The sequence below is a fragment of the Sphingobacterium sp. UBA1498 genome (assembly GCF_002325125.1).
Taxonomy (GTDB): Bacteria; Bacteroidota; Bacteroidia; order Sphingobacteriales; family Sphingobacteriaceae; genus Sphingobacterium.
In genome coordinates, this window is record NZ_DCRG01000013.1 from 1 (window position 1) to 57,671 (window position 57,671).

A 57,671-nucleotide genomic window follows, 5' to 3' on the forward strand; every position below is an offset into this window, starting at 1 on the left:
ATTTGAGACAGCTTCTTTTTTATTCTCCGCCGAAGCAGATATATTTTAATTCCATATATTCATCTAAGCCATGTTTTGATCCTTCTCGACCAACTCCTGATTGTTTTACCCCACCAAAAGGTGCGGCTGCATTTGAAATAAGACCGGTATTGACACCGACCATGCCGGCTTCAAGTTGCTCAGCTACCCGGAAACAGCGATTGATATTTGTACTATAAAAATAGGAGGCGAGACCAAATTCAGTATTGTTGGCCATCGCTATGCCATCTTCTTCTGTTTTAAAGCTGAAAAGGGCGCAGATTGGGCCAAAGGTCTCCTCCCTAAATATAAGTGCTTCTTTTGGAATGTTCGTCAGAACAGTAGGCTGGAAAAATAGGCCTTTGATTACGTTACCTCCAGCAGCCAATTCGGCACCGTGATTTAAGGCATCTTGCACATGATGTTTTACTTTTTCTAAGCCTTTTGTATTAATAAGTGGGCCGACCTGGACACCTTTATCAAGCCCATTGCCAACCTTTAGTTTACTAACGGCTTGGGTAAGTTTCATTGAAAACTCATCGTAAACATCTTCTTGAACAAGAAATCTATTAATTGATACACATGTCTGCCCGGAATTTCTAAATTTACCAGCGATAGCACCTTCTACAGCTGCATCAATATCGGCATCGTTAAAAACTAGGAATGGGGCATTACCGCCAAGCTCCATTGATACTTTTTTGATGTTCGAGGCTGATTGTTCTATAAGTGTTTTTCCTACTTCGGTAGATCCTGTGAAAGAAAGCTTTCTCACCAGATCGTTCGTCGCTAACTCTCTTCCTATTCCGCTGCTATCTCTTCCTGTAATGACATTGAGCACCCCCTTGGGAACGCCTGCCTCTTCAGCAAGTTTCGCTAGTGCGATCGCTGAAAACGGGGTCTGTGAAGCTGGTTTGAGTACCACTGTACAACCAGCGGCCAATGCAGGAGCTACTTTTCGGGTCACCATCGCTATGGGAAAATTCCAGGGTGTAATTGCCGCGACGACACCTACACCTTGTTTAATTGTCATCATCCTGCTACCTTTATTCTGGGAAGGTATCGTTTCACCATAGGCTCTTTTTCCTTCTTCTGAAAACCACGCTACAAAAGAACTACCATAATCCACTTCTACCATAGATTCACTTAGTGGTTTCCCACTTTCCAAAGTCATGATTTCTGCAAGATCGTCCTTATGCTCTTGAATAAGATTGTACCATTTACGGAGGATATCGGAACGTTCCACTACAGTTGTGTTTTTCCAGCTTTTCCACGCTTTGTCAGCAAAATCTATCGCTTTACTGCAATCGGCCACTTTCAAATCAGGTAATGAAGCGATAACTTTTCCTGTAGCAGGATTTATGACGTCAAAAGTGTGTTTTGATGTAATAAATTTCCCATTGATATAAGCACTCTCAATTAAAAGTTTATTTTTCATCGATGTAAATTTTATTGTTACAAGTATAGTTTAAACACCTCAAATTGAAATTCTGTTCAATAATTTATTTCTCGTTCAAATGAACCTCTCTCTTTCAGCTTTTGAAGGTATCTTACAAGACTCATTTTTTCCAAACCATTGATAACGGTTTTTAGCAAAATAGTCATAAAGCGCATCTCTCCATGCAATGGGTAAAATCTTCAGTAAATAACATATGGTGTAGGGAAAACCCAATTGCTTAATGATTTTGAGCACAGCTTCACTTTTGATAAAGCTGCCTTCAGGAGATAAATAAACGATTGAATCAATTTTTTTGGGAATATTTTTCAGCGTGGCCCTACTAAATTCGGACTGCAGGGAACTAAATAAGAATTTTTTCTTACGATCTATTCTTAATAGTTTTTGAACAAACCGATTACAAATCAAGCAATCCCCATCAAAAAAAATGATATGTTTTCTTTGTTGTTCCATACGCTGAAGTTACTGCTATTTATTGAGAGTACTGCCATGAAAGGATCATAAAAAAGGAAGGAATTACTATGGCGGGGGGCATATGAGTGAAAAAAGCGGCGCTTTTTGAGACACCGCTTTTTCGAAATCGTCCTTATAAATTTTTCATGATCGTATGACCCATACGATCCCGTTTGGTTTTTAGATATTCTTCGTTAAATGGATTTGCTGTTATTTCAATAGGTACATTTTCTACAATTTCAAGACCATAGCCCACCAAACCAGCACGTTTTGTAGGATTGTTTGACATGAGGCGCATTTTTGTGACCCCCAGATTTCTTAGGATCTGTGCACCTACGCCATAGTCTCTTAAATCTGCCTTAAATCCTAATTGTACATTGGCATCTACTGTGTCTAATCCATTTTCTTGCAACTTGTATGCGTGTAGTTTATTGATCAGTCCAATACCTCGTCCTTCTTGATTCATGTACACGATGACACCTTTACCTTCCTGCTGGATCATTTCCATTGCCTTGTGCAGCTGAGGGCCACAATCGCATCGGCAAGACCCAAAAATATCTCCTGTAACACAAGAACTATGCACACGAACTAAAATAGGCTCGTCTTCATTCCAGTCACCTTTGTAAAGAGCTAAATGCTGTTCGCCAGTATCTTTCTGCGTAAAAGCTTTCATTTTAAAATCACCATATTGTGTTGGCATATTAACGGTGACTTCTTCATTGATTAAAGAGTCGTGTTTAAGGCGGTACTCGATCAGATCTTCAATACTTACGATCTTTAAATCGAATTTTTTAGCAACATCCATGAGTTCGGGAAGCCTAGCCATTTCGCCGTCCTCTTTTAAAATCTCAACCAATACACCTGCAGGTTCAAATCCTGCTAATCGAGCCAGGTCAACTGTAGCCTCAGTATGACCAGTACGACGTAGCACGCCGCCATCTTTTGCTATTAAAGGGAAAATATGACCTGGTCTACCTAATTCTTCGTAGTGAATATTAGGATCAATCATTGCTTTAATTGTTTTCGAACGGTCTGACGCAGAAATTCCTGTTGTACAGCCATATCCCTGAAGGTCAATGGAAACAGTAAAGTTCGTTTCATATACCGCTGTATTCTGCCCCACCATGAGATCAAGGTGTAATGCATCTGCTCTTTCTTTCGTTATCGGAGCACATACCAAACCACGCCCGTGAGTGGCCATAAAGTTTATGATTTCAGGAGTGGCATTGCGAGCAGCAGTGACAAAGTCTCCTTCATTCTCGCGGTCTTCGTCATCCACTACGATTACTACTTTTCCTGCTTGTATATCAGCGATCGCTTCTTCGATCGTGTTTAATTTGAAATCCATTTATTGATATATTGTAATTGGTACAAAGTTAGTGTAGAATCTAAATTTATTTATAATAGCCCTGTCACAATCTAATGTGATTCTTTTAAATTATTCTTTTTTAAAAACTTTTCTTTCACCCATTTCCATGCGGCTTCTACTTTTAACTTATATTGATCAATATCAAATAAAGCGGAGTCTGTTGTCGATTTATACGTTAGAAAAGCAGCAAGTGGTGTTAAGACAATGATTGCCATCCACATCCCCACACCCGATGATATCGCGCCGTCTTTAGCCGTTTTTTCAGCTACCGTAGAAATAATATGATAAATCAGAAAGAATATAATGGCCATAACTACAGGAAGACCAAGCCCTCCCTTTCTGATAATGGCCCCAAGCGGAGCTCCGATGGCAAACAACAAAAGACAGGAGACAGCAAGGGTAAACTTGCGATGCCACTCAATGCGATAGCGGATATCTTTCGATTTATAATCTTTAAACTCAAGCGTACGGCCATTCAGATCTTCCTTCAGATAATTCAACTGGTTTAGTGCATTCATAGTAACCTGTGAACGTTGTTCTTGAGGTACAAGATCGGTAATCAGATTTTTAAAAGGCTTGATTTTAGCTTCTTTGACCTTGGGCTGTCCAGGTTGATTGGCACTAAAATATTTCGAGTAGATATTATATCGCGTATCTAATGTCCGGGAAATTGCTTTTCCCATACTATCTAACTTAATATGATTCGAGTCGATATACATGTCCAACTGTTTCAAATTTAACATGGCATGGTGGCTCTTGAAGAGGTTTTCATCTGTTTTACCCTGTTGAAAGCTTCCCATATCAAACTTTTGCTCAGTTTCTTTGAATTTAAATCGCGTAAATTGCTGACGTGGATCGTAGGTTTTGGAGTTTTTAGTTCGGGCCTCCTCGTAACGTATACCATCCTTAAGTTTAAGAATCATATAATTGTTGTCGGGAGAATTGTAGATATAGCCTTCTTTTGCCATAAGTACATTATTGGCCGTATTGCCACCGCGGTGATCGTAGATCATCAAGTCGTAGAGAATTGTTCCCGCTTTGTTTTTTCCTCGGGCGCGGATGGAGTAGCCTGGGATCGTATTGTTAAATATTCCGGGTTTAATAAGGAAATCGGCCTTTTTATTACGTACATCTGTAAGTAATGTCCCCATTTTCAGATTAACTACAGGAAGGATATAGTCGGAGAAAAGAAAAGAACTTGTTGCGAAAATTGCGACGAGTACGAATAGCGGAGTCATCGCTTTGCGCAAAGATACGCCGGCAGCCTTAATTGCAACCAATTCATAGCTTTCACCCAGATTTCCAAATGTCATAATGGAGGAGAGTAACATGGATAAGGGCATTGCCATTTGAATTTGAACAACGCATTGATAGCCAATTAACTCCATGATTGTGTACCATTCGAAGCCTTTTCCAATCAAATCATCTATATACTTGAATAGAAAAAGCATCAATAGCACAAACATCACAATAAAAAATGTGACAATAAATGGTTTTATGAAAGCTTGAAGAATAAGTAAATGAACTTTTTTCATCCGTGACGCTAAGCAAATTGATGCCTTTGCATTAAGGCATCTCTACACCAAAGAACTCCCCTAGGAGTTCTTGGTGGATTATATTGCAAAGATAGGCTTTTTTATGCACCTATAACACTCTGAAGGTAGACTATTGAATTTTTCCAAATTAATTTTCTGTTTTCAAGATCTTCTTCTTTAGCGAAATCAGTTATTTTAAGAGCAACATCATTTGTTAGTTCATCTTGGTCGATCTCCAGATCGAAATAATAGGGATCATCATCGAGCCATTTAAAGCGTACGGATTTATTTTCTTTCGATGCTACAATTTTTGCTCGGTGTGGTTCATCATCCCAAATGAAAGTATAAACGGTGTCTTTATAGTTTACATCATCTGCAAACCATTGTGCCAATTCGTTTGGTTCTTGCAAATACGGAAATAAAATTCTAGGTGAAGAGTTGATGATATATTCTAGTTGGAATTTTATTTTATCTGCCATATAAATGTTTTTTTAAATATTAGTTTGTTTAAATCAAAAATAAGCTATATTTGCATTCCCAAAATGGCGGGGTAGCTCAGATGGTTAGAGCGTTGGATTCATAACCCAAAGGTCGGCAGTTCGATTCTGCTCCCCGCTACAAATCTCTTCCAAAATTGCTTTTTATTGCATAAACTTATTATTTGTAATAATACATATTTATTTTGTTATTGCAAGTTTTTTTATGAAAAGTTGAGTCCTTATTTTGATAAATATTACGTTTTTAATACGATCAAATTTTTAAAAGTTATGTGCTTTTTTTAGATAATAAATTTACTTGGTTAAAAATGAGTTTGTTGCGCTTAATAGACGGTTTTAATACTAGATAATTGGTAAAAAAATAAAAAAATCTTTTGAATTGACACATGAAGTGGTATATTTGCATACCGAAACGGCGGGGTAGCTCAGATGGTTAGAGCGTTGGATTCATAACCCAAAGGTCGGCAGTTCGATTCTGCTCCCCGCTACTAAAAGCATCAATCTCTTTAGGTTGATGCTTTTTTTATGTAAAATATCTTGTTTTACAAAATACCTTATTTTGGTGGCTAGAGGAAAGTATAGCCCTTTTATTGCCTTATGGAGAATAGTTATTTTTTTACCCCCTCTGAATACTGCTTGCCTCTTTAGATATTCGGCTAAAGAGATTAAGCGTTTTTAGCAAAATGCCTGTTCAAATGTTATTCGTTGGTGGTAGACAATCTGTATGTTTCATCAATTGTCGTCATAAGCAAGGCTTTTCCAATCTTCTTTCTGTAAATACTTTAACATCAAAAAGAATATGATCCATCCGAGTCCGGCTAAGATCCAAATTAGCGTTTCGAAGTGAAAGATTGTTTTATGTAAGAAGCCCAATATCCCCAAAAGGCCTAAGATGAATAAATTGGTTATTGCTTTAGAATTGGATTGGTTTGCTTTTGAAAACGGGTAGCTTTTGACCATAAAAAGCATAATCAAAATACTTTCAATGCCGCCAACTGCAGAAGATAATAGTAGATCATTAATTGAATTGAGACCAAATAGGGGTATACAGATACATAAAAACACGACGTTGAAAGGTAAAACATACTTAATGAGACAAGCCTTAAGAACGCCGGTCATCAACTGTCCCGGCTTGTGTATGGGAGCGGTATGATAGATCCAAGCTGCTTTATACTTGTTGCTTTGAGTAATAAGCTGGAAAACGGTTAAAATAGTGAGTAATGATAGATAGAACATAATGATATACAGGCCTGAATCCCGAATTTTTAATATCTTGTCTGCCATTGGGAGCTCTTCTCCAGTACGTATAAATAAAAAAGTAAAGTAAATAGGCAAATAAGCCAACGAAGGGTAGAGCTGTTGTTTAAATTCTCTTGTTTTAGCACTTATCAGCCATACAATGCCAAATCCTGCCTCTTCAACTGCGGATGAACATACTTTCGCGGATATCCATTTATAAACAGGCAGTTTAGATCCATGATTCTGCTTCAAAGGTAAATTTTCATTGGGGAAGCTGTCTGCGCTTGCCAATGCAGCTATTTTTGCATTAAATCCACGTGAAAATAACTTGATACAGGCATAGACACCTGCAAGGGGAGTGAGTGCCCCCAATATGGATAGCATGATAATGGGTAAATTTTGGTCTCCAAAGATTAAGGGTTGAAAAGATGCAATCCATGTACTCGGAAATATCCAAAGAAATCGGAGCTGTTCCATCGTCAAATGAGATTCTACAATAGATTGAATCAGATTTGGACCAACATAATAGGACAGGAAAAGAACCAGTGAGAGGCCTATCTGTATATAAGTAATAACATCTTTAAACTTTTGGATGGGCAGGTATTTAATACAGATCAGGTAAAATCCGTTGACACCGATGAGAGCGATTAAGGTGCTGAACATAAGCTGTAAACATAGAACAAGGACTGAAGTAATATCCCAATTAAACAATACATAAACAAGTACTGGTGCGGTTAGTGCAATTATTTGGTTAAACAGCTTTATTGCAATAAAAGTTATTCGCGCAATCGATAGGGTCCTGTCGTTAACTGGACGCGGCATAATGATATACTGGTCCCGGGTATCTAATAATATAGGTGAAAAATCAGTAACCAATGTAATACTAAGCATACTGATAAAGGTGAGCAGCATGATAGAAACAGCTAAATATCTATCTGGAATCGACAAAAGTATGGCCATGAATACCAAGCCAATAATCAGGTATAACACAAATTGTAAAATCGAAGACGATGAGGACGATTTCTCCGTTCTACGTCTCCGAAAACTAATAGGTTTTCGGTTTTCTAAAATGATTTTTGTTTGTAAGATGATCTTAAACTGTTCAAAATTAATACCTAAGCTTTTCCAAACCCCAGGAAACAGAAGAATAAACTTGAAGATGAGTTTTTCCATGTTATTGAATTGCTCTAATGATATTGGAGACATCCAATGTATTGCTGCCACTATTTGTTAATTTTGCAAATATATGCTCCAAAGATTCGTTAGCTTCTGTCTTTAGCTCCTCAATAGTACCATCCGCAATAATGCTCCCCTGGTTTATAAGTAAAATTCGATCGGATACTTTTTCGACAACATCCATCATATGGGAGCAGTAGAAAATTGTTTTTCCTTCTTTTGCAAGCAAGGAAATAAGCTCCTTAACAAAAATAACAGCATTGGCATCAAGTCCAGATAAGGGTTCATCCAGAACAATAATTTGAGGGTTGTGAATAATTCCTGAAATCAGTAGTACTTTTTGACGCATTCCTTTTGAGAAGGTGTCCATTCTATTATTTGCATTTGATTCAAGACCAAAAGCAGTCAATAACTTTAAGGAACGCTCCAGAATAATATTATTTTCCATTCCATAGAGTTTACCCACAAAATCTAAATATTCAATTGGAGTCAGTACTTCATATAATTCAGCATTCTCGGGAACATATCCTAACAATGTTTTCACGGCCAATGGATCTTCTTGAATGTTGATACCATTAATTTCTACAGTGCCTGTGAAATCTTCAATTAGTCCTGTCAATATTTTAACGGTGGTGGATTTGCCTGCCCCATTTGGGCCAATATATCCGATAACTTGGCCTGGGAATATGTCGAGGTTGATTCCTTTCAAAATTTCCTTGGTTCCGTACGATTTTTTAAGGTCAACGATCCGGATGAGCGGTAATATACTTTGCATATGATAACAATCTTCAAAGTAAACTTACGTAAAAATTGGGAGTTATGATTACTGTTGAGATCGGTATAGACTGTATTTTTTAAATAAAAGATTCTTATTTCAAAAAATAGAAAAAGGGACCTTTTGGTCCCTTACAATGGTTTTATTTTCGGAAACTATCTGTCATTTTTAGGATATCCTTCTTCATCAAGATCATCTCTCAAATCTTCTTCATTCTCTGCTAATTTCTTGTCTAAAGGAGATAACCGTTCATGATCAAAAGTCTCAATTCGCATGTTCGCCTGATCCAAATCTTCACCCTGGAGTTCATCTTTCGAAGCATATTCATCTCCCACAAATGGGTTTGAATTGTCATAGGTTGAATCATCATCAACAGCACCCTCTGCAATAGTATCGTAATCAGCTGGGTGAGCATAATCTGGATCGTTACCGTCGACATCCATTTCATAACTGTCAAGCTCTTTGTTAAAAGTAAGGTCCTGATCTTTATCTGGATAGTCTTCTTCAACTTTCCCGTTTCTATATTCTTTTTTTGACATAATTCTGCTAATTTTTATTCATCATTAAAACAGTTCACATAAAAAAAAGTTTGGATTTTACTAGACAAAGTAGGGCTCAAGCGCTATTGAAATACCAAAAAGATAAAATTTCATTTTAAAAAGGGCAGAACATGTTAGTTTTAGGAGAAGCCATTCAGCTTTGTCTAAATTATAGTGTCCATGGTAGAATTCAGCTCGACAACTAATCAGGCGCTATTTTTAGCTCTTTTATAAGAGCTTGGTGTAATATTTCGTTTCTTCTTATAAAAATTAGTCAAGTGACTCTCATCGTTAAATCCAAGTTCTTCTACAATTTGTTTCATGCTATATGTATTGGAAGCTAACCTATCTTCAATAAGTTTAATACGAATATCATCGATATATGTTTTATAACTCACAGCATATCGCTTTTTAAAAAATGCACCAAAATAATTAGCGGAAATTTGAAACTGATCGGCAATCGATTTAATTTGTAATTTGTCGGGAAAATAAATGTTTTGATGAATATATTGCTCGATCTCTTGAGACATTTCATAAGATGCATGAATAGGCAGGCCCAGGTCCTTTACAATATTTTCCACTAAGGCGAAAAGAGACATAATTTGGTGGAATATGAAAATAGAAGTCGTTGCGTCCTCACGGTCATATTGATGTATCAGTTCGAATACCTGCTCTGTCAATTTTTTATTTTCTTTCTTAAGGGATAGGCTCCTATTTAAAAATGTCTTCGAATTGAAAATATCCACCGGGCTGAAAGAAAGTCTGAAATTTTGCTGTATAAAATGAAGATCTTTAAAATAGGAACCGGAAAAATAAAGGACAAATACTATTGCATCTTTCTTAGTGTCAAGTGTTTCAAAGGTCTTATTCAAAAAGAGTAAGTTTCCTTTTGAAAATTTCAACTTATTTTCTTTAGAAAGGATCGATCCCTCCAATATATATACTAAAGCAAAATCAAAGCCTGTTTTATTTAGTTCTATTTTTTGTTTCTGCTTGATTTTTTGAGAAGCGAAAGATAAATTCGTCATATGTACGATTCTATTGAATAAATACCAACTACAAACCTAAGAAAAATAGAATAAACACTTAATTTTTCCTCTTGTTGTAATGGAACAATTATGGATTTACATTCATGATAAAATATAAATAATTTTTGATTCCAATGAATTGTTAGGTGCTTTTTGCATTCCTAGTCATTTTTTCAATATTATCCCACTGGTCCTGCGGAATAACATCCAAACCATTAAATTCGCCGGCTCCTTTAAGCCACTCTCCACCATCTATAGTGATGACATCACCGTTGATATAACTTGCATAGTCAGATACTAAATAAGCAGCGAGGTTAGCAAGTTCCTGTAGTTCACCCAGGCGACCCAAAGGGATACGTTTGGTTGGGGAGAGAAGTTCGCCTAATTCTCCAGGCAACAAGCGTTCCATGGCTCCGGAGGTTTGAAATGGACCTGGTGCTATAGCGTTTAGTCGTATCCCTTTTTTCCCCCATTCCACAGCCAACGAACGGGTTAGCGCTAGAACTCCAGCCTTGGCTGTTGCAGATGGTACGACATATCCAGATCCCGTCCACGCATAGGTTGTGACAATACTGAGCACAGCTTTATTTCGTTCATTTTGCGCGATCCACCTTTTTCCTAGCGCGAGGGTATAATTTATACTCCCTTGAAGGACAATTCCAATGACAGATTCAAAGGCTCTATGGCTTAAACGTTCAGTAGGGGAGATAAAATTTCCAGCGGCATTATTTATGAGAATATCTATTCCACCGAAATGTTCATATCCAAATGAAACGACGTGTTCAACATCATCATAATTGCGAACGTCCCCCGCCACAGCAAGACATTTAGCCTGATGTTTTTCTGATAATTCTTTTGCTGTCTGTTGTATAATATCATCTTTGCGACTTGTAATCAAGCAAGAGGCCCCAAGCTCGAGAAAGTAATCTGTCATTGCTTTGCCTAGCCCCGTACCACCACCAGTGATCAGAATTCGTTTTCCTTTTAGTGCGTTTTCTGTTAACATGCCCATATATCGTCCAGTTTTATGTATCCTTAAGTTACATAAAATTTGATATAAAATAAAAGGGCGGGGCGGGGAAGATTGTATAGTGAGGAAAAAAGATCTAACTAAAACAGGAGCTATTCATTGAATAGCTCCTGTTTTAGTTAGATCCATTTCTACTAATAGAATGGAGGTAGGCTTACGCGCCTAGTTGTACGCGTTTGAAAGCAGTAACAGTCAATCCTTTAGAAACTGAATCTAAGAATTGCGCAATATTTTTAGAAGAATCTTTTACGAACTCTTGGTTTAACAAGGTTGTATCTTTGAAGAATTTGTTCAATTTACCTTGAGCAATTTTTTCAGCCATTTCAGCTGGTTTTCCTTCAGCGATGATTTGCTCTTTTGCAATAGCAATTTCACGCTCAATTGTGTTTTGATCGACACCATCTTTATCAATTGCAATAGGGTTCATTGCAGCAATTTGCATTGCAACATCTTTACCAGCTTCTTCAGCACCAGCAGCGTCAGCAGAAAGCCCTACCAATACACCTAAACGGTAGTTACCGTGAATATAAGCGATAACTTTTTCAGCAGTGATAGTTTCGTATTTAGAAACGTCGATTTTCTCACCAATTACACCAGTTTGCTCGATTAAAGAATCAGCGATATTTTTGCCATCAAGTTCCAAACCTTTTAATTCTTCCAAAGAAGCAGGCTTATGGTTTAATGCAATATCTGCAATTTTTTCAGCGAAGGCTACGAAGTCTGCGTTTTTAGCTACGAAGTCAGTTTCACAGTTAACTTCAACTACAATACCTGATTTGCCATCAGCAGTAGCTTTAGCGATGATAACACCTTCGTTAGAGTCGCGATCCTGACGGCTAGCAGCTACTTTAGCGCCTTTTTTACGCAAGTAATCTACAGCAGCTTCGAAGTCACCATTAGACTCAACCAAAGCTTTTTTACAATCCATCATACCAGCGCCAGTTTGTTGACGCAATTTGTTTACATCTGATGCAGAAATTTGTACTGACATGTTTATTTCTTTTTATTATTATTTACGACTGAAATTTGTACAATATTAACTTAAAAAAGGTTAAGCTAATATGAAGTTTAACATTCCTTGCTAAACGGGTTCTGTTAAACAAAAAACCGGACAGATAGGCTAGTTCAAGAAAAGTAAACTTTTCCAGAAACTAACGCTACGCCATCCGGTTTGGAATAAAAATATTATTCTCCGTCTTTCGCTTTGCGAGGACGTTTAGCTTCTGAAGCTTCACCATTATCAGCTTTTGCTTTAGCAGCAGCAGCATCTTTTTCAGCTTCTTCTTCTTTGTCGCGTTTGCGCTCGTCCAAACCTTCTTGGATTGCTTGACCAATGATACCTGCGATTAAGCTAATAGATTTGCTAGCGTCATCATTTGCAGGGATTGGGAAATCAATGTTTGAAGGATCAGAGTTTGTATCTACCATTGCAAAAGTAGGGATGTTTAATTTCATTGCTTCAGAAACAGCGATGTGTTCTTTTTTCACATCGATGATGAATAAAGCAGCTGGCAAACGGTTCAAATCAGCGATACCTCCTAAAAGATTTTCTAATTTGATACGCTCACGTTGAATCATCAACTTCTCTTTTTTAGACAATACATCGTAAGTACCGTCTTTTTGCATTTTGTCAATGTTAGACATTTTTTTGATAGACTTACGAACTGTAGCGAAGTTTGTAAGCATACCACCTAACCAACGCTCAGTCACGAAAGGCATGTTGACCTCTTTAGCTTGTTGTGCGATGATCTCTTTTGCTTGTTTTTTCGTAGCTACGAATAAAACTTTGCGACCTGATTTTACGATTTGTTTGATAGCTGATGCAGCTTCTTCTAACTTCGTAAGTGTTTTGTTCAAGTCAATGATGTGGATACCGTTGCGCTCCATGAAAATGTACTTAGCCATTTTCGGATCCCATTTACGTGTAAGGTGACCAAAGTGCACACCTGCATCCAATAAATCTTGATAAGTAGTTCTTGCCATTTTTTGATCCTCCTTTGATTAACGTTTACTGAATTGGAATCTTCTACGAGCTTTACGACGTCCTGGTTTCTTACGCTCAACCATACGGTCGTCACGCGTTACTAAACCTTTAGCACGTAATGCAGGTTTAACTTCTGGGTTAAGTTCAACCAATGCTTTTGCGATCGCTAAGCGAACAGCTTCTGCTTGACCTTTAACACCACCTCCGTTAACGTTTACTTTTACATCAAAGTTTGCTAATTCACCAGCTACGTTCAAAGATTGAGTAGCGATGTATTGCAAAGGTAATGTTGGGAAATACTCTTTGTGGTCTTTACCGTTTATGATTATGTTTCCGCTACCAGCAGTTAAGTAAATGCGGGCAACAGCAGTTTTTCTTCTTCCTGAAGTATTAGTTGTTGACATGTCGATTCTCCTTAAAATTTAACTGGTTTTGGATTTTGTGCTTCATGCTTGTGCTCAGTACCAGCATAAACGTAAAGGTTCTTAAACAATTGACGACCTAAACGGTTTTTAGGAAGCATACCACGAACAGCTTTTTCAATGATGCGCTCAGGGAATTTAGCCATTAACTCTTTAGGAGAAACGAAACGCTGACCACCTGGATATCCAGTGTAGCGTACGTAAACTTTGTCGCCTAATTTGTTTCCTGTCAATTTGATTTTGTCTGCATTGATAACAATCACGTTATCTCCACAGTCTACGTGTGGGGTGAATGTAGGCTTGTGCTTACCACGAATTACTTTCGCGATGTTGCTCGCCAAACGCCCCAAAATCTCTCCTTCAGCGTCAACAACGATCCACTCTTTGTTAACGGTGTTCTTGTTGGCAGAGACAGTTTTGTAACTTAACGTATTCACTTGCTTTTGTTTAAATAATTTATTAAAAAATTTTTCTTCCCCTTATCTCAAGGGTCTGCAAAGGTACATCTAATATTCTATATTTTAAAATCTATTTTGCTTATTTTGCTGAAAACGAGTCGAATTTGCCACACTCCCCCCTAATCTCAATATTTTTACAACTACCTCGAATGAATATTGTTACATTAGTTAGTATATTGCAGGAACAAATTTTTAATTATTTAGCGGAAGTAGATGAGATTTAATTTTTTGAATAAACGATTTTTAAGTTTTATTGGCGTGTTCCTTTTGGTAGTGAATTCATTGCACGCGCAATCACAAGATAGGAAAACAAAACCATATGATACCCGATTTAAAAATGTGCAAGAGATATTGAAGCAAGGCAAAATTGGACCAGGTATGGATTCTCTTGACGCTATCATCGCAGACTTTCCGCAGGCAGACGATATCTATTTCACTAAAGCGATTCTTCTTGCTCAGATGAGAAATCAGGATGGAGCGATTCAAGCCATTAAGCAAGCGCTGGATATCCAGTCTAAGCCAGAATATCTGAGTTTCGCAGTCGACGCGTTTAAAAGTAAAAATGATGCTGACAGTGCATTGATTTATCTCGATAAGCTGATTGATCAGGATGATAATAACACCGCGTCACTTAAACGCGAACGCATCATGCTTCTTTTTAATGGCGGATATAAAGATGTGGCCTTAGAGTATTTTTATAAAACCAAAGAAATTGCAGGTGCTTCCGATACGTTGGATATGGTCGGTAGTGTGTTGTTGAATGATGCTGGCAATTATAAAAGTGTCATTGAGCTTTTGAAGCCCTGGGCGGATAAAGGGACTTCTTTAGCCCAGGTGTATGGTCAGCTGGCACAAGCTTATAATCTTTCCAAAAACTCGAAGCTAGCACTTGAATATATCAATAAGGGAATTCTCAACACAAAAGAAGACTTTCTTTATTTTGATTTAGCTGATCTATACCGATTTGATAAAAAGTTCAAGTTATCCTTTGATGCACTCAAACAAGGGTTTCAATCTAAAAAGATAGACTTTGCAGACAAAAATCGAATCATAATGACCTTATTGAATCCAAAGGGGCCTTATACACCGGATCAGCTGCTGGAGTTAGCTAATATCTTGGTGGAGGTTCATCCACGGATTGCTGAAAGCCATATGGCAAAGGGGCAGGTACTATGGCTAAAAGATGATAAAACTGCTGCGCAAAGCTCTTTGGCAGTAGCGGTTAGTATGAACCCTTATCAGATCGATGCCTGGCGAATGTTAATGAGCTTGGATATGGATAAAGGTGAATTCGATCAGGCAATCGCTCATGGCGGAGAAGCTTTGCATTATGTGCCTAATAACGCTACAATACTCTATTTTACCAGTATGGCTTATCTGATGAAGAAGGATATGGAAAATAGTCGGAAGTTTATGGAGGCAGCACTCAATAATGCACAGGAGGAATCTCCATTCTTACAAGCAAATATCTATGGCGGCTTGGGTGATATTTATAACTCGCTTAAAATGTATAAAGCCTCCGACGCAGCTTACATGGAAGCCATCCGACTTGATAGTACAAATGTGACAGCAATGAACAATTTAGCCTACTATTTGTCGTTAAGAAAGGAGCGACTTGATGAGGCTACGAAATACGCTGCTAAGGCAACAGATTTGCAACCTAATAATGGTACGTTTGAGGATACTTATGCTTGGGTACTATTTGCCGATGGAAAATATGACGAAGCATTGGTTTGGATTCAAAAGGCATTAAAAAATACTAATCCACAAACTTCGGTGTTGCTGGAGCATTATGGTGATATTCTGTTTAAGTTAGGGAAAACAAACGATGCTGTTAAACAATGGACTTTGGCTTTGGAAAAAGGAGTGGATTCGGATGATAATAAGCTGAAATTGAAAAAGAAGATTGACACAAAAAGTTATGTGGAATAAAATTGTTTGGGCTTGTGCTGTAGTGATGTTGCTCTCTTCCTGTAGTTCGAAGAAGAGGATGCTGAAAGAAGCTGAGCTGAGGGCTCAAAACGAATTGATTATAAAGGATAATACCAGAGAGGCAAAGAAAAATAGTTTACGCAATCTTTTTTTGACCAATTTGAATTATTCGACTTTTTCGGGAAAAGCTAAAATGAGGCTTGATATGGGAAAGGACAGTTATGACGTCAATTCGACTATTAGAATAGAAAAGGACAAGCGAATCTGGATTTCCATTTCTGCTACATTGGGTATCGAAGTGGCGCGTGTTCTAATAACTCCAGACAGTGTTCAGATCCTCAATAAGTTCCAAAGTGAATATATGGTTAAGCCTTTTGACTATCTATACCGTTTCGCTAGTTCCGATCTGACCTTTGGAAACTTACAAGACTTATTGCTGGCCAACCTATCTGTGGATCTCCTGTCTGATATTGATCAGGTAAACTTTAAGCAGGATTCAATGTCCGTTCAGTTGGACGGTAAACTCAATGAGTTGGATTTTTTGTATAGGTTGAATAATAACAATAGGCCTTATCAATTTAGATTAGCCCAGCTTTCAAAGAAACAATTATTGGAAGCTAACTATGGCGAATATGCTATGGCTTCGGGACAGGAATTTCCGATGCTTTTAAAAATGATAATTTCTGATGGCCGCCAAGAAATTAAGACAGAAATTAATTTTAACAAAGTTACTTTTAATGAACCTGTCGAAATGCCTTTTTCAGTATCGTCGCGATATAAGGTAATCCGATGACAGGATGTCTATATGATTTAGATTTATTACTTTCGCAATTAGTTTGCTAAAGTAGGATATGAAGTGATAAGTTAGAAAGATGGCAAACACAAAAAAATAGTACTGTAAATGAACTTTAAAAAGACAATACTTGGTATAGCTGTTTTCCTATTCATGATTGGGATTTCATCGGCGCAAACTAGAGCTGAACTTGAAAAGCAACGTGAGAAGCTCAATCGTGAAATTGCTGAATTACAAAATACGGTCAAAGAAATTGCAAAAGAAAAATCATTGACCCAACAACAAGTGACAGCATTGAGTAAGCAGATTAATTTGCGCGAGCAGAAGATAAATACCATTACTTCCGAAGTAGCTGTGATTAATAGACATATTAATGCCAATACGGCTGCAGTGAGTAAATTAAAGGCTGAATTGGAGAAGATGAAACGTGACTATGAGAAAATGGTTATGTTTGCTTTCAGAAATCGGAATGCATACAATAAATTGATGTTTATTTTTGCATCGAAAGATTTCAATCAAGGGTTTAGAAGAGTAAAATATTTACAACAGTTCAACGATTCTAGAAAGCTGAAAGCTGCCGACATCGAAAATACCAAGAAGCAGATTGAACAGAAAATTGCTCAGTTGCAAGCTGACCGCAACAAACAGGTTGCTTTAATGAAAGAGCAGGAAAATGAGAAGAGAACCATATCGCAACAAAGATCCGTTTATTCAGGGCAATTAAGTGAATTGATCGTTACAGAGCGTGGCGTGAAAAAAGATATTACGCAAAAACAAAAAGAGGAGCGTCGTATCAATGCAGCCATTAAGGAAATCATTAGAAGGGAGATTGAGGCTGAACGTCGCCGGGCTGAGGCTGCGCGCCGTGCGGCTGAAGCTGCAGCTGAGCGAAATCGTAAAGCAAATGAGCCTACAACGAATACAAAAAATAAAAATGCCGCAAGTTCAAAAAGCAGCAATACTGCGCGAAAATCAGATTCTGAGATCTTGCGCAGCACACCGGAAGCTGTTAAACTTTCGAATGATTTTAGATCTAATCGCGGTAGTTTACCTTGGCCTGTTTCCAATGCGAAGATCATGCAAGAGTTTGGTTCAGAAAGTGTTGGTAGAAACGTCAATTGGGATCATGAGACGGTTAAAATTCAAACGTCGAGCGGTGCAGCTGTGAAAGCAGTATTTAATGGAGAAGTGTTAAGTATAGTTTCAATGATGGGACAGCGTATTGTCATGATTAAACATGGGGAATACTTTACAGTGTATATGAATTTGGCAGGTGTAAATGTTTCAAAAGGACAAAAAATAAGCACAGGACAAACCATAGGAACAGCTGATGTCGACTCAGATACTGGGGTTCCGATGGTAGAGTTTTCTGTGTTACAGGGAACGACACCACTTAACCCGATGTCATGGTTGGCTAGATAAGAAATAATTACTATATTTAATAATTATCCTTACATTTGTAAGGAGAGCGAGAAATTTAGTTTAAAAGAATTGAAAAACAAGAAATTATAGTTATGTCAACATCATTATTAATCATGGGAATCGGGGGGCAAGAGTTAATTGTCATTGTAGTAATATTGTTACTATTATTTGGTGGCAAGAAGATTCCCGAATTGATGCGCGGGTTGGGTAAGGGCGTTAAGGAATTTAAAGATGGCCAAAAAGAGGACTCTCCAACAGAGAAAAAAACTGAGGTAGAAGATAATAAATAAGGGAAGTTTAGATCCCATTATAGCATGGATACGATTTTGCGAGGAGCAAAATCGTATTTTGTTTTATACTCGACCTAAAGCTGAATAGGGCGAAAACCATATTTATACTAAAACCCATTTCTAAGCGTTTAGATTATTGTTGATTTTTCAGTAGATCAATCAAACTCGGATTTAACAGTAAATTTATGATCGGAAAACAGGCGTTAATTTCATTACTAGGAGGGGTATGCTTTGTGCTGCCACTTAAGGCCCAAGAAAGCGCTGTAGAAGGTATGAAAGAAGCAGCTCAAAACTTCTTTCAAAAAAGCATCGAAAAGGAAAAACAGGAGATTTACCAATACCTAGATAGTATAAAATCTACGGGGAATAATGGACAGCAGCATTCGGAAATAACAGACGAAGATATACAGCTGGTTCGGAAATTGAAGGCAATAGAACGAGAGGTCCCACTAGACTACTCGCCTCGAGTGAAAGAGCTGGTGGCGAAATACACCTCAGACAATTATAATCCTTATATGTGTAGAATGATGGGATTAGGACAATACTATTTTCCATTGTTTGATAAAATTTTGGATGAGGTCGGTGTGCCACGCGAACTCAAATACCTTAGTGTAGTTGAATCATCCCTAAATCCGCGCGATATTTCCAGTGCAGGAGCGACAGGTTTATGGCAGTTAATGTATTACGAAGCCAAAACTTATCACCTTACAGTAGACAGTTATACCGACCAGCGTATGGATCCGATCGCCTCCAGCTATGCAATCGCAAAGATTTTAAAAGAGGCTTATGAGAAATACGGCGATTGGCTATTAGCGATAGCATCCTATAACGGCGGTAAAGGAGCTGTTAGCCGTGCAATTCAGCGCTCAGGAAAGGAGAAGGCAACTTTTTGGGATGTTGCACCTTATTTGACACAACAAACTCAAAACTATATCCCGAAATTTATCGCTATGACCTATGCGATGAAGTATGCAGATGAAAATAATATCAATGCGGCAGATACCGAACTTTCATTAAGAACGCAGATCTTGGATATCAATAAGCGGATATCATTGAACCAAATAGCAGATGCATTACAGGTGTCTAAAGAAACATTACGCGCATTAAATCCTAGTTTTAAGAAGAATGTATTAAATGGTACCGAGGATGCCCCATTGCGGTTAGTGTTACCTGTAGTGGACAAGAAAATTGCTACAGAAGAGTTGTATGCAGCACTTAATACGCCAGTCGCCCCGTCAAATGCAATCCAAAATGAAAACATAGTGCAGACCCTACTCAATGGAAAGTATAAAGTGAAAGTTGGCGAAACATTCGCTTCCATTGCTGATAAGTTTGACGTGACAGTTCAGGATATAAAATCCTGGAATAATCTGCGCGGCAATCAAATTGTTCCTGGACAAAACCTAATAATAAAAAAGAAGGATGATTTTGTAAATACAAAATTAGCCCGTAATACAGAACGATCTGCAAAGAAAAGCCAGCAGCATGTAGCCAACACCACACGTACAGCTTACTATGTCGTAAAGAAAGGCGATACATTATCTGAGATTGCAGATAAAAATGGTACTTCAGTGGGCCGGCTTAAAAGTGAAAACGATTTGAGCGGAAACCGGATAAAACCAGGTATGAAATTGAAAGTCTCAAAAAAATAACAGCATGGTTTAAATTAACCATGCTGCATCCTCTTCATTGTCAAATTCTTCGAGCGTAACAGTTACGTGCTCCCGTAATATCGTAGAAAGCTTTGTACCATAGTAATCGCTAAATATTGGGAACTTATGGTGACTTCTATCAATTAATACAGCAGTTCTCATTTTTTTTAACGGTACATTCAAAAATACACCCAGCCCATAAGCTAGTGCCCTGCCACTATTGAGTACATCGTCAACAAGGATAATCGTCTTGTCTTTTGCAATGTCAACAGCTAAGTCTGTGTTTGCGCTTAATGACCTGCTGGTCTTCTTCATTGTGACCTTAATCAATAGAATCTCTTTGTCTGAAATGTCCTGCAAAATTGCTTGAAGACGTTGAGCAAATACATAGCCCCGGTCAGCAATACCTACCAATACGAGCGTTTCATCTTCAAAATTGTCTTCCAATATTTGATAGGCAATCCGAATAGATTTTTGTTTTATTTGTTCTTTATTTAAGATGAGGGTTTTCTTTGAAGACATAATAGTATTTCCAATGATTATTGGGTAAAAATAGGATATTATATTGTATAAAAAAAGTCCAAAACGAGTTAAACGCTTTGGACTTTCAGAGAGTGAATCTAATCCTATTAATTCAATTTATTATCTTTTTCTGCTTTGATTATCTCCGCAGTAAGCGTTCTATTATCTTCTGGTAAACGACCTCCATTGTAGTAATAACGTCGCCAGTATGGCTCATCTAGGTTGCTGATCATGACACCTTTACTAGAAGATGCATGTGCAAATTTATTATCTCCGATATAAACCCCTACATGGGTAATACTTCTACTTCTAATTTTGAAGAATACCAAATCACCAGCTTTAAGTTCATTCTTTTCGACAGTTTTTACTTGAGAGTACTGATTTCTGCTATTATACCCCAGCGATGTGTTGAACACTTTGTCGTATAATTCGTAAGAAAATTTTGAACAATCAATGCCTCTCTTTGAATCTCCTCCTAAACGGTAAGGAGTACCTAGCCATTCATAAACAAATTGATAAAGTTTGGTGTTTGTGGTTGCTGATACTGCAACTCCCATGATTTGTGAAAAGTATTCCTTCGCTAAGTTGTCAGGATCTGATTCTGGTTTGGAGTTTCTGTTGGTTTGTGCCTGCGACACTAGACATAAGCCGATAAATAGCATTGACGCTATAAATTTCTTTGTTTTCATTAAATCGCTTTTTTGTACAACATTTAACTTTTAAAAATTGAATACTGTCATCTATTTTGGACAGCACTGTTGCGAATATAATACAATAACAGTTTAAGGTCAAATTTATTTTCACGTATTTAACGAAATTTTAACAATTTTAACATCTTCAAAGATGTATTTATACTTGTTAAGAACGATTTTATCTGGTGCGTTTCCGTATTTATTAAGGACAGCACCTACGCTATTTTAGCGTACTTATGTGATGATAAAATACCACCTCAATGAGGTTACTATTGTGAATCTTAAAAAAAATATTAATTTTCTTTGGTAAAGTGATAATATTTGTTCTATATTTACAGAACATAATTAAAAGCAATGAACACAACTTCAATTATTACGTCGATTATTATTACCACCGGGATAAGACTCAGGAGGAAGTAGTTTCGTTGTATATAATTGTAGACACAATATTTAGAAGCGCTTTCCTCAAAACAGGAAAGCGCTTCTTTTTTTATCGTAAAATCATCAATCTAAACAAACAGTATAAAGTAGCATGAAAGTTTTAAAATTTGGAGGCACATCAGTCGGTACAGTAGAAAGCTTAAAGGCAGTCCTGGGCATCGTGAAAAAATCTTATGATGCAAAGGAAAAACCGTTGGTTGTGTTGTCAGCTATGTCGGGTGTGACAAATTTGCTTACGCAGTTAGCTGAGGACGCTGCAGAAGGAAAATCCTTTTCAGAGGGACTGAAATCCTTGGAAGATAGGCATTTTACAGTAGTGAAAGAACTTCTGGCTGTGAAATATCAAAATCCTGTATTTACAAAGCTGAAATTATTTTTTAATGAAATAGAAGATCTTCTTCAAGGAATTTTTGCACTAAAAGAGCTGAGCTATCAAAGCAAAGATTTGATATTAAGCTACGGCGAGCGTTGTTCGAATTATATGGTATCTAAAGTGATGGAACAATATGTTCCAGAATCATTATTTGTGGATGCTTCTCACTATGTGAAAACTGATTCGAACTTTGGTAATGCGCATTTAAATGAAACATTGACCGAGCAATTGGTGAAATCACTATACATATCACATGGCGATAAATTATTATTTGTGACGGGTTTTATCGGTAGTAACGAAAACGGTCGTATTACCACTCTAGGAAGAGGCGGTTCAGATTATACAGCAGCTATCTTCGGATCCATATTAAACGCGGCAGCTATTGAAATTTGGACAGACGTAAATGGCATGTTGACCGCGGATCCACGCATTGTAAAAAAAGCTTTTTCTTTACCTGTTTTATCATATACCGAGGCCATGGAATTGTCTTACTTTGGTGCTAAGGTGATTTATCCTCCTACCATGATCCCTGCTTTCTTGAAGAAAATTCCGATTGTTATTAGAAATACCTTTGAGCCTGATTTCTCCGGAACCGTCATTCAGTTTGATAGCGGCAAAACAGCGCTACCAATAAAAGGAATTTCCTCTATATCGGATATTTCGGTTATCAATCTAAGTGGTTCAGGCATGATCGGCAAGTCGGGCTTTAGCGGAAGGCTTTTTACTTTATTGGCTAGAGAGCAAATCAATGTTGTGTTAATTACGCAGTCATCTTCCGAACATAGCATCACATTTGCTGTAAACCCATCTGACGCCAAACGCGCGATACAATTAATCGAAGTGGAGTTTGAATTGGAGATCCAAGCCAATAAGCTCATCGTTCCAGCGATTGAAGATAACCTTTCAGTCTTGGCCATCGTTGGCGAAAATATGAAAAAGACACCTGGTATGTCCGGTCGATTATTTGCCGCGCTAGGGAGGAATGGCATTAACGTTCGCGCTATAGCACAGGGCTCATCTGAATACAATATATCTGTTATTATAGGTAAGGAAGATCTGGCGAAGGCGCTTAACGCTGTACACGACGCTTTTTTTGCCGAGCTAAAGAAAACCCTTCATGTGTTTAATATTGGTACGGGCAACATCGGCGCAACTTTATTTAAACAGCTGGAAAGTCAACATGATTTCCTACTGGATAAAAACGATATCGAAATTAAAGTCGTCGGAATTTCGAATAGCCGTAAGATGCTTTTTAATACCGAAGGTGTTGATTTAAATAATTGGTCTAATGAACTCGACAGAAATGGAACTGAATCAGACTTGGCCTTGTTTATTGAACGTATGAAGGCACTCAATCTGCCAAACTGTGTTTTTATAGATAATACCGCGAGCAAATTACCAGCTACCTATTATGAAGACATCTTTAAATCCAATATTTCGATCGTCACCTGCAATAAAATTGCGAACTCAGGTAAGTATGAGCAATATAAAACACTACGCGATACCGCTCATCGACACGGTGTGGACTTTTTTTATGAGACAAACGTAGGCGCGGGACTACCTATCGTCCGCGTACTCAAAGACTTGATGTTGAGTGGTGATCGTATTGTCAAGATAGAGGCTATTTTATCTGGAACAATCTCGTATATCTTCAACAATTTTAAAGCTGATGCTTCTTTTTATGATGTTGTTAAACAGGCACAGGAACTAGGCTATACTGAACCAGATCCAAGGGACGACTTAGGCGGTATAGATTTTATGCGTAAAATGCTCATATTAGCTAGGGATGCCGGATATCCTGTGGAAGCCGAGGACGTAGACCTGGGTTCAATACTTCCGCCGGCATGTTTGAAAGCTGAATCCGTAGATGCGTTTTACGCAGAATTGCAGCGCGAAAATGACTATTTCGAAGGCATGAAGAAGAAAGCTGAAGATGAAAATAAAGTAATACGCTACATCGGAAAATTGGAAAATGGAAAAGTATCCATTGCGATTCAGTTTGTTGATGAAAACCACCCTTTCTATGCATTATCGGGTAGTGACAATATTATATCATTTACAACAGAGCGCTATAAAGAACGTCCTTTAGTAGTAAAAGGTCCGGGGGCTGGGGCTGAAGTAACAGCTGCGGGTGTATTTGCCGATTTAGTCAATGTTGGAGCATAAAAACGATTCAAGGAAAATAACAATTACATGATGGCTAATAATTTAAATGTAGAGTATCTGAAAGATAAGATTGTAAATTTAGACAGCATGCTGTCCGAAGTTCGTGTCTTTGCACCTGCAACTGTCGCCAATATGATCTGTGGTTTTGACATACTGGGCTTTGCGGTTGAGGCGCCAGGCGACGAGGTGGTCATGCGGCGCACTACACAACCCGGGGTAACTATTCGTAAAATAACAGGCGACGATGGAAGATTGCCCCTTGATCCAGGTAAAAATACCGTTTCTGCCTGCGTTCAGTATTTATTACAGGCTCTGAATATTTCTTCAAAGGTCGGTGTGGAAATTGAATTACATAAACATATGCCTATCGGATCGGGTTTAGGTTCTAGCGCAGCCAGCACCGTGGCAGGGCTTTTTGCCATCAATGCCATGCTGGGTAACCCCTTGACAAAAGAAGAATTATTGCCATTCTGTGTCGAAGGCGAGCGCTTGGCCTGTGGTACGGGACATGCTGATAATGTGGCACCAGCACTCTATGGAGGCATAACGCTAATTCGGGGAAATGAACCTTTGGATGTGATTTCCATTCCTTCGCCTAAAGAACTCGTTGCTGCAGTCGTTTTTCCACAGGTCGATGTTCCCACACGCGACGCTAGACAACTTATTAAAGATAAAGTACTATTAAAAGACGCTGTCACCCAGTGGGGTAATATCGCGGGATTGGTAGCTGCTTTGTTCAAAGAAGATTATGATCTCCTTGCGCGAAGCATGAAAGACGTTCTTATCGAACCGACGCGAGCTATTTTAATCCCTCAATTTTATGAAATGAAAGAGATTGCTCTAAAACACGGTGCCTTAAGTTTCGGTATTTCTGGCTCTGGACCATCAGTTGTGGCAATAACACGAGACGAGAAAATAGCAGAGGATATCGCAGACAAAATTCAAACTCATCTCAAAGAAAATGAAATTGATAGTTTTGGATACGTTTCCCGTGTCAATGTAGAAGGCCCCCGAATATTAGATCAAAAGTTATTTACAGCATAGCGGTCTATCAAATCTAAGGTTAATTCATATTTACCTCTTAAAAAGATAACAAAGTGAAATATCCATGTGAAAATATCAATTCAAATTAAAACGGGATGTTTCATATGGCCTTAAAAAAAAAAGAATATTACATATGAAATTTTATAGCACAAATAATAAAACATTAGAAGTTTCCTTTAAAGATGCGGTCTTCAATTCGCTACCAGCAGACAAAGGGTTGTATATGCCGGAAGCGATCCCTCAATTGGATCCATTATTTATTAAGAATATTCAGCAGCATTCTTTACAGGAGATTGCATTTGAAGTCGCTTACACGCTCTTGAGGGATGATATTCCCAAAGAAGATTTAAAACAAATCGTGAACGACGCGATTAACTTTGATGCTCCCGTAAAATTCTTGACCGACAGCACAGCTGTGCTCGAACTTTTCCATGGACCTTCTTACGCCTTTAAGGATTTTGGTGCCCGGTTTATGAGCAGAGTGATGGGTTATTTTTCGAAGACGGATGATAAATTACTGGATGTGCTTGTTGCGACATCTGGCGATACTGGTGGAGCTGTTGCCTTGGGATTTTTGGGTGTTGAGGGAACGCGTGTAACCATCTTATACCCCAAAGGTAAAGTGTCCGAGGTTCAGGAATTACAATTGACTACGAATGGACAAAACATTCGTGCAATTGAAGTGGAAGGTACATTTGACGATTGCCAGGCATTAGTGAAACAGGCTTTCAATGATCCCGAACTGAATGCTGTCTTACGGTTGACTTCAGCTAATTCAATTAATATAGCACGATTGATCCCGCAGACATTCTATTACTTTTATGCGTATGCGCAATTAAAGTCGCAAGGAATCAATGAGGTCGTATTTACAGTACCGAGTGGTAATTTTGGTAATATTGGGGCAGGCCTATTAGCTTATAAGATGGGGCTACCTGTCAAACATTTTGTTGCGGCAACAAATGTAAATGATACCGTACCTAGATTTCTTTCATCAGGCAAATATGAACCGCTGCCTTCAGTACAAACATTGAGCAATGCAATGGATGTCGGAAACCCGAGCAACTGGGTTCGTATACAGGATATCTTTGGAGGAGATGTGGACGAATTAAAAAGTATGTTATCTTCTTATACTTTTACAGACGAAGAAACAGAAAGAGGAATGCAGAAGTTATTTAAAGAATCGAACTATATCGCCTGTCCACATACAGCAATCGCATGGCTTGGCGCTCGTGCCTATGCAAATGAGTATCCTGGTCACTATGCTTCGGTTTTCTTATCTACTGCTCATCCCTGCAAATTCCCTGATGCAATCGCTGTAGATGTGTTTGAAAAGATAGTTCTGCCTAAAGGAGCAGAAGCTTTGCAAGGAAAGGAAAAGTTAGCTGAACCTTTAAAAGTCGATTTTGAAGCATTCAAAAAATATCTAATCAACCATAATTAAATGCTGGGGGCTCCTTTCGGAGCCCTTTTTGCTTTCATTCACAAATAGCGGTTCTTTTACACGGAAGGAATAATTTAAAAAAAGTATGACGTGTTGACAAAGAGCGAGGTTTTATCCAGAAAGTTTCGTCATGATGTCGAATTAATACGTTAATTTTGCAGTAATGAAATCAGTTTATTTGAATAAGGGTAAGGATAAAGCTGCGTGGCAATTGCATCCTTGGGTATTTTCTGGAGCAATTAAATCATTGTCCGATAAAATTGAGGATGGCGAAGTTGTTGGTGTTTACAATGCTGAACGTGAATTTATTGCCTATGGGCTATTTCACAATAGCTCGCGCGTGGCCATTCGTTTGTTAGAATGGAATCCTCAAGTGCCGATTGATGCAGCGTGGTGGCGTTCACGCGTCCAAAAGGCTGTTGCGGCACGACAGCACCTATTACAGAAAGACGTGACGAATACTGTTCGTCTAATCTTTGCTGAAGCAGATTTTCTTCCTGGACTTATTGCAGATAAATATGCAGATTTTATATCTATTCAGGTTCACGCAGTTGGACTTGAAAAAGTTAAATCAATTATTATCGACGAATTGAATGCTTTGCTACAGCCAAAAGGAATTTATGAACGTAGCGATCTGAAATCCCGTGAACATGAGGGACTACCCGACACCAATGGGCTTTTGTATGGAGAACTTCCACCAGAATTTGTTGACGTTGTCGAAAATGGTATCCATTATAAGGTGAACATTATTGATGGACAAAAATCCGGATTCTATTGCGACCAACGAGAAAACCGTCAGCTGACAGCTAACTACGTTTCTAATAAGCGAGTCCTGGATTGTTTTTGCTATTCTGGTGGCTTTACATTGAATAGTCTGAAAAACGGGGCATCAGAAGTCATTTCCGTAGATAGCTCTGCGCTGGCTATTGAAACCCTAGAAAAGAATATTGTTGAAAATGGATTTGAACCCAGTCGACATAAAGCAATATTGGCGGATGTAAACAAGCAATTATGCAAATTCATCGATGCGGGTGAAAAATTTGATATGATAGTCTTAGACCCGCCTAAGTATGCACCATCACGATCAGCCTTGGAAAGAGCATCTCGAGCTTACAAAGATCTGAACCGCCGTGGATTGATGTTGTTAAATAGTGGTGGTTTGTTAGCAACCTTTTCTTGTTCAGGCGCGATGGATATGGATACCTTCAAACAAGTGCTTGCTTGGGCAGCGTTGGATGCAGGTAAGGAAATTCAGTTTATCAGACAGTTTCATCAACCTGAGGACCATCCTGTGCGGGCCTCTTTTCCCGAAGGAGAATATCTGAAAGGATTGTTGGTCCGCGTGTTATAATTTATTACATGAAGATAATTTGGGTTGGTTTGCGAAAACCAACCTTTTTAATTTTTGAACAACGTCATGATACAAGAAAAATCGAGTAGACCTATCTTTTCTATTTTATTTGCCGTAAGCATGGTGCACCTTTTGAATGACATGATTCAGGGAGTGATACCAGCGACATATCCCTTGCTCAAAGAAGAACATCATCTGAGCTTTTCGCAGGTTGGAATGATCACAATGGTTTATCAGATAGCAGCATCAATATTCCAGCCTGTTGTGGGCTCATTTACAGACAAACATCCTGTTCCATATTCGCAGATTATCGGAATGTCTTTTTCTCTCCTTGGTATGCTTTTATTTTCAAAAGCAAATAGTTATGAATGGATCTTATGTTCAGTCTTTCTCGTTGGGGTTGGATCCTCAATTTTTCATCCCGAGTCGTCTCGCGTCGCTTACATGGCGTCAGGTGGAAGAAGGAGTATGGCACAATCTATTTTTCAGATCGGCGGAAATGCAGGGACAGCTATGGCCCCAATTATTGTCGCTTTTTTGATTTTACCGAGAGGGCAGCAGGCAATCGCATGGATGTGCCTATTCACAATCATTGGCCAATTTATATCTTATTATATCGGAAGTTGGTATAAAGAAAGGCTTCGAAATACAGCTAAATCTACCAAGCGAGCGATACGCGTGCCAGATTTACCCAATGGGCGGATCGTCATGACTGTGATTATCCTCCTATTGTTGATCGTATCAAAATATTTCTATATCGCCAGTATCACAAATTACTTTCAGTTTTATACCATTAAAAAATTTGGGATTAGTGAAGTAGAAGCCCAGGTTTATCTCTTTTATTTTCTTATTGCAGTTGCTGTCGGAACCCTATTAGGAGGAGCATTCGGCGATCGATTTGGCCGAAAATATGTTATCTGGTTTTCTGTATTGGGTGTTGCACCATTTGCATTGGCTTTACCCTACGTAGGACTTACCATGACGGGGATATTGATCGTCATGATCGGATTAATTTTATCATCAGCTTTTCCAGCGATTATTGTTTATGCACAGGAGCTATTGCCGAAAAAACTAGGCATGGTTTCCGGTTTATTTTACGGCTTTGCATTTGGAATGGGCGGAATAGGATCAGCTGTGCTAGGCTGGCAGGCAGATCACACTTCTATCGAGTTTATTTATCACTTATGTTCTTATCTTCCTTTGATCGGTATTGTAGCTTATTTTCTTCCCGATCTACAAAAAACGCAATACAAAGAGATTTAAACTTGAAAATAAACAATAGCAATTGTGTCGTCTGTTAAAAATAGCGAGCGAATATCCAGTACGATATCCGCTCGCTATTTTTATTTAATGCATTCCATCCAGGCGGATGCCATCATCTGTGCCCCAGCAAGTGTGGGGTGAACTCCATCTGCCGCCCAGTAGGCACCAGGAGCATTCTTTTGAGCATTATCAAATATTTTTTGATAGGGAATTAAGATTCCCCCAAATTCTTTTGCTATTTCACGGGCAGATTCTTGATAAGCCAAGAACTTTGGATACCAAGCATCAGTAATATGGCCCACCCCTTTGACCGCAAAGGGTTCTCCAATGATCAGTTTGACATTGGGAAGCTTTTGTAGCGTCTCCTGCAATAATTGTTGATATTGGGATTTATATTCATCAACTGTAGTTTGTGCGCCCCGATCAATCGTGCGCCAAAAGTCGTTTACACCAATCAAAATGCTTAATACTGTTGGTTTAATGGCCAATGTATCTTCCTGCCAACGCTTCTGTAGGTCCGGTACACGGTTGCCACTGATACCTGTATTATAAACTTTGAGGTTCTTTGCTGGATATTTATTTAAAAGTTGACTAGCGGCCAATAAAGCGTAACCGTGACCCAGCGCACCAGTGTCATTGGCATTTCTGTTATTCCTATCCCGACCCACATCTGTAATGGAGTCGCCCTGGAATAAAATAATGTCGTCGTTATTTAAACTTATTTTTGAGGCACTGGATGTTGATTCATGGGCGAAAACTTCGTTTCCTAGTAAACTGGCGCCACTCAAAAGACCGGTGCCAATGATACTTTTCTTGATAAATGATCTGCGGTTCGTATTCATTATTAGGTTTTTGTTTATTATGAGGATTTATTATGCTTAAAGTTACATACTTTTAAGCATACTTTTCCAAACCTTTTATAAGGATATTACACGCTTTTTCGATTTCAAGTTCTGTAATCGTCAATGGCGGAGCTACACGCAGGGCTGTTTCACAATGCAGATACCAATCAATCATTACCCCATTCTCAGCACAGTACCTGCTCACATTGTAAACCTGATCAAAAGAGTGCAATTGAAGACACATCATAAGACCTAATCCGCGAATTTCTTTGATCGCAGGATGTTTGAGCTTTTCTTTGAATAAAAGAGCTTTTCTTTCTACCTGCTCAACTAAATTTTCTGTTTTGATGACTGCTAACGAAGCCAGAGCTGCTGCACAACTCACAGGATGGCCACCAAAAGTCGTGATGTGCCCAAGCATAGGATTATCTTTAATAACATCCATAACTTCCTTTGCTGCAATAAAAGCCCCCAAGGGCATACCGCCGCCTATACCTTTGGCGAGCATCAAGATATCGGGAACAATACCAAAGTGTTCAAAAGCGAAAAGACGGCCTGTCCGGCCGAAGCCAGTTTGGATCTCATCAAAGATGAGTAAGGTACCAGTTTCATCACAGCGTCTTCTGACGGCTTGCATGTAAGCGATGTCTGGCACCCGAACACCAGCTTCCCCCTGAATAGCTTCGAGTATAACTGCAGCAGTTTGTTCGGTAATCTTTGTTAGGTCTTCCAGCTCATTAAACTCGATAAAATCTATTTCGGGTAGGAGAGGAGCATACGCTTTACGATACTCGTCGTTTCCGATCAGACTGAGTGCACCCTGTGTGCTGCCATGATAGGCTTTTTTTGCAGCTATAATCTGCCTACGGCCAGTATATTTCTTTGCTATTTTCATGGAACCCTCTACCGCTTCAGTTCCGCTGTTAGTGAAGTAAACAGATTGAAAATGAGCAGGGAGCTCTGCGAGTAATTCTGTTGCAAACTGCACTTGAGGAACCTGCACAAATTCACCATAAACGGTGACATGTAAGTATTTATCCAATTGTGATTTTATGGCCTCTAACACTTTTGGATGACGATGGCCTATATTGCTGACATTAAACCCGGAGACTAAATCCATATATTCTTCTCCATTGGGGCCATAAAGGTAAACACCTTCAGCCTTTACCACTTCAACCAATCTAGGAGAGCTAGATGTTTGAGCAGTATTCATTAAAAATAATTCTCTGTTGCTTAACATGATATTACAAATGTCCGAAAATAAAAAAGAAGTCTTTAAGACTTCTTTTCTATTTTTAAGATTATTTTCTTCTATTCTGCAGGGATTTGTAAAGATGTTCCCTAAATTCTTGCTCAACTTCGAAAAATTGCGATGCCCGCGCGTTGCCAATCACTTTGGCAAATTTAGCCCGGTATTCCTTTTTGATCTCCACTTCTTTCGCATCGTACTGTAATATATCTCTCGAACCATTTCTAAAGCTGTTTTTAGTAGCACCATTTAACTTTTCTTTTCTGATATCCCAAAGTGTTTGACTATACTCATTATAGAGTGGGAAGAATTGCTGAGCCTCTCTTGGCGTCAAATCTAGTTCTTTAGTAATGTAAGCTATTTTTTCATTTTCTATAGCTTGAAATCGATTTTTGTCTTGTGCAAAGCTCAAGGCAATAGAAAATATACTAAAGAACAATGTTATCCATATGTATTTTTTCTTGAACATCATTATAAGGTATAATTTAGATAATCTTCTATTTCTTGTTTAGATAAATTGCTGCCAAATCCATTAGTAGGGAGATTAGCTTCATCAGTATATTGGGACATATATATCATATCATCACCAGACGCTGACGCTGCAAGGTAATTGATGATTTCTTGCTTAGGAATTTCAGATAAATGCTGGCTCAGTTGCTCCTCTGTGATCCCATCTGCAGCAACAACATTTTGTTGTAGATATTGATAGCCCCAGTACCCCCCCATACTCAACATGGCCGCAAAAGATGCAGCGACAGCGTAACGAGCATACCATTTTTTTGGCCTGCCTATGCGATGGATAGGTGTAACATCTTTTTCAACCTCCTGTACAGCGTTAATAATTCGATCTGACAGATTCTCAAAATAATGTTGGGGTACATCAAAATTGGTAGTATCAACAGTTTCTTTTAATTTTTCTTCAGCAATACGCGATAAAATAGTCAATTCTAAGGTTTTCTCATGGTCAACTGGCGTCAAAAATCCATCTGTAAGAACTGTATCCTTCAATTCGTGTTCAGCTATACGTGAAAAAATAGAATTTTCAAGGACGTGGTTGTAATCATGAGGCATTGTAAAACCATCAGATGAAACTTTTTCTTTTAATGCGTCTTCTGAAATTTGGCTGAGAATAGATCCTGAAAGCTCAGAACTATAATTTTCAGGAATTTCGAAACCGTCCACTATGACTTGACTTTTTAAATTATCTTCCGCTATTTTACACACAATGACATCATAGAGATTGTCAAAATATCCTTCTGGAACCTCAAAGACGGTGTCTTTGCTTTCAACCAATTTGACTTGCGTAATTATTTTTGATTCTAGATCATTGAAATAATTTTCCGGTAAGTCAAATGGATTTTTACGCAACGATGCTGGAAGATTGTTAGGCTCCAGCCCATCATGATATGTGCCATTTTCCTTCATAGTATCTGTTAGAGCCTAATTTAGCCAAAAGGTTTAATCATTGTTGTTAAAAAAAGCCTCAATTTTTTTGACGGCTAAATGATATGAAGCTTTAAGCGCCCCAACACTCGTTCCGAGTACTTCTGAAATCTCGTCATATTTCATGTCTTCAAAATATTTCATATTGAAAACCAATTTCTGTTTCTCCGGCAAGGTCAACAGCGCCTGTTGTAATTTCATTTGAGCCTTGTCGCCGCTAAAGTAATTGCCATCAGCAAGTGTTTCTGCCAAATAAGCAGTCGTGTCGTCATCCAACGACACGTTCTGCTTTTGTTTTTTCTTATTTAAGAAGGTGATACATTCATTCGTTGCAATGCGATAAAGCCAAGTATATAGTTGCGAGTCTTCTCGGAAGTTTCCAAGATTCTTCCATACTTTCACAAAGATATCCTGCACAACATCGTCCGCGTCGTCATGATCGATGACCATTCTTCGCACATGCCAATAAATCTTCTGTTGATATTTCTTCAACAATAAACGGAAAGCTTCTTCTCGCGTACTTTCTTCAGCGAACTTTGCTATAATTAAAGCGTCATCCATATATTGACCTGCGTAGTATTGTTATTTTCTTTTGATTACTTTTTGAGCCGCTGCAACAATAGCTGCTGCATTCAAACCGTATTTCTCCATCAACTGAGCAGGAGTACCTGATTCCCCAAAACTATCATTGACAGCAACATACTCTTGCGGAGTAGGTAACTCTCTTGTTAGTACCTGAGCCACGCTATCACCTAAACCACCAAGACGATTATGCTCTTCTGCCGTTACCACACATTTCGTTTTGGCAACAGATTTCAAAATAGCCTCCTCATCCAAAGGTTTGATTGTATGGATATTGATAATCTCGGCGTTAATACCTAATTCTGCCAATTTTTCCCCAGCTTGTATAGCTTCCCACACTAAGTGACCCGTAGCAATAATGGAAACATCTGTTCCTTCATTTAATAACACCGCCTTACCAATAACAAATTCTTGATCAGCAGGGGTAAAGTTAGGAACAACAGGACGGCCAAAACGCAAATAAACTGGACCTTCATATTTAGCTACTGCAATAGTAGCCGCTTTTGTTTGATTAAAATCGCAAGGATTGATCACCGTCATTCCTGGTAGCATTTTCATCAAACCAATATCTTCTAAGATTTGGTGAGTTGCACCATCTTCACCCAATGTCAAACCCGCGTGCGATGCAGCAATTTTTACATTTTTGTCAGAGTATGCAATCGATTGGCGAATTTGATCGTAAACACGGCCAGTAGAGAAATTCGCGAACGTACCCGTGAATGGGATTTTACCGCCGATAGTCAACCCGGCTGCAATACCCATCATATTTGCTTCCGCAATACCGATTTGGAAAAAGCGCTCTGGAAACTCTTTAATAAAATCGTTCATTTTTAACGAACCGATCAAATCAGCACATAATGCAACCACATTTTCATCTTGCTTTCCCGCTTCCAATAAGCCCGCTCCGAATCCTGAACGTGTATCTTTTGACTCTGTATAAGTATATTTTTTCATTCTAGTAATCTCCTAAAGTTTCTGTAAGCTGATTCAACGCCGACGCCAATTGTTCGTCACTTGGAGCAACACCATGCCATTTGTGAGAGCCCATCATAAAATCAACACCACTGCCCATTTCGGTATGCATTAGGATGATGACAGGTTTACCCTTTCCTGTACGTGACTTGGCTTCTGCCAAACCAGCTACCACAGCGTTCATATCATTGCCTTTCGCAATTTCCATCACATCCCAGCCGAACGCTTCCCATTTTGCACGAAGATCACCAAGAGATAATACTTGATCCGTAGATCCGTCAATTTGCGCTTTGTTGTAGTCAACAGTAGCGATCAGATTGTCTATTTTGTTGTGTGGTGCATACATTGCAGCTTCCCAAACTTGGCCCTCCTGCAATTCACCATCACCCATTAATACATAAACTAGATTATTGTCTTTATTCAATTTTTTTGCCTGTGCGGCACCAATTGCAACAGATAATCCTTGNNCGTTTCATTGCATTGAAATAAAGCGCCACAAAGTAATCTGTACAACCTAACGAACCACCTGGGTGTCCTGATTGACAAGCGTGTACCATACGTACGATATCACGTCTTACCTGTGATGCAATTTGTTCTAGTTTGATAATATCTGCACTCATTTTTTTTGTTGGTTTCACAATTGGTCGTAAAGTTAACTATTTTTAAGCTAGATGCTTGTTAAAAAATGAATTTATATTGACTTATGCCCGAATATCAAGCCGCTTCAGAAGAAGGTTCGCAGGATAGCAATCAAAAAATGCTAGTGAAGCCGAGGAGTTTTGCCTACCTGACTAGTACTTTGATACGCTGGATATTTTCAGACCTTTTACATTACCGGACATAAAAAAAGGATTCAGCACTACTAATTGCCGAATCCTTTTTATTATAAATGTGAAGCTAAGATTACATGGCTTCAGCAACAACTTCAGTCACTTCCGGAACCATGCGCTTCAACAATCCTTCAATGCCTGCTTTTAAAGTAATTGTCGATGATGGACAACCACTACAAGAACCCTTTAGTTCAACCGTTACCACACCTTCATTAAATGATTTATAATGTATGGCACCCCCATCCTGTTCAACAGCAGGTCGTACATAATCGTGTAAAACTTGTTGTATCTTTACTTCAGTTTCGGTGCCCTCAAAATTCACTTCTGTGTCGTGGTGTACCGTTTTTACAGCAAGTTCAGACTCTACAGCCCCTTTTACAAAATCTTTCAACAAAGCTTCGATGTCTTCCCATTCCGCATCTTCCGTTTTGGTGATAGTTACGAAGTTACTCGCGAAAAATACGCCATTTACAAAATTAAATTTGAACAATTCAAGTGCAAACGGCGAATCTTGTGCTGCTTCTTTATTTGGAAAATCCACACTACCGTTGATCAATAACTTATTGACCAAGAATTTCATGGTAGAAGGGTTGGGTGTAGATTCTGTATATACGTTAATCGTAGCCATGTATTATCTATTTTTTTATTCCAAGCAAATATATATCAAAAGGAGCTTTATTAAGGTCATTTATAAGTAAAAGCTTATAAAGTGACCCCCGTATAGTTAGCAGGACTGATCGCTTTCAGTTCTGCTTTAACTTTATCGGAAACATGGAGCTGATCGACAAACGCTGCGATTGTTTCTTTCGTTACCCGCGTGTTTGTACGTGTAAGATCTTTCAGCGCTTCGTACGGTTTTGGATAGCCTTCTCTTCGTAATATGGTTTGCAATGCTTCGGCAACAACAGCCCAGTTATTTTCAAGGTCATCAGCCAATGCCTGTTCGTTTAATATCAATTTTCGTAAACCTCTCAATGTCGATTTAACGGCAATGAGTGTGTGTGCAAATGGAACACCAATATTACGTAAAACTGTCGAATCTGTTAAATCACGCTGAAGACGTGAAATCGGTAATTTAGCGGAGAGATGCTCGAAAATAGCATTTGCAATGCCCAAATTTCCTTCTGCATTTTCAAAGTCAATGGGGTTGACCTTATGGGGCATAGCAGATGAACCGATCTGTCCGGCAGTGATTTTTTGTTTAAAATAATCCATCGAAATATAAGTCCAGATATCGCGGCATAAGTCGATCAGGATATTGTTTATGCGTTTTAAAGCATCACAGCTCGCCGCAAAGTTATCGTAATGTTCAATTTGCGTTGTGGTTTGTGACCGGTCCAAACCCAAGACATTGTTGACGAAATTATTTCCAAAATTGATCCAATTGGTTTCCGGATAAGCAACCTGATGCGCATTGAAATTACCTGTTGCGCCACCAAATTTGGCAGAATATGGTACTTGATTGAGTAGTTGTAACTGTCGCTCCATTCGTTCAATAAAAACATAAAATTCTTTGCCCAATCGAGTTGGAGATGCAGGCTGTCCATGGGTACGGGCCAGCATCGGAATGCCTGACCATGACGTCGCTAATGATTTTAATTCATGAAGCAACTCGTCAATCGCTGGCGAGTAGCTCTCTTTTATAGCTTCTTTCCAAGAAAGCGGAATAGCTGTGTTATTGATATCTTGGGATGTTAAACCAAAATGAATAAATTCAAGGTAGTCTTGTAGTCCTAATTTTTCAAATTGGTCTTTCAGAAAATATTCAACGGCTTTAACATCATGGTTCGTAACTTTCTCTGTGTTTTTGATCCAAACAGCATCTTCCTCAGAAAAATTTCTATAAATATCACGCAATTTCTCATTTAGACTTTTGTCAAATTGTTGCAATTGTGCAATACCTGATTCACCTAATGCAATAAAATATTCCACTTCCACGCGTAAGCGATATTTTATTAAAGCAAATTCAGAAAAAAATGCTGAAAGTTCATGAGTGTTATTGTAATAGCGTCCGTCGATAGGAGTAACTGCTGTTAAAGATGATAAAGCCATAGATTGAATGATTTTTTGGCAAAGGTAAAAAAATGCTTGGAGCTTAGCAATTTAATTGGCGCAGATATAAAAAAAGCCTCCTTGGTGAAGGAAGCTTTTTTATCAAGTCTAAATTCTATTTCAGAAAATTAGTGAGCAGCTTTAGTTGAATCAACTTTAGACTCAGCTGAATCTACAGCTGATTTTGCTGAATCTACAGCAGTTTTTGCTGAATCCAATTGTGTGTTAGCTGAATCTAAAGCAACATTAGCTGAATCAGTAGCAGCGTCAGTTGTTTTACCAGTTTCACCACATGATGCGAAAGCTAATGTTAAAGCTAAACCTAAGAAACCGAATTTGAATGCGTTTTTCATTTTATTAAAATTAAATATTTTTAAATCTTGTTATTTAGGGGTTAATACCGATAAATTAAAAAGGTAACCCCAGATTTTTCTCTTTTTGAAAAAAGAAAGACCTTTTGTTAAAAAAGGCCTTCCAAAAGCGTTATTCAGTCCTAAATTATTTTTTAGTAGCAGCTGAATCAACTTTAGCAGCAGCAGAATCAACTTTAACAGCAGCTGAATCTACGTGGTTAGCAGCTGAATCTAAAGTGTTAGCAGCTGAATCAACTAAAGCAGAAGCTGAATCTGCAGCACCTTCAGCTTTTTTCTCTGAATTGTTACAAGATGCGAAAGCTACAGTTAAAGCTAAACCTAAGAAACCGAATTTTAATGCGTTTTTCATTTTCTAATTTTCTAATTTAAATTGAAATAATTTTCTTTTTCATCTGTTAATACACGTAACCAAAAAAGGTAACCCAAAAAATACATTTTTTTAAAAAATTTATATAATAGATTGTTTATCAAAGTTTTATTTTTTTTAGCAAGACGTGTATCTGAGGCTTTCGACTGCGCTATCCTTTAGCGTTACAAGGGTTAAGTAAGGCAATCGCTGGGTGGATCTTTGTCTATTTGTTGTGCATAAGTTGTGTGCAGCCTCTAACTCGACAAATGTATCGGTCCAACTGTTATTAAATAGCAAACAATTTTCGGTTATTTTTCTTATTTTGAGAAGTACGCACTTTTAAAAAAAACACACATATGTTTGATAAAGTTAAGAATATAATGGATTTGGCAAAATCGATAGACTTTGCCAAATTGGAAGAAATAGCAAAAAAAGTGGATTTGGGAGCAGTTATGGATGCTGTATCAAAAATGGATGATAAACAGCTGCATGGTTTAATGAAAATGCTGAATTCCGGAAAGGAAAAGCGAGAATTGCCTCCTATTAATGGTGATTTCTATGCGATGGATAGTAAATTAAACGATACAGACCGCGCTTTACAATTGAAGGTGAGAGAATTTATGGAGACCGAAGTCAAACCAATAGTTAATAAATATTGGTTGAGAGATGAATTTCCTTTTGAAATCGTACCCAAACTGGCGGCATTAAATATTTGTGGCTATACATACAATGGGTATGGATGTATGGGCGGAAGTTCTTTGATGGAAGGAATTATAGCGGCTGAGATAGCACGTGTGGATGCTTCTGTAGCAACATTCTTTGGCGTACAGAGTGGTTTGGCAATGGGGTCAATCTATCTTTGCGGATCTGAAGAACAAAAGCAAGAGTGGTTGCCCAAGATGCAACAGATGCAGGTGATAGGTGCGTTTGGATTAACAGAACCTGAAGTGGGCTCGGGGGCTGCAGGCGGATTGACGACAACTTGTAAAAAAACAACCGATGGTTGGGTTTTGAATGGTCAGAAAAAATGGATCGGAAATTCTACTTTTTCCGATATTACAATTATATGGGCTAGGGATCTCGATGATGCAGAAGTCAAAGGTTTTATTGTAAGGAAGGATAACCCAGGTTTTTCTGTCGAAAAGATCAAAGATAAGATGGCATTGCGTATTGTGCAGAATGGCCTCATTACTTTAAATCATTGTATCATTCCTGAAAGTGACCGTTTACAAAAGGCAGACTCCTTTAAAGATACAGGTAAGGTTCTTCAGATGACGCGAGCCGGGGTCGCCTGGATGGCTGTGGGCTGTGCTAGAGGAGCCTATGAAAATGCATTGGATTATACCCGAAAAAGGAAGCAGTTTGGTAAGCCAATCGCCTCTTTTCAGCTTATTCAGAATCACCTGGTTGAAATGTTATCCAATTTGACCGCTATGCAAACGCTAGTCTTTAGGCTATCTGAACTTCAGGATAAAGGTGAGCTAAGAGATGAACATGCTTCGTTGGCAAAAGTGTTTTGTTCTTTGCGTACGAGAGATATTGTTTCCAAAGCCCGTGAAGTTATGGGGGGCAATGGCATTTTGTTAGAGTATAATGTCGCGCGATTTCTGGCGGATGCAGAAGCAATTTATTCCTATGAGGGTACAAAGGAGATTAATTCCCTCATTGTTGGTCGAAGTATAACTGGATTTAGTGCTTTCGTGTAGCTGCTCTCCGGCTAACTTTTCGTTTCTTGATGTCGAGAATTACTAAAAAGGACTTTGTTAAACAACAAAGCCCTTTTTAGCTGAATTAAACGCAAACTGAACTTGACTATTTGCGTTTAAACCGCATCATGGCAATATCGCCCATGATGAATGTTAGGGTATTCTCGCTGATACTGTATGTGTTCACCTTTTCTAAGGTAGAGAAAAAAGTTGCTTCGCCATTCCCTTCGCAAGCCATTTTTGTTGACATAATTGGGCCGAAATTAATACTATTTCCATTGGTTTTGAACGTCATATTATAGTTGTTACAGCTACTATTGCCACTTACCTTTCCGCTGACCGCGTCAAATATCATTGTTGGTTTACGGTCGGGATATAGACCCTCGAAAGCAATGCGTGCGCCCGATATATAATCAAGCTCCCAAGTTCCAGAAAGTTGCTGCTTATCGTCCTGGATCAACTTAAATTTTGCCAATGGAGCCATTTTAGCTTTGTTCAGGCTAAGAATACCATTGTTGACAGTGTAATTATCTGCAGCGATCAAGTTTTTTGACAGCGCTTGTTCGATAGACATATCCGGACAGGCCATCATAGTTGACATTCCCTGAGCAAATTTAATTTTTCCATTTTTGGATAGTATTAAATCTCCTCCGATGCCATTGCAGCCCCCACTTGCACTGTAGCGTTTTTCCTCCAGTTGCAGATAGGGCATTTTACCATTGATTTGATCCGCTACCGCCTGCCCATTGATTTCAATTAATTGCCACTTTTTTCCAACGACAGCTGATGTCGAACTGTTTTCACTTTGATCAGTCGACTTCTTGTTGACGACAGAACAACTACCAAGACCAATACTTAAGATGGCCAATATTGCGATGTTTTTAAAGTTCATATTTTAAATTTTAACCTATTAACATCCCTTTTAACGTTTGGTTTGGCAAAGTGCTACAAAAGTTTACAAACAAATAAGGCTTCCAATCTGGAAGCCTTATTTATCAATCGAATAAATGTTACTATTTATTTTTATTTTGTTGTGCCTGCTGTTGAGCACGCATCATTTCTTCCATTTTAGCCTGGAAGCTTGATTTTTTTTCTGCTTTTGGATTCTTTTTGTTCTCCTCCAATTTAGCTAATATTTTCTCATCATTCACCATGGTGCGGATTACCAATTGCGTCAAGAATGTAAATAAAGCACTCAAGAAGTAATAGTAGTTCAAACCAGCCGGGAAGCTGTTCAACACAAAGAAGAAAATCAACGGCATGATATAGCCCATGTATTTCATCTGACCTGTAGCGCCTGATGTAGCATTGTTATACCAAGTGGTCAACAACGTTGTTAATGTCATCAGGATACACATCAAAGAAATGTGGTTAAACGATCCAAAGATGGGAGCAAATGTGAATAGGGTATCATAGGTTGACATGTCCTTCATAAACAAGAAACTCTGTCCTCTCAATTCAAACAAATTTGGGAAGAAATAGAAGAATGCAATTGTAAAAGGCATTTGTAATACGAGGGGAAGGCATCCACCAAGAGGATTGACACCGACCTGTTTGTACAATTTCATTTGCTCCTGTTGCATCAACATTTGGTTGTCTTCGCCGACTTTTGCTTTGATCTCGTCCAGCTGCGGTTTTAATACGCGCATTTTGGCCATAGAAACATAGGATTTGTAGGTCATTGGCGAAAGGATCAATTTCAACATCAGCGTCAATAAGAGTATCACGATACCGTAGCTCATATGGAAACCATCCAGGAAGTTGAATACTGGTACCGTAATCCATTGGTTGATCCAACGCATAGGGCCCCAGCCCATATTGATGATCGATTGATAATCATTACCCTCCGCTTTCAGCACATTGTATTGGTTCGGACCAAAGAAGAAGTTCAACGAATAGCTATTGTCCTTATGGTTATCAAATGCTAATTCCGCGTTCGTATTGTAAAACTTGATGACATCCGTTTCAGTTGCATGTTTTACATCCACTTTAGCATTCACAAAACCATCTTTCGCATTCAAGATACTAGAAAAGTAATGTTGCTTAAAAGCAATCCATTCCACTTTTTTCTCCAATGCTTCGTCAGCGTCTTTTGATTCTGAAAGATGATCTACCTTATTGTCTTCTTTATAGTAAAGGGTAGATTTTTGTCTTTCAGACTCTATATTTTGTTCCTTTTGTCTTAACGTGGTATTCCAGTTAAGGGTCAACGTTTTTTGACTTTGTGGAACTAAATTCTGTATCCCTTTTGTATGGATGTCCAGCGCTACATTATAACCTTTGCCGGCAATAGAGTATATATATTCAATGTATTGGTCGGCACTGTAATTTAGTCTGAATTTTACCGATTGTTTTCCTTCACCAGAAACTTGGATATCCGAAGATTCTGTATTGAAGTACAAATCGTTTGTTGCCACGTTTTGACCCGCTGCATTAAACAGAAAACCAAATTTATTGTCCTCACCTTCAAAAAGCATCAACGGTTTTCCATTGAAATTCTTTTCACCTTTTAGTTCGACAGATTTAACTTTACCGCCTTTCGTGCTGATCTTGGCAATGATTTTTTCATTTTCAATCGTGATGACTTTCTCGGTTCCAAATTTCGTGGCACCAAAAGGCTTTTTCAGTTCCGCCGAATCAGCAATCACTGCTGTTTGTGCTGTTTTGGCTTTCGCGGTAGAGTCACTTTCAGCAGGAAGTCCTTTTTCTGTACGCGCTTTAGCCTCTTGTCGCGCTTGTTCTTGTTTGATTTCTGATTCTGAAGGCTTCATCAGGTAAAATGAACCAGTGATGATAGCAAACATCAGGACCAAACCAATTAGGGTATTTCTATCCATTTTTAATAATTAAACTTAATTAATTGTATCCTTCTATTACTACTTTGATTTCTTGTTGGCCAAAGCAGCGGCTACAAAGCTAACAAAAAGTGGGTGAGGATTTGCAACTGTTGACTTTAATTCTGGATGAAATTGTCCGGCAACGAAAAATGGATGGTTTTTCAGTTCCACAATTTCTACCAATCCAGTCTCTGGATTGAAGCCTGAAGCAATCATTCCGGCCGCTTCATATTGCTTCAAATAGTCGTTGTTAAATTCATAACGGTGACGGTGTCTTTCAGAAATTTTTGTTTTGCCATAGATTGCAAAGGCTTTAGTTCCTTTTTTAATTTCACAATCGTAAGCGCCCAAACGCATGGTACCACCCATATTGGTAATGGTTTTTTGCTCCTCCATCAGATTGATAACCGGATTAGTCGTGTTGGCATCCATCTCAAAACTGTTGGCATCTTTCAGTCCCAATACGTTTCTTCCGAATTCAATTACCGAACATTGCATACCTAAACAGATCCCAAAGAAAGGAATATTATTTTCACGAACGTATTGGATAGCATTTAACTTACCATCCAAACCGCGTTCACCGAATCCTGGAGCAACCAACACGCCGTCCATTCCTTTTAGCTTTTCAGCAACATTTTCTTTTGTAACACTTTCGGCGGCAATGTAACTCACTTTTACTTTACACTCATTTGTAGCACCCGCATGGATAAATCCTTCAGTAATGGATTTATACGCATCTGGAAGTTCAACATATTTCCCAATCAATGCAATATTAATTTCATTTGTCGGGTTTTTTAGCTTACCTAAAAAGTTTTTCCAGTTTTCCAGATCAGGCTCATTTTTGTTGGAAAGTTTCAGTTTTGTTAATGCCGTTTTATCCAAGTTCTCCTTCAGCATCAGTAAAGGCACATCATAAATTGTAGAAGCATCGATGGATTCGACTACTGCATTGATATTGACATTACAGAATTGCGCTAATTTTTTACGGATTTCCTGAGATAATTTATGTTCTGTACGACAAACAAGAATATCAGGTTGTACCCCATATTCCAATAATGTTTTAACAGAATGTTGAGTAGGTTTTGTTTTCAGCTCGCCAGCAGCAGCCAAATATGGAACCAAAGTCAAATGGATAACCAACGAATTATTGGCTCCCAATTCCCAACGGAGTTGTCTTACTGCTTCCACGAAGGGTAAAGATTCAATATCACCAACAGTTCCTCCTAATTCGGTGATCACAATATCATATTGACCAGACTCTCCCAGCAATTGCATTCTGCGTTTTATCTCATCTGTGATATGCGGAATTACTTGAACGGTTTTTCCTAAATATGCACCTTCACGTTCCTGTTGGATAACGTGTTGATAGATGCGGCCTGTTGTGACATTGTTTGCTTGTGAGGTAGGGACATTCAAGAAACGCTCGTAATGACCCAAATCAAGGTCAGTTTCGGCGCCATCTTCAGTCACATAACATTCGCCATGTTCATATGGATTTAGTGTTCCTGGATCAATGTTAATGTAAGGGTCAAATTTTTGAATGGTAACTTTATAGCCACGCGCTTGGAGAAGTTTAGCAAGGGAGGCAGCAATAATACCTTTCCCCAACGACGAAGTAACGCCGCCCGTAACAAAAATATATTTAGTCATAACAATTAAAGGATTTTCAATTTTATGTGGTCAAAATGACCAATAATAGTTGCTTTATGTACGGGATACAAAGGTAGCAATTATTATTAAAAATTAGCATTGAAGATTGCTCTAATAATTAAATTAAAAATAAATATTACCCCGGCTATCTATAGTTGTCTTTAATGTACGCTTTGTTTTTGACTTGATTTCAACACGATAGAAATTATTACTATTTGAAAATATGATGTCATATTTTTTCCGCTCATTCAAAATTTCAGGATATAGTTTGCTCAATTCCAAAATAGACGTCGCATAGCGTTTTTTATCGTTTCTAAAGATTTGTTGTAAATAAGAAATATTCCAGGCCATTTTTTCAAGAGATAAGAATTGCTCATCGATAAATAGCTGATTGGAACTATCGATAAATTTGATATGTCCCCATCGTTCAGGATAATGCATATTAACAAGACCAATAGGAGACCATACCCAGTTCTCCTCGGCAAGAGTCTTTCCAGTATCGTCTTTTTTCTTGCTATAAGTTGTTCCCGTATTCTCATAAAGCCATTGAACGCGGGAGAAATTTATCTTCCAGATCTCATTGGCCTTAATCTGATCTCCTTCGCCAAAGTATTTCAGACTCTTAACCGGTATTTTCATTTCCACTGTCCAATATTCATCTTTATCTTTTGGGTTGTTGATTGTTCCTGAATGATAAACGGCGCTTTCAATATCTTTTGTGTCCCAATTTAGATTAGCCCTGCCGCCAAAGCGATACGGTTTAGTCATCAAAAGATCCATGACCGTATTTAAAGCATTTACTTCAATCTCTATATATTCCGGAGATAGTAAATTTGGCTTAAGAAAAACCTCAAAGTCATTGTCGTGATAAATGATGGTGTCCTTTTGTTTTAAATATCCTTTAATATGAGGCTCTTCAAGCTTAGCAAATAAGTATAGGTTTTCCTTGTCCCAAAGCATCTTGACTTTTGTGTCAAATATGGGATGAGGTTTTTGTGCTCCTTCAATATCCTTAAAAGAATCTGTCCATACGGCTTTAGACCACGAATCTTCACTGTCTTTGCCATCTATAATAATAGCATCTGTTATTGGCTGCACATAATACACTTGAGGCTGCGGCTGTAGTTGAAGAAATTCTTTCATATTCCGCTGTGCGAAAGCAAAGTTCGGATAGATAATAAAAATAAGGATAAAAGCGATAGTTCTCATCGATATATAGTTTAATTATTCGAGCCAAAAATAAAGTGAAGATAATACGGTATTAAAAGTAAGTAAAATGTTTTAGTGAGGCAAAAAGAGGGGACTATTTTAAAGAGCAAGATATAATTATCCTAAATTTATTACAGAAGGAAGTTGGTAATATGTATTGGGGGGTAAAAAGGAAATCTATAGTCCATAAAAAAAGGCTTTGAATGATTGATTTCAAAGCCTTTTTTTATGCCGTGGTAGTCGTAATTAGATTCTTTTCGATTTAATACGAGCAGCTTTACCAGTAAGGCCGCGTAAATAGAATAATTTCGCGCGACGAACTTTACCGTAGCTGTTTACTACAATTTTTTCAATGTTTGGTGAGTTTACAGGGAAAATACGTTCAACACCTACACCGTTTGAGATTTTACGAACGGTAAAAGTAGCGTTAGCACCTTCGCTGTTTAATTGAATTACTACACCTTGGTACACCTGTACACGCTCTTTATTTCCTTCGCGAATTTTATAATGAACGCTGATGGTATCTCCAGCTTTGAAAGCGGGAATTTCATTCTTTACTACCGCTTGTTCTTCTACAAATTTTACTAAATCCATGATTTCGAGTAATTATTAACGATTTATATCCTGTAAAAATCGGAATGCAATATTACGACTTATTTTCTGAATATAAAAATACTTTTTTAAAAAACTATTGACTGATATTCAAATCGGATGCAAAGATATGAAAATGAATTGGATAATTTAAAGATATTTTGAATATTCCTTTGGCAGTTATTTAGGCGGGGTTTTCGACAAGGAAAGGCTAGAGAATATATTATTCCTGTAAAAATAGTATGCAATTAATCAGTTGGTTAGTGATTATTTTTTGGTCGACTGTTGACAAAGTCAAAAAATGATTAGATATTTGTGCCACACAAAACAAAGGTGATACCTTTTCGGGGTGTAGCGTAGCCCGGTATCGCGCCACATTTGGGATGTGGAGGTCGTAGGTTCGAATCCTGCCACCCCGACTTAAAAGCTCGACATTCGTCGAGCTTTTTTTGTTTTGTCTATTATTCGTCTCGTAAACTATTTACAGGATTGGCTATCGCTATTCGGATGGCTTGCCATCCTACCGTCATCAGAGCGATAGCTATCGTCACAGCTCCAGCGAGCAAAAAGAGCCACCATGGAATAGTAATGCGGTAAGCAAAGTCCTCCAGCCATTTATTCATGATCAGCCAGGCCGTTGGTGCCGCGATAAGTAAAGCAATTAGTACGGGTTTCAGAAAATCTTTTGACAACAATGCTGTAACGCCGGATACCGAGGCGCCAAGCACCTTACGTATTCCAATCTCTTTATTTCTTTTGGTAGCCGTAAATGAAGCTAGGCCGTACAGGCCGAGACAGGCTATAAATATGGCTAATCCCGCAAAAAGACTAAGAATGCGCTGTTGCCTGAGGTCGGTTTTGTAGAGGGTGTCAAACTTTTGGTCCAAAAAGCTATATTCAAAAGGGTATAAGGGAGCTGATTTAGCAAATGCCTTTTTAATAGTATTTAGCGCCGCAGGGAAATCCTTTGTGTTCAATCTCAGAAGCGCTACCCTTAGGTCATCGGAAGGAGAAATCACGAGTGCATCCATGTTTTCTTTTAGGGATAGAAAGTTGAAGTCGTCCACTACGCCGATGATTGTTCGTGGAGATTGGTCACGGATCGTATTTTTTATCCATTTTCCAACGGCCTGTTCTGGAGTATATCCGAGCATTGATGCTGCAGTACGATTAACTAGTACGGCGCTAGCGGAGTCTGTTGGATATTGCGCCGAGAAGTTACGGCCGGCAATTATTTTAAGTTTTAAGGTGCTTACGTAATCAAAATCAGTGAATTCAGTTCTGGATTTCCACTTCTCACCGATTTTTCTCTCTACTTCAAATGTGTGGCTATCGAAAAAGCCGCCTGGTTCGCCAGACATAAAGGAGACCGATGCAATGTCTCTGCTCGCAGATAGTTCATTTTTGAATGTACGTAGGTTGTTATATAGTTCTTCATTGTCAATAGGGATAACGACGGTCTGTTGGTCGTCGTATCCAAGCCCCATTTCTTTTACATATTTCATCTGCTTGGTAATAATCATTGTACCTATGATAAGCAGAATGGAGATGCTGAACTGCACCACAACTAACGTATGGCGAAACACCGTTCCACCTTTACCTATGCGTAATTTGCCTTTTAATGCTTGTGTAGGGGAAAAGGTCGAAAGGTATAATGCAGGATAGCTGCCTGCTAATAAGCCTACAATAACGATAAGCGCCAGTAGAAAAATATAGATGGTCCACCAATTCCAGGGAACTGTCAGCGTGTATCCCAAGAGCTGATTGTATATGGGCATTAATAGTTGTAGCAGGCAGATGGCGAGCAAACAGGATATTGCAGTTAGTAAAATAGACTCTCCGATAAACTGTCCCATTAATTGAATACGTTGTGCTCCGAGCACCTTCCGTAAGCCGACTTCTTTTGATCGGTCAACCGCACGTATCGTTGAAAGATTCATGAAGTTGATGCAGGCGATAACCAATATGAGTATGGCGATCGATAAAAAGATGTAAATGACTTTTTTATCACCATGTTTTGCACTGTCAAATGCGCTGTGTGACTCAAGATATACGTCTTTCAGCGGGGTGAGCGCTAGATCAAAATGAATTCCCATATTTGTGGAAACCGCTTTCATATGCCTGTCCATAAAAGAGGGGAGCTGATTTTCAAGTTTTTGGGCGTTTTTATTTTCGTTGAGTAGGATATAAGTAAATAAGTTGTTGTTTTCCCATGCTTTGAACGGTTCGGTATTGATATAGTTGGATAATGGAATGACCAAATCAAAATCTAAGTGAGAGTTGACCGGAAGATCTTTTGCAATCCCTGTAACGGTGAGTTGTTTGCTTTTATCCAACTGGAGTATTTTGCCAATTGGATTGTCATTTCCAAAATATTTTCTCGCTGTTTTTTCTGTTAATACTACACTTGTTGGGTTTTTCAAAACAGTCGTTGGATTTCCTTTGAGCAGGGGAAAGCTAAAGAGTTCAAAGAAATCAGCATCAGCAATAAAGAGTTTTTTTTCATTGAACGTAATGCTATCAAAAGCGAATAGTCCATTGGCGGGCATGACTCGTACAGCCTTTTTGATTTCATCCGGATAATCGGTTAATAGGGCAGGAGCATATGGGGCAGATAAATAAGGTGCACGATCTTTGCTATTGTCGAAACCGCGCATGAGGCGATAAATGCGGTCACCCTGGCTGTGAAATTTGTCAAAACTAAACTGATTGGCAATAAATAGGAATATCATAGCACAGACCGTGATCCCTATCGTTAAACCAAGAATATTGATAAAGGAGAAGACCTTGTTTTTCATCAGGTTCCGCCATGCGATTTGTAAATAATTCTTTATCATACTTTTCGTTATATGTGTTCATTTTGATCTTCTGATAATCAATAGCTTTGAATAATATCTTAATCTACAGACTCTTAAAAATATTAATTTCGGTCAGTTTCAAAAAAACTGCCAAATCAATAAATATCTAGTAGTTAATGAATTACATTTTTTTTTAATGATTTAAGTGTTTGGATATGAACACCTGATGTTCATATCCGAACATGTTAAGTGCTGAAATAAAAGCGAGTTATCGGAGAGGTGCTGTAAATGGAAAAGACGGTTGTGAGTAAGAATATGTCGCAATGAAACAACAGGTTAGTTTTATTTTGTGCATTTCATTTGCAAATAAATTGTAATAAGCGTATATTTGTGCACACAAAACAAAGGTGATACCTTTTCGGGGTGTAGCGTAGCCCGGTATCGCGCCACATTTGGGATGTGGAGGTCGTAGGTTCGAATCCTGCCACCCCGACTACAAAAAGCTCTAACGAAAGTTAGGGCTTTTTTTGTTTCGGGACAGGATGAAGATCTCGGGTCTTTCAGATACGCTATTGCTCAATCTTTAGAACATTTAGCCGGTCCTGCCGTTTAAGCTACCACTATTTTAATCGTTTGCTTGTGTATTTATTCTACAAATTAGGAGGGTGTTATATTAGTTTTTATACCGAAATTGATTGAGGTATTAAATCTTTTATAAATTATTTTACAATAAATCAGTTTGTTAAGTGTTTTATGAAGAATATTCTTGAAAGATAGCTATATTTAATGTACTTTTGTGCCACACAAAACAAAGGTGATACCTTTTTCGGGGTGTAGCGTAGCCCGGTATCGCGCCACATTTGGGATGTGGAGGTCGTAGGTTCGAATCCTGCCACCCCGACTAAGAGAGCTCTAACGAAAGTTAGGGCTTTTTTTATATCTATTTTTAACATAATATCCTTGTAAACCCGCTGTTAAACAGTTAAATTGCTTTAAATTTACTGTCAATTCGAATATAAACATAAATAATATGAACAGAAAAGCGGCATTTCTTTTAGGAATTTTGGCCTCTTGTGCATTACCGCAAGTAACCTTTGCTACACATTCAGTTGGAGAGTCTTTCCATTATCAACAAGATGTAGAGGGTAAAGAGCTGATAGGGCGATGGGATATCGAAGTGGATGTCAACGGTACACCAGCACCATCCTGGTTAGAGGTGAAATTGTCAGGCTATAGAACGTTAGTCGGTCACTATGTGAGTACTTCTGGGAGTGCCCGACCCGTTTCTCATGTGTTTTACGAAAAAGGAAAATTTAAGTTTTCTATCCCTCCTCAATGGGAGAGTGGAAAGATGAATTTGAGTGTGGAGGGCGAACTTGTCAATGGTGTTTTGGAAGGAACGATAACAGAGCCGGATGGCAAAACATATCGTTTTAAAGGTACACGCGCTCCAGAACTAAAGCGCACCGCTGCTGTCAAATGGGGTAAATCTATTCAACTATTCAATGGCAAGGATCTATCCGGATGGAAAGCCACAGGTAAGACAAATCAATGGTTGGTAAAAAATGGTATTTTAACCAGTCCGCAGTCCGGATCTAATTTAGTTTCTGAACAAAAATTTGAAGATTTCAAATTGCAAGTCGAGTTTAAAATTCCAGCAGGGAGCAACAGTGGAGTTTACCTGAGAGGTCGTTATGAGGTTCAGATAGAGGATAGTCCCAAGGATGCCCATCCAAATGCCGTGCTTTTCGCAGGGGTATATGGCTTTTTAGCTGCCAATGAAATGGTCAATAAAGGAGCCGGACAATGGCAAACATTCGACATTACACTTATTGGCCGTCTCGTGACGGTAGTGGCAAATGGTAAGACTGTGATCTGTAATCAAGAAATCCCAGGCATAACTGGCGGTGCGTTGGATAGCAAAGAGGCAGAGCCGGGACCGATCTATTTCCAGGGGGATCACGGTCCGGTTGAATTCCGTAAGGTGATTATTACACCAGCAATTAAGTAACAGCACATCACGCTAAGGCTGCCTGAGAATAGGTAGCCTTTTTAAAATCCTATGACAACGACCACAATATCTTCATTCTGGTAGGATGTATAATAACGTTCAATAGATCCATTATCCTTGTATTCCTTCAGTTCTTCAAAAACCATTTTTTTGAGCATTCCTTTTCCCTTGCCATGAATAAACTTTATTTCGTTCATTTCCCAATAAATAGCTGCGTCTAGATTAGATCGCATAAAATCAATGGATTCCTGTAAGAGTTCCTCTGGTGAATAATCTTCCCAATCATCAAGGAAGGCATCGGTATGTAAGTCAACAATAGCTGAAGGTTTGCGCATTTCTCAATATTTTACAATGCTGCAAAAGTATAACAAAACGGCGACTTAATAGGTGAAGTCGTTTACGAAATAAATCGCTTGGGCAAATTTTTCATGCCATTTTTTGATAATAGCTGCAATTTCATATTCTTCCTCATCGGCATGGCTGAGCATCAATGATTCGATCGACTGTAGTAACTGCTTGACATCAAGAAAATAACCGTCAAAATCCCGGAATCCAGAAATTGTGTCGCGAACCAGCAGCATCACATCGTGGCGAAGTGTTATCATATCGTAGCGCGAAGAAATTCTATCCAGCAACCATTCCTTTTGGAAATTGGAATCAATATGTCTGTTGCACGCCTGATTGAAAAGTAGCTCAAATTCAACGACTTGATGCTTAAGGTCATAAATAGCTTGTTGGAGCTCTTCAAAAGTGCTGATAATTTTCTCCTGCGTCTCCATATTCTTCGATACAATTGCCATGATAATTTACTTAAAATGATATACAATTGATTTTTAGCTGTTTAAATAAAAATATGTAAGGTAAATACAAATAGGTAAGCAGAATGTTTTTAATGTTTTAATTTGTATGCGTAACTATTAGTTTTACTCTTTTTAACCTTAGTATTAGTCCAATACAGGGAAGAGAATAGGTTATTTGCTGTTTTTTTACGTTATTCGCGTAAACAAAAAATAGCTTAATAAAATCAAATGAAGGAAAAGGCGATTGGAAATTACCAATTAGAAATCTGTTCAAATTCTGTGGCGTCTGCTATAGAGGCCGAAAAGGGGGGAGCAACCCGCGTAGAGTTTTGTCAAAATTTAGAAAACGGGGGAACTACACCTTCGTTTGGCCAGCTACAGTTAGTACGAAAATTGGTTAACATTGGAATTCATGTGCTTATCAGGCCACGTGGAGGCGACTTCCTTTATACCGAGACTGAGATTTTGGAAATGATCGCAGATATTGAAATATGTAAGCAGTTGGGGATGGATGGCGTTGTAATCGGTATGCTGAATGCAGATGGTACGGTCGATAAAGTCAATACCTTGCGGTTGGTTGAAGCTGCACGCCCCATGCATGTTACGTTCCATCGCGCCTTTGATCGCGTAGAAAATCCTTTCCGTGCGTTGGAAGACGTTATTGATATGGGGATAGATCGTATTTTGACATCCGGTTTAAGAAATTCTGCACTCGCTGGAGTTTCATTACTCAAAGAGTTGGTTCAACAAGCCAGTGGCCGTATTGTAATTATGCCTGGTGCAGGTGTCGATGCATCTAATATCGTTCACATTTTAAAAGAAACGGGTGCAGTTGCGATACACAGTTCGGCAAAGGAGCTCCATGTTTCGAAAATGAGATTTAAGCAGGCTCAAGTCAATGGAATGGATGAAGCACAGTGGATGAGCTCAAAAGAAAAAGTCCACCAAATGGTGGACCTATTAAAAAGCCTTTAAAGTTATACTTTAAAGGCTATTAGATTCTTCTTACTTATTTAGCTTCTGAAGCTAATTGATTTAAGATAGCATCGTTTTTAACGATTTGGTTGCTAGCTTTCATTTTTGATCTAGAACCCAACTCTACGTTAGTTCCTAATTTCAAAAACTGAACTTCAACACGTGAAACAGTTTTATTTCTTCTATCTTTTCTTTTTAAACGTGTAACTCCCATTTTGATAATATTTTTATTGTTTAAAATAAAACGAGGTCGGAAGCGGATTCGAACCGCTGTAGGAGGTTTTGCAGACCTCAGCCTAGCCACTCGGCCATCCGACCCTATTTTTTCCTTTTGAAGGTCTGCAAAAATAAAACTTATAATTGGAATTAAAAAATCTTTATGATAAAACTTTTGAGTTTTTAAGCATTACTCTGAAAACCAAGCTTGTATTTTCAATGCATAGCCTTTAACACATGTTTATGAAAATGTGTTTAGCAATTGAAAGCGAAATTTTAGCCGCTTTACTTCAAAAAAGTATCCAGCTATTTATGAAGGCTTTTTTAGATGATTATTACCAAAATAGTAAGGTGGAATTTACTGCACCAATTGTCTTTTTTAAAGGACATTAGTAAGTATAGTATTTTTGAATTTTAATATTTTTTTGATTTGAAAATGAACGTATTATATATTTTGGAATAGATATTGCAAAACACGTTGTCAGAAATCTCATACAGGAAATATATGAGAATAAAAGATAAAGAACAAAGTAATTAAATTGGGAAACATGAAAAAATTATTATTATCTGCAGCAATTTTATTTGGATCAATGGGCGCATTTGCACAAGGAGGATTGGGTTATGGATTACGTGCGGGTGTAAATATTCCTAAATATTCCATGGACAATGGTAGTACAAAATCTATCACAGGATTTTTTGTGACAGGTTATTTGGATGCACCAATTTCACCAACATTTTCTATTCAGCCAGGATTATCCCTGCAAAATAAAGGTGGGAAAGAATCCATCAGCGAAGGATCAAGTGAAAATAAAGTAACTGTTATGTCTTTGGATATCCCAGTCAATTTAGTAGCTAAATTGCCTACTGGTGCGTCCGGTAATTTCTTTGTTGGCGCAGGACCATATGTCGGTTTTGGATTAAGTGGCAAAAGTAAGCAAACTCATGCCGGTGTCACAACGGAAGATGATATTAAGTTTGGCAGTGGTTCTGGAGACGAAATGAAGCGTACCGATTTTGGTGTAAATTTCTTAGCAGGTTATCAATTAACCAACGGATTTCAGATCAATGCTGGTTATGGTTTAGGTTTGACGAACTTATCACCTAATGTTGGTTCGGCTAAAAACAGAGTTTGGTCCGTTGGTATCGGTTTCGGACTATAAGAAATATAAGTACTTAAACTTATTATGAGGAAAGAGTCCCTGCGGTTGTGGGGACTTTTTTAATGGATTAAACTTAAATCGACCTAAATTGTTATTTTTATGCAAAAGATAGCTGTATGAAAAGATTTCTTACTTTACCCTTTTATCTCAAGTTGGCCTGCGTACTCATCAGTATCCTTTTGCTGGGATATCTGGCGAAAATAGGGGATACCATACTTATTCCAATGATATTGGGTTTGCTATTCTCCCTGTTGTTGATTCCGCTAAGCAATTTTTTAGAGCGGAGACTTCGTTTCCCGAGAACATTGGCCGGCATATTAAGTGTTATTTTGTTTTTCGGCGTTCTTGGTTATGGGCTTTTTCTGCTCGCTTCTCAACTTACGCTTCTTAAAGAAGATTTCCCAGCCTTTAAACAACAGATTATGGATGGTGTGAGTAAACTGCAAAGCTGGGTCAGTGAACAATTCGGCATAAGGCACAAAGAGCAGATGGAATTCATCAATAAGACGGCCTCGAAGTCCGTGGATTCTGGTACGCTATTTCTAGGAACGGCATTGGTTTCACTTTCCTCCATGTTTATATTATTTGTTTTTACTTTCCTTTATACGTTTTTTCTCCTCATCTATAGAGGGCATATTGTTAAGTTTCTTCTATTTGTCAATCGTGTCGAAGACCGGCCCATTGTGGTCGATGTAGTACAGCAGGTACAGTATGTCGTCAAAAAGTATCTCATTGGTTTATTGATCCAGATGAGCTTAGTTTCGCTTTTGGTCTTTATAGTTTTGTCATTGATTGGTGTCAAATATAGTTTGCTTTTAGCATTAATTACAGGGGTGTTCAACGTGTTGCCTTATGTCGGTATTTTTTCCTCTATACTTATTATTTCCATTCTTACTTTCGCAACATCATCGTTGACCCATGTGGTTTTGGTCATCTTAGCGTTGATCATTGTACACATGATTGATAGTAACTTTATCGTCCCCAAAATTGTGGGTTCAAAAGTTAAAGTAAATTCATTGTTTGCAATGTTGTCTATCATTATTGGTGAGATGATTTGGGGTATTTCCGGGATGTTTTTAGCCATTCCTATTTTGGCAATAGTTAAGATTGTAATGGATCGCATTAGAGAGCTTAAGCCCTGGGGATTTTTACTGGGAGAAGAAGATAGCAAAGATGAAGTATATAAGGATTTATTTGAAACGCTCAATCCGATAGAGAAGAATATTATTGACAATGAAGTGAAGGAGTAACTTGATTCTACATTATGTGCCTCATGCTTTTGTATGCCTTGTCTCGCCCTTGGATCGTACCATCTTCGGATTGCCCCTATAGCTTGCCTGTAGATAATATGGTAAGGCGGCGGGGGAACAAATTGCGAAGCATCCCCCAATTGGATATAAATAAACACTAAACTATTTGCAGAAAATCTTATCCTCTTAATTTTATCGGCTTTATGGACGTTGTCTATAGATGGCGATCCACAGATGGTGCTAAGGTGTAATTACCATATCGCCATCGTTTAAATTAATGCCGCTGATCCATATTGGTCTTAGAAAATCTTCTTTTGTGATAGGGGCAGTCATATAACTACGTATAATCTGAAAAGGGTCTCCATCAAAAAGGTCTACCTCTTTTGTATCCGATATTTGAAAATGTATTGTTGAGTTTGCAAGGATAGCCTCGTCCTCTTCCATTAGTTTTCTTTTAAAATATTTTCTATCTACCAGATTTTTTATAGTTTCATAATCTGCGTCGGATTCAATGAAAATTGATGCTGCTCGCCCGAAGGTGATTTCATTGACATACATTAAATCTTTAGGGTCGAGCTTCGCTAGAGTGGAATGTGCTTTTGCTTTGGCAATATCCGTCATACACGTCAAACTATAGATCAGATTGGTGAAACTTACAGCATAGAGGTATTTAGAACTTTTAGACTGTGGGTTAACAGCGAGCATGACCTCCGAGTTGATCTTTTGACCAAAAACTGCTCCTAATTTTTTGCAAGATGCCACCCTTTGAACTTTGGGTATTGATTCGCTGACTATTCCTGTAGATCATCGCCCTCAATATTTTTGAGAATGAAATTAACCATCTCAGCTTTACTGGGGATGATTACTGCGTCAGTTGTGTTTGCATTAACTTGTACGGTCGGAAGATTTGGAGCTTCAATAAATTCATAATTATCCTTATGAAGGGAGCTGATTTTCATAATGGCACCTAGATACAATTTGTCAAGATTTTTTATTCATGAAAAATCGGCTGGCTTCATCTTCTATCTCCTGCGCGGCGATGTTTAAATTTTTTGAATTAATTAGTATAAAACGGTTATGGGTTAATATCTAGAAGTCTGTCTCTTACAAGTAGGCATGCTCCGATCACCCCTGCCTTTTCTTGTAGCTGTGATAATTTTATTTTGGTGTCTGTACTCACAAGATTTAATGAATATTTGTTGATTGCACTCTTTATAGGGAGTAGGATATAATCGTTAGTTTGTGCCAAAGGACCTCCGAGAACAATCAATTCTGGATTGTATAGGTTTATCAGAATTGCTATAGCTCTGCCGAGTTTTTCACCAATTTTCGCCAATAATTCAATGGCTAGCACATCATCCGAGTGAATTGCCGAAATAATGTGGTTTAAATTGATATCTTCGATCTGAACGGTTTGTGTTAAGGTGGTGGCATAGCCTTCAGCAACTTTTTGTATAAAAAGATCCTTTAAAGCGCGGCCAGAAGCCTCAGTCTCAAGACAACCTTTCTTGCCACAGTGACAGATGATTTCATTGTCAAACATCGGGATATGGCCAAACTCACCCGCAAATCCAGATTGACCGTAATAAATCTGTCCATTGATAAGCGTGCCCATCCCAATACCATAATCGAGATTTAAAAAAAGTACATTTTTTTCCTGTTTCACTACCCCTGACATAAACTCTCCATATGCCATTGCTCGTGAATCGTTCTCAATGAAAGTCTTTATTTTTAAAGTTTCTTCAAGGTATTTGCTTAGCGGTGTCTCACTGAAATAAAAGAAACTATAACTATACCCTGTCTTGTAGTTAATCCGGCCACTTAGATTCATGCCCAAGGCTAAAATCTTTTCTTTCGGAACAGTGGATTTCTTTATGAAATCCTGAATGATCTTACAGAGATGATCCAAAGAAGCTTGATTATTGGCCAACTTATAGGGAAGGTGCTCGGCAATAGATATTACATTTTTGTTAAGATCAATTAGCCCTATATTCACATGGTTGTGCTTGACATCAACTCCAACAAAGAAGCCTGAAGTGGGAAGTAGTCCGTAGATATTTGGTTTCCTTCCACTGACAGATGTCGACTTTCCATAATCTTTTACCAGTCCTTCTTCGATTAGTTCATTGATTACATTCGTGATTTTTGGTACGCTAAGCTTCAGTTCCTTACTTAAATCTGCGATCGTACTGTTGCCATTCATAGAAAGGATCACAATAATATGCTTCTTGATGGAATTGTTTTTGTAGGCAACGCCAGAAATATTCTCGTTTTCGATATGCTCAAAAAATGTCATCGGATATAAATTGTAAAAAACAAATCTAACAAATTTAAATGTATATATTGAATCTTAACTGTCTTTAAGGCTTAAATAACATTATTTATTTTTATATAGAAGCTATTTATTAAATTATTTT

Annotated in this window: 53 protein-coding genes, 6 tRNA genes and 1 pseudogene; 20 read left to right on the forward strand and 40 right to left on the reverse strand. The window is 38.3% G+C overall.

The genetic code is table 11. The features are described from left to right. Positions 1 to 19: 19 nt before the first annotated feature. From B3139_RS08465 to B3139_RS08485, 5 genes are all read right to left on the reverse strand, one after another. Entirely contained in the window at positions 20 to 1,453 is a 1,434-nt protein-coding gene (locus B3139_RS08465) for an NAD-dependent succinate-semialdehyde dehydrogenase (protein WP_293881840.1), read from the reverse strand. Positions 1,454 to 1,528: 75 nt separating this feature from the next. Beyond that, positions 1,529 to 1,924, reverse strand: a complete 396-nt coding sequence (locus tag B3139_RS08470; RefSeq protein WP_293881842.1) for a thiol-disulfide oxidoreductase DCC family protein — start codon at positions 1,922 to 1,924, stop codon at positions 1,529 to 1,531. 133 nt (positions 1,925 to 2,057) lie between these two features. Further along, positions 2,058 to 3,272, reverse strand: coding sequence for a bifunctional 3,4-dihydroxy-2-butanone-4-phosphate synthase/GTP cyclohydrolase II (locus B3139_RS08475; RefSeq protein ID WP_293881844.1), 1,215 nt, complete (start codon positions 3,270 to 3,272; stop codon positions 2,058 to 2,060). Between the two features lie 71 nt (positions 3,273 to 3,343). Further along, entirely contained in the window at positions 3,344 to 4,828 is a 1,485-nt protein-coding gene (locus tag B3139_RS08480) for an LptF/LptG family permease (RefSeq protein WP_293881846.1), read from the reverse strand. Between the two features lie 101 nt (positions 4,829 to 4,929). Next, entirely contained in the window at positions 4,930 to 5,307 is a 378-nt protein-coding gene (locus tag B3139_RS08485) for an START-like domain-containing protein (RefSeq protein WP_028070596.1), read from the reverse strand. A gap of 65 nt (positions 5,308 to 5,372) precedes the next feature. Between B3139_RS08485 and B3139_RS08490 the strand changes: the two genes are divergently transcribed. Beyond that, a tRNA-Met gene (locus B3139_RS08490) sits at positions 5,373 to 5,446 on the forward strand. Positions 5,447 to 5,739: 293 nt separating this feature from the next. After that, positions 5,740 to 5,813, forward strand: a tRNA-Met gene (locus tag B3139_RS08495). 244 nt (positions 5,814 to 6,057) lie between these two features. Here the strand turns inward: B3139_RS08495 and B3139_RS08500 are convergent. The 9 genes from B3139_RS08500 to rplM all read right to left on the reverse strand — a co-directional run bounded on the left by B3139_RS08500 (position 6,058) and on the right by rplM (position 13,955). Beyond that, a complete protein-coding gene (locus B3139_RS08500; protein ID WP_293881853.1) occupies positions 6,058 to 7,737 on the reverse strand; it encodes a hypothetical protein in 1,680 nt (559 codons plus the stop codon). A 1-nt stretch (position 7,738) separates the two neighbouring features. Then, positions 7,739 to 8,515 carry an ABC transporter ATP-binding protein gene (locus B3139_RS08505; RefSeq protein WP_293881855.1) on the reverse strand — a complete coding sequence of 259 codons (777 nt, stop codon included), beginning with the start codon at positions 8,513 to 8,515 and terminating at the stop codon, positions 7,739 to 7,741. A gap of 155 nt (positions 8,516 to 8,670) precedes the next feature. Beyond that, on the reverse strand, positions 8,671 to 9,054 hold the full coding sequence (locus tag B3139_RS08510; protein WP_293881857.1) for a hypothetical protein: 384 nt from the start codon (positions 9,052 to 9,054) through the stop codon (positions 8,671 to 8,673). A gap of 206 nt (positions 9,055 to 9,260) precedes the next feature. Then, a complete protein-coding gene (locus B3139_RS08515) occupies positions 9,261 to 10,082 on the reverse strand; it encodes a helix-turn-helix domain-containing protein (protein WP_293881859.1) in 822 nt (273 codons plus the stop codon). A 142-nt stretch (positions 10,083 to 10,224) separates the two neighbouring features. Further along, positions 10,225 to 11,088 (reverse strand): SDR family oxidoreductase, encoded by an 864-nt coding sequence (locus B3139_RS08520; RefSeq protein WP_293882013.1) that lies wholly within the window; start codon positions 11,086 to 11,088, stop codon positions 10,225 to 10,227. A 178-nt stretch (positions 11,089 to 11,266) separates the two neighbouring features. Then, a complete protein-coding gene (gene tsf / locus B3139_RS08525; protein ID WP_209581459.1) occupies positions 11,267 to 12,103 on the reverse strand; it encodes a translation elongation factor Ts in 837 nt (278 codons plus the stop codon). Positions 12,104 to 12,297: 194 nt separating this feature from the next. Further along, entirely contained in the window at positions 12,298 to 13,095 is a 798-nt protein-coding gene (gene rpsB, locus B3139_RS08530; protein ID WP_075994149.1) for a 30S ribosomal protein S2, read from the reverse strand. Positions 13,096 to 13,113: 18 nt separating this feature from the next. After that, positions 13,114 to 13,500 carry a 30S ribosomal protein S9 gene (gene rpsI, locus B3139_RS08535; protein WP_209581462.1) on the reverse strand — a complete coding sequence of 129 codons (387 nt, stop codon included), beginning with the start codon at positions 13,498 to 13,500 and terminating at the stop codon, positions 13,114 to 13,116. Between the two features lie 11 nt (positions 13,501 to 13,511). Beyond that, the gene (rplM, locus tag B3139_RS08540) at positions 13,512 to 13,955 is read right to left on the reverse strand and encodes a 50S ribosomal protein L13 (RefSeq protein WP_046671993.1); all 444 of its coding nucleotides are present in this window, start codon (positions 13,953 to 13,955) and stop codon (positions 13,512 to 13,514) included. A gap of 234 nt (positions 13,956 to 14,189) precedes the next feature. Here rplM and B3139_RS08545 point away from each other — a divergent pair, with 234 nt between their 5' ends. The 5 genes from B3139_RS08545 (at position 14,190) to B3139_RS08565 (ending at position 20,065) form a co-directional block, all read left to right on the forward strand. After that, positions 14,190 to 15,908 carry a tetratricopeptide repeat protein gene (locus tag B3139_RS08545; RefSeq protein WP_293881871.1) on the forward strand — a complete coding sequence of 573 codons (1,719 nt, stop codon included), beginning with the start codon at positions 14,190 to 14,192 and terminating at the stop codon, positions 15,906 to 15,908. After that, positions 15,898 to 16,701: a DUF4292 domain-containing protein gene (locus B3139_RS08550; protein WP_209581468.1), complete on the forward strand. Its 804-nt coding sequence runs from the start codon at positions 15,898 to 15,900 to the stop codon at positions 16,699 to 16,701. The genes B3139_RS08545 and B3139_RS08550 overlap by 11 nt, the downstream gene beginning before the upstream one ends. Before the next feature lie 108 nt (positions 16,702 to 16,809). Continuing rightward, positions 16,810 to 18,123, forward strand: a complete 1,314-nt coding sequence (locus B3139_RS08555) for a murein hydrolase activator EnvC family protein (protein ID WP_293881875.1) — start codon at positions 16,810 to 16,812, stop codon at positions 18,121 to 18,123. A 92-nt stretch (positions 18,124 to 18,215) separates the two neighbouring features. Continuing rightward, positions 18,216 to 18,413 (forward strand): twin-arginine translocase TatA/TatE family subunit, encoded by a 198-nt coding sequence (gene tatA / locus B3139_RS08560; protein WP_209581473.1) that lies wholly within the window; start codon positions 18,216 to 18,218, stop codon positions 18,411 to 18,413. Positions 18,414 to 18,598: 185 nt separating this feature from the next. Continuing rightward, on the forward strand, positions 18,599 to 20,065 hold the full coding sequence (locus B3139_RS08565) for a LysM peptidoglycan-binding domain-containing protein (RefSeq protein ID WP_293881912.1): 1,467 nt from the start codon (positions 18,599 to 18,601) through the stop codon (positions 20,063 to 20,065). A gap of 9 nt (positions 20,066 to 20,074) precedes the next feature. Here the strand turns inward: B3139_RS08565 and B3139_RS08570 are convergent, their stop codons facing one another. Next, positions 20,075 to 20,587 carry a phosphoribosyltransferase family protein gene (locus tag B3139_RS08570; protein ID WP_209581480.1) on the reverse strand — a complete coding sequence of 171 codons (513 nt, stop codon included), beginning with the start codon at positions 20,585 to 20,587 and terminating at the stop codon, positions 20,075 to 20,077. Positions 20,588 to 20,694: 107 nt separating this feature from the next. Then, a complete protein-coding gene (locus B3139_RS08575) occupies positions 20,695 to 21,276 on the reverse strand; it encodes a C40 family peptidase (protein WP_209581483.1) in 582 nt (193 codons plus the stop codon). Positions 21,277 to 21,811: 535 nt separating this feature from the next. Here B3139_RS08575 and thrA point away from each other — a divergent pair. From thrA to B3139_RS08600, 5 genes are all read left to right on the forward strand, one after another. Beyond that, complete coding sequence (gene thrA, locus B3139_RS08580) at positions 21,812 to 24,259, forward strand: bifunctional aspartate kinase/homoserine dehydrogenase I (RefSeq protein WP_293881919.1); 2,448 nt, start codon at positions 21,812 to 21,814, stop codon at positions 24,257 to 24,259. A gap of 87 nt (positions 24,260 to 24,346) precedes the next feature. Further along, positions 24,347 to 25,303, forward strand: coding sequence for a homoserine kinase (locus B3139_RS08585; RefSeq protein ID WP_293882015.1), 957 nt, complete (start codon positions 24,347 to 24,349; stop codon positions 25,301 to 25,303). 133 nt (positions 25,304 to 25,436) lie between these two features. Beyond that, complete coding sequence (gene thrC, locus B3139_RS08590) at positions 25,437 to 26,744, forward strand: threonine synthase (RefSeq protein WP_293881921.1); 1,308 nt, start codon at positions 25,437 to 25,439, stop codon at positions 26,742 to 26,744. 163 nt (positions 26,745 to 26,907) lie between these two features. Beyond that, positions 26,908 to 28,095 (forward strand): class I SAM-dependent rRNA methyltransferase, encoded by a 1,188-nt coding sequence (locus tag B3139_RS08595; RefSeq protein ID WP_293881923.1) that lies wholly within the window; start codon positions 26,908 to 26,910, stop codon positions 28,093 to 28,095. Between the two features lie 66 nt (positions 28,096 to 28,161). Next, positions 28,162 to 29,358, forward strand: a complete 1,197-nt coding sequence (locus tag B3139_RS08600; RefSeq protein WP_209581493.1) for an MFS transporter — start codon at positions 28,162 to 28,164, stop codon at positions 29,356 to 29,358. Positions 29,359 to 29,438: 80 nt separating this feature from the next. On the opposite strand, the gene B3139_RS08605 is transcribed toward B3139_RS08600, so the two are convergent. The 11 genes and pseudogenes from B3139_RS08605 to B3139_RS08655 all read right to left on the reverse strand — a co-directional run bounded on the left by B3139_RS08605 (position 29,439) and on the right by B3139_RS08655 (position 38,051). Continuing rightward, positions 29,439 to 30,200 carry an SGNH/GDSL hydrolase family protein gene (locus tag B3139_RS08605; RefSeq protein WP_293881927.1) on the reverse strand — a complete coding sequence of 254 codons (762 nt, stop codon included), beginning with the start codon at positions 30,198 to 30,200 and terminating at the stop codon, positions 29,439 to 29,441. Positions 30,201 to 30,252: 52 nt separating this feature from the next. Then, positions 30,253 to 31,440 carry an aspartate aminotransferase family protein gene (locus B3139_RS08610; protein WP_293881928.1) on the reverse strand — a complete coding sequence of 396 codons (1,188 nt, stop codon included), beginning with the start codon at positions 31,438 to 31,440 and terminating at the stop codon, positions 30,253 to 30,255. Between the two features lie 61 nt (positions 31,441 to 31,501). After that, positions 31,502 to 31,921: a hypothetical protein gene (locus B3139_RS08615; RefSeq protein ID WP_293881930.1), complete on the reverse strand. Its 420-nt coding sequence runs from the start codon at positions 31,919 to 31,921 to the stop codon at positions 31,502 to 31,504. After that, on the reverse strand, positions 31,921 to 32,874 hold the full coding sequence (locus B3139_RS08620; RefSeq protein WP_293881932.1) for a hypothetical protein: 954 nt from the start codon (positions 32,872 to 32,874) through the stop codon (positions 31,921 to 31,923). The genes B3139_RS08615 and B3139_RS08620 overlap by 1 nt, the downstream gene beginning before the upstream one ends. Before the next feature lie 33 nt (positions 32,875 to 32,907). After that, positions 32,908 to 33,453 carry an RNA polymerase sigma factor gene (locus B3139_RS08625; RefSeq protein WP_209581501.1) on the reverse strand — a complete coding sequence of 182 codons (546 nt, stop codon included), beginning with the start codon at positions 33,451 to 33,453 and terminating at the stop codon, positions 32,908 to 32,910. Positions 33,454 to 33,474: 21 nt separating this feature from the next. Further along, a complete protein-coding gene (locus B3139_RS08630) occupies positions 33,475 to 34,428 on the reverse strand; it encodes a transketolase family protein (RefSeq protein ID WP_293881937.1) in 954 nt (317 codons plus the stop codon). Position 34,429: 1 nt separating this feature from the next. Beyond that, positions 34,430 to 35,066 (reverse strand): annotated as a pseudogene (locus tag B3139_RS08635) (transketolase). 283 nt (positions 35,067 to 35,349) lie between these two features. After that, positions 35,350 to 35,904 carry a NifU family protein gene (locus tag B3139_RS08640; RefSeq protein ID WP_209581510.1) on the reverse strand — a complete coding sequence of 185 codons (555 nt, stop codon included), beginning with the start codon at positions 35,902 to 35,904 and terminating at the stop codon, positions 35,350 to 35,352. 74 nt (positions 35,905 to 35,978) lie between these two features. Continuing rightward, positions 35,979 to 37,328, reverse strand: a complete 1,350-nt coding sequence (gene purB / locus B3139_RS08645) for an adenylosuccinate lyase (RefSeq protein WP_293881941.1) — start codon at positions 37,326 to 37,328, stop codon at positions 35,979 to 35,981. Positions 37,329 to 37,456: 128 nt separating this feature from the next. Then, positions 37,457 to 37,681, reverse strand: a complete 225-nt coding sequence (locus B3139_RS08650; protein ID WP_293881943.1) for a hypothetical protein — start codon at positions 37,679 to 37,681, stop codon at positions 37,457 to 37,459. 145 nt (positions 37,682 to 37,826) lie between these two features. After that, complete coding sequence (locus tag B3139_RS08655) at positions 37,827 to 38,051, reverse strand: hypothetical protein (RefSeq protein ID WP_286778244.1); 225 nt, start codon at positions 38,049 to 38,051, stop codon at positions 37,827 to 37,829. 356 nt (positions 38,052 to 38,407) lie between these two features. On the opposite strand from B3139_RS08655, the gene B3139_RS08660 reads away from it, so the two are divergent. Next, positions 38,408 to 39,757, forward strand: a complete 1,350-nt coding sequence (locus B3139_RS08660; RefSeq protein WP_293881947.1) for an acyl-CoA dehydrogenase family protein — start codon at positions 38,408 to 38,410, stop codon at positions 39,755 to 39,757. 106 nt (positions 39,758 to 39,863) lie between these two features. Here the strand turns inward: B3139_RS08660 and B3139_RS08665 are convergent, their stop codons facing one another. The 5 genes from B3139_RS08665 to rplS form a co-directional block, all read right to left on the reverse strand. Then, the gene (locus B3139_RS08665) at positions 39,864 to 40,649 is read right to left on the reverse strand and encodes an META domain-containing protein (RefSeq protein WP_293881949.1); all 786 of its coding nucleotides are present in this window, start codon (positions 40,647 to 40,649) and stop codon (positions 39,864 to 39,866) included. A 121-nt stretch (positions 40,650 to 40,770) separates the two neighbouring features. After that, positions 40,771 to 42,594, reverse strand: a complete 1,824-nt coding sequence (gene yidC / locus B3139_RS08670) for a membrane protein insertase YidC (RefSeq protein ID WP_293881951.1) — start codon at positions 42,592 to 42,594, stop codon at positions 40,771 to 40,773. 39 nt (positions 42,595 to 42,633) lie between these two features. Continuing rightward, positions 42,634 to 44,244, reverse strand: coding sequence for a CTP synthase (locus B3139_RS08675; RefSeq protein WP_293881953.1), 1,611 nt, complete (start codon positions 44,242 to 44,244; stop codon positions 42,634 to 42,636). 123 nt (positions 44,245 to 44,367) lie between these two features. Beyond that, on the reverse strand, positions 44,368 to 45,453 hold the full coding sequence (locus B3139_RS08680) for a carbohydrate-binding family 9-like protein (protein WP_293881955.1): 1,086 nt from the start codon (positions 45,451 to 45,453) through the stop codon (positions 44,368 to 44,370). Positions 45,454 to 45,699: 246 nt separating this feature from the next. Beyond that, positions 45,700 to 46,047, reverse strand: a complete 348-nt coding sequence (rplS, locus tag B3139_RS08685; RefSeq protein ID WP_209581561.1) for a 50S ribosomal protein L19 — start codon at positions 46,045 to 46,047, stop codon at positions 45,700 to 45,702. A 342-nt stretch (positions 46,048 to 46,389) separates the two neighbouring features. Between rplS and B3139_RS08690 the strand changes: the two genes are divergently transcribed. Continuing rightward, positions 46,390 to 46,463: transfer RNA gene (locus tag B3139_RS08690), tRNA-Pro, on the forward strand. Between the two features lie 42 nt (positions 46,464 to 46,505). Here the strand turns inward: B3139_RS08690 and B3139_RS08695 are convergent. Next, positions 46,506 to 48,881, reverse strand: coding sequence for an ABC transporter permease (locus tag B3139_RS08695; RefSeq protein WP_293881958.1), 2,376 nt, complete (start codon positions 48,879 to 48,881; stop codon positions 46,506 to 46,508). A gap of 380 nt (positions 48,882 to 49,261) precedes the next feature. On the opposite strand from B3139_RS08695, the gene B3139_RS08700 reads away from it, so the two are divergent. The 3 genes from B3139_RS08700 to B3139_RS08710 all read left to right on the forward strand — a co-directional run bounded on the left by B3139_RS08700 (position 49,262) and on the right by B3139_RS08710 (position 50,853). Further along, positions 49,262 to 49,335, forward strand: a tRNA-Pro gene (locus B3139_RS08700). Between the two features lie 334 nt (positions 49,336 to 49,669). Then, positions 49,670 to 49,743: transfer RNA gene (locus tag B3139_RS08705), tRNA-Pro, on the forward strand. 129 nt (positions 49,744 to 49,872) lie between these two features. Continuing rightward, on the forward strand, positions 49,873 to 50,853 hold the full coding sequence (locus B3139_RS08710; protein WP_293881960.1) for a 3-keto-disaccharide hydrolase: 981 nt from the start codon (positions 49,873 to 49,875) through the stop codon (positions 50,851 to 50,853). A 41-nt stretch (positions 50,854 to 50,894) separates the two neighbouring features. On the opposite strand, the gene B3139_RS08715 is transcribed toward B3139_RS08710, so the two are convergent. Together B3139_RS08715 and B3139_RS08720 are read right to left on the reverse strand one after the other, a co-directional pair. Next, a complete protein-coding gene (locus B3139_RS08715; RefSeq protein ID WP_293881962.1) occupies positions 50,895 to 51,188 on the reverse strand; it encodes a Smr/MutS family protein in 294 nt (97 codons plus the stop codon). A gap of 45 nt (positions 51,189 to 51,233) precedes the next feature. Next, a complete protein-coding gene (locus tag B3139_RS08720) occupies positions 51,234 to 51,653 on the reverse strand; it encodes a hypothetical protein (RefSeq protein WP_209581568.1) in 420 nt (139 codons plus the stop codon). Positions 51,654 to 51,881: 228 nt separating this feature from the next. On the opposite strand from B3139_RS08720, the gene B3139_RS08725 reads away from it, so the two are divergent. Further along, positions 51,882 to 52,628, forward strand: coding sequence for a copper homeostasis protein CutC (locus B3139_RS08725; RefSeq protein ID WP_293881965.1), 747 nt, complete (start codon positions 51,882 to 51,884; stop codon positions 52,626 to 52,628). A gap of 34 nt (positions 52,629 to 52,662) precedes the next feature. Here the strand turns inward: B3139_RS08725 and B3139_RS08730 are convergent, their stop codons facing one another. Both B3139_RS08730 and B3139_RS08735 read right to left on the reverse strand, forming a co-directional pair. Then, positions 52,663 to 52,842, reverse strand: coding sequence for a hypothetical protein (locus B3139_RS08730; protein ID WP_046671880.1), 180 nt, complete (start codon positions 52,840 to 52,842; stop codon positions 52,663 to 52,665). Positions 52,843 to 52,875: 33 nt separating this feature from the next. Continuing rightward, positions 52,876 to 52,946, reverse strand: a tRNA-Cys gene (locus B3139_RS08735). 446 nt (positions 52,947 to 53,392) lie between these two features. On the opposite strand from B3139_RS08735, the gene B3139_RS08740 reads away from it, so the two are divergent. Next, complete coding sequence (locus tag B3139_RS08740) at positions 53,393 to 54,004, forward strand: porin family protein (protein WP_293881971.1); 612 nt, start codon at positions 53,393 to 53,395, stop codon at positions 54,002 to 54,004. 116 nt (positions 54,005 to 54,120) lie between these two features. Next, entirely contained in the window at positions 54,121 to 55,254 is a 1,134-nt protein-coding gene (locus B3139_RS08745) for an AI-2E family transporter (protein WP_293881973.1), read from the forward strand. Between the two features lie 240 nt (positions 55,255 to 55,494). Here B3139_RS08745 and B3139_RS08750 read toward each other — a convergent pair whose 3' ends face one another. From B3139_RS08750 to B3139_RS08760, 3 genes are all read right to left on the reverse strand, one after another. Then, a complete protein-coding gene (locus B3139_RS08750) occupies positions 55,495 to 56,016 on the reverse strand; it encodes a hypothetical protein (protein WP_293881975.1) in 522 nt (173 codons plus the stop codon). A gap of 29 nt (positions 56,017 to 56,045) precedes the next feature. Further along, positions 56,046 to 56,213 (reverse strand): hypothetical protein, encoded by a 168-nt coding sequence (locus B3139_RS08755; protein WP_293881977.1) that lies wholly within the window; start codon positions 56,211 to 56,213, stop codon positions 56,046 to 56,048. Between the two features lie 116 nt (positions 56,214 to 56,329). After that, positions 56,330 to 57,550 carry an ROK family transcriptional regulator gene (locus B3139_RS08760; RefSeq protein ID WP_293881979.1) on the reverse strand — a complete coding sequence of 407 codons (1,221 nt, stop codon included), beginning with the start codon at positions 57,548 to 57,550 and terminating at the stop codon, positions 56,330 to 56,332. Positions 57,551 to 57,671 lie beyond the last annotated feature (121 nt).

Excerpts from the sequence above, each read along its gene's own strand:
- B3139_RS08655 (WP_286778244.1), bottom strand. The coding sequence starts at position 38,051 with ATGAAAAACGCATTAAAATTCGGTTTCTTAGGTTTAGCTTTAACTGTA.
- thrA (WP_293881919.1), top strand. The coding sequence starts at position 21,812 with ATGAAAGTTTTAAAATTTGGAGGCACATCAGTCGGTACAGTAGAAAGC.
- B3139_RS08615 (WP_293881930.1), bottom strand. The coding sequence starts at position 31,921 with ATGATGTTCAAGAAAAAATACATATGGATAACATTGTTCTTTAGTATA.
- B3139_RS08515 (WP_293881859.1), bottom strand. The coding sequence starts at position 10,082 with ATGACGAATTTATCTTTCGCTTCTCAAAAAATCAAGCAGAAACAAAAA.
- B3139_RS08510 (WP_293881857.1), bottom strand. The coding sequence starts at position 9,054 with ATGTCAAAAAAAGAATATAGAAACGGGAAAGTTGAAGAAGACTATCCA.
- B3139_RS08465 (WP_293881840.1), bottom strand. The coding sequence starts at position 1,453 with ATGAAAAATAAACTTTTAATTGAGAGTGCTTATATCAATGGGAAATTT.
- B3139_RS08755 (WP_293881977.1), bottom strand. The coding sequence starts at position 56,213 with ATGAAAATCAGCTCCCTTCATAAGGATAATTATGAATTTATTGAAGCT.
- B3139_RS08480 (WP_293881846.1), bottom strand. The coding sequence starts at position 4,828 with ATGAAAAAAGTTCATTTACTTATTCTTCAAGCTTTCATAAAACCATTT.
- B3139_RS08745 (WP_293881973.1), top strand. The coding sequence starts at position 54,121 with ATGAAAAGATTTCTTACTTTACCCTTTTATCTCAAGTTGGCCTGCGTA.
- B3139_RS08710 (WP_293881960.1), top strand. The coding sequence starts at position 49,873 with ATGAACAGAAAAGCGGCATTTCTTTTAGGAATTTTGGCCTCTTGTGCA.
- yidC (WP_293881951.1), bottom strand. The coding sequence starts at position 42,594 with ATGGATAGAAATACCCTAATTGGTTTGGTCCTGATGTTTGCTATCATC.
- B3139_RS08500 (WP_293881853.1), bottom strand. The coding sequence starts at position 7,737 with ATGGAAAAACTCATCTTCAAGTTTATTCTTCTGTTTCCTGGGGTTTGG.
- B3139_RS08610 (WP_293881928.1), bottom strand. The coding sequence starts at position 31,440 with ATGTTAAGCAACAGAGAATTATTTTTAATGAATACTGCTCAAACATCT.
- B3139_RS08555 (WP_293881875.1), top strand. The coding sequence starts at position 16,810 with ATGAACTTTAAAAAGACAATACTTGGTATAGCTGTTTTCCTATTCATG.
- B3139_RS08475 (WP_293881844.1), bottom strand. The coding sequence starts at position 3,272 with ATGGATTTCAAATTAAACACGATCGAAGAAGCGATCGCTGATATACAA.
- B3139_RS08725 (WP_293881965.1), top strand. The coding sequence starts at position 51,882 with ATGAAGGAAAAGGCGATTGGAAATTACCAATTAGAAATCTGTTCAAAT.
- B3139_RS08575 (WP_209581483.1), bottom strand. The coding sequence starts at position 21,276 with ATGAAAACAAAGAAATTTATAGCGTCAATGCTATTTATCGGCTTATGT.
- B3139_RS08550 (WP_209581468.1), top strand. The coding sequence starts at position 15,898 with ATGTGGAATAAAATTGTTTGGGCTTGTGCTGTAGTGATGTTGCTCTCT.
- B3139_RS08505 (WP_293881855.1), bottom strand. The coding sequence starts at position 8,515 with ATGCAAAGTATATTACCGCTCATCCGGATCGTTGACCTTAAAAAATCG.
- B3139_RS08650 (WP_293881943.1), bottom strand. The coding sequence starts at position 37,681 with ATGAAAAACGCATTCAAATTCGGTTTCTTAGGTTTAGCTTTAACATTA.
- B3139_RS08600 (WP_209581493.1), top strand. The coding sequence starts at position 28,162 with ATGATACAAGAAAAATCGAGTAGACCTATCTTTTCTATTTTATTTGCC.
- B3139_RS08595 (WP_293881923.1), top strand. The coding sequence starts at position 26,908 with ATGAAATCAGTTTATTTGAATAAGGGTAAGGATAAAGCTGCGTGGCAA.
- B3139_RS08680 (WP_293881955.1), bottom strand. The coding sequence starts at position 45,453 with ATGAGAACTATCGCTTTTATCCTTATTTTTATTATCTATCCGAACTTT.
- rpsB (WP_075994149.1), bottom strand. The coding sequence starts at position 13,095 with ATGGCAAGAACTACTTATCAAGATTTATTGGATGCAGGTGTGCACTTT.
- B3139_RS08675 (WP_293881953.1), bottom strand. The coding sequence starts at position 44,244 with ATGACTAAATATATTTTTGTTACGGGCGGCGTTACTTCGTCGTTGGGG.
- B3139_RS08730 (WP_046671880.1), bottom strand. The coding sequence starts at position 52,842 with ATGGGAGTTACACGTTTAAAAAGAAAAGATAGAAGAAATAAAACTGTT.
- B3139_RS08570 (WP_209581480.1), bottom strand. The coding sequence starts at position 20,587 with ATGTCTTCAAAGAAAACCCTCATCTTAAATAAAGAACAAATAAAACAA.
- B3139_RS08520 (WP_293882013.1), bottom strand. The coding sequence starts at position 11,088 with ATGTTAACAGAAAACGCACTAAAAGGAAAACGAATTCTGATCACTGGT.
- B3139_RS08640 (WP_209581510.1), bottom strand. The coding sequence starts at position 35,904 with ATGGCTACGATTAACGTATATACAGAATCTACACCCAACCCTTCTACC.
- B3139_RS08620 (WP_293881932.1), bottom strand. The coding sequence starts at position 32,874 with ATGAAGGAAAATGGCACATATCATGATGGGCTGGAGCCTAACAATCTT.
- B3139_RS08470 (WP_293881842.1), bottom strand. The coding sequence starts at position 1,924 with ATGGAACAACAAAGAAAACATATCATTTTTTTTGATGGGGATTGCTTG.
- B3139_RS08485 (WP_028070596.1), bottom strand. The coding sequence starts at position 5,307 with ATGGCAGATAAAATAAAATTCCAACTAGAATATATCATCAACTCTTCA.
- tatA (WP_209581473.1), top strand. The coding sequence starts at position 18,216 with ATGTCAACATCATTATTAATCATGGGAATCGGGGGGCAAGAGTTAATT.
- B3139_RS08630 (WP_293881937.1), bottom strand. The coding sequence starts at position 34,428 with ATGAAAAAATATACTTATACAGAGTCAAAAGATACACGTTCAGGATTC.
- B3139_RS08720 (WP_209581568.1), bottom strand. The coding sequence starts at position 51,653 with ATGGCAATTGTATCGAAGAATATGGAGACGCAGGAGAAAATTATCAGC.
- B3139_RS08760 (WP_293881979.1), bottom strand. The coding sequence starts at position 57,550 with ATGACATTTTTTGAGCATATCGAAAACGAGAATATTTCTGGCGTTGCC.
- thrC (WP_293881921.1), top strand. The coding sequence starts at position 25,437 with ATGAAATTTTATAGCACAAATAATAAAACATTAGAAGTTTCCTTTAAA.
- tsf (WP_209581459.1), bottom strand. The coding sequence starts at position 12,103 with ATGTCAGTACAAATTTCTGCATCAGATGTAAACAAATTGCGTCAACAA.
- B3139_RS08585 (WP_293882015.1), top strand. The coding sequence starts at position 24,347 with ATGCTGTCCGAAGTTCGTGTCTTTGCACCTGCAACTGTCGCCAATATG.
- B3139_RS08625 (WP_209581501.1), bottom strand. The coding sequence starts at position 33,453 with ATGGATGACGCTTTAATTATAGCAAAGTTCGCTGAAGAAAGTACGCGA.
- purB (WP_293881941.1), bottom strand. The coding sequence starts at position 37,328 with ATGGCTTTATCATCTTTAACAGCAGTTACTCCTATCGACGGACGCTAT.
- B3139_RS08740 (WP_293881971.1), top strand. The coding sequence starts at position 53,393 with ATGAAAAAATTATTATTATCTGCAGCAATTTTATTTGGATCAATGGGC.
- B3139_RS08665 (WP_293881949.1), bottom strand. The coding sequence starts at position 40,649 with ATGAACTTTAAAAACATCGCAATATTGGCCATCTTAAGTATTGGTCTT.
- rplS (WP_209581561.1), bottom strand. The coding sequence starts at position 46,047 with ATGGATTTAGTAAAATTTGTAGAAGAACAAGCGGTAGTAAAGAATGAA.
- B3139_RS08545 (WP_293881871.1), top strand. The coding sequence starts at position 14,190 with ATGAGATTTAATTTTTTGAATAAACGATTTTTAAGTTTTATTGGCGTG.
- B3139_RS08605 (WP_293881927.1), bottom strand. The coding sequence starts at position 30,200 with ATGAATACGAACCGCAGATCATTTATCAAGAAAAGTATCATTGGCACC.
- B3139_RS08715 (WP_293881962.1), bottom strand. The coding sequence starts at position 51,188 with ATGCGCAAACCTTCAGCTATTGTTGACTTACATACCGATGCCTTCCTT.
- B3139_RS08695 (WP_293881958.1), bottom strand. The coding sequence starts at position 48,881 with ATGATAAAGAATTATTTACAAATCGCATGGCGGAACCTGATGAAAAAC.
- B3139_RS08565 (WP_293881912.1), top strand. The coding sequence starts at position 18,599 with ATGATCGGAAAACAGGCGTTAATTTCATTACTAGGAGGGGTATGCTTT.
- B3139_RS08660 (WP_293881947.1), top strand. The coding sequence starts at position 38,408 with ATGTTTGATAAAGTTAAGAATATAATGGATTTGGCAAAATCGATAGAC.
- rpsI (WP_209581462.1), bottom strand. The coding sequence starts at position 13,500 with ATGTCAACAACTAATACTTCAGGAAGAAGAAAAACTGCTGTTGCCCGC.